The organism is Streptomyces sp. NPDC057486, from assembly GCF_042802415.1.
Classification (GTDB): Bacteria; Actinomycetota; Actinomycetes; order Streptomycetales; family Streptomycetaceae; genus Streptomyces; species Streptomyces yanii.
This window is the reverse complement of record NZ_JBHVEE010000023.1, coordinates 1-57,493: the sequence shown is the minus strand read 5'-3', so window position 1 is coordinate 57,493 and position 57,493 is coordinate 1. Positions and strand designations below refer to the sequence as shown.

Sequence of the window (57,493 nt, the reverse complement as noted above, 5' to 3'; positions counted from 1 at the left end):
CCCAGGGCGGAGTGATCGGCCAGCATTCCGCTGGGCCGCTCGGGATCGACGATTCCCAGGCTGCCCAGGATCAGGGAGAGCACCCCGCGGGGGTCGGCGAACCAGTTCGGTCCCTTGATCCCGATCCAGGACAGCATGGTGTTGACGGATCCGCTGCCCTGGAAGAGAAAGAGGAAGACCGTTGAGACGGCGATGGAGCTGGTGACGGACGGGAAGAAGAACGTCGTGCGGAGGGCGCCACGCCCCCGGAGCAGCTTCTGGTTGACGACCAGGGCCAGACCCAGTGCCAGCACGGTCTGCAGGGGGACGGTCAGCAGTACGTAATAGGCGTTGTTACGCAGGGAGGTCGCGAAGAGCGTGCGGTCGAGTCCGTCCTGCGTGAGCAGCGCCCGGTAGTTGTCCAGGCCGACGAAGTCGGCCCGGACGGAGAACGGGTTGGACTGTCCGTCCCAGTGCAGCAGGCTCACCCACAGCGCCATCAGGATGGGAAGCACCATGAACAGGCCGAGGACGAGCACCATGGGGCTGACGAACAGCCAGCCCCAGGTGCCCTCCCCGCGAAGGCCCGCGCGCGGGGCGCGAGCCTTCGCGGTCGTACCGGCTCTGCCGGGTGCGCTGTCAGGTGCGCCGGGCGAGCCGGTCGTGCGGGTGATACTGCCGGCGCGCATCGTGCGGATGGGCATGCGGCTCAGTTGCCCTTCGCGATCGCCTGTTCGCCGTTGCGCTGAAGGTCGGCGAGGATCTTCTTCGGGTCGGCGGTGCGCAGCGACTGCAGATCGGTGTTGAACTGGCTCAGGACCTTGTCGAAGCCGGCGATCGTCACCGGGCCCTGCGCGTAGGCGTTGCCCTCCACCCAGGCCTTGGCTGCCGGCTTCTTCTCGGCGTAGGTCTTGAGCGCGCTCGTCCGCGACGGCATGACACCGAACGCGTCGGCGAAGGCGAGCTGTTGCTGCGCGGAGGTCAGGTACTTCACGAGGTCGACTCCCGCCGCCCGGTGCGCGCTCTCGGCGGCGACTCCCCAGCAGTTGCTGAAGGCGAGGGTGCCCTTCCCGGCGGGTCCCTCGGGCAGCGGCGCGACGGTGTACTTCACGTCGGGGTAGTCGAGCTTCATGCCGCCCTCGAGCCAGTTGCCCTCGATGGTCATGGCGGCCTTGCCCTTGCCCAGTGCCTCGCCGCCCCAGCTGGTGTCCACCTGCTTGGCGAACTTCATCGAGCCGGACTTGAGCAGGGACTGGACGAAGTCGAGCCCCTTGGCGTTCTCCGGGGCGCTCGCGGTCATCTTCTGCTGGTTCGGGTCGGTGAGCCAGCCGCCCGCCTGCTTCATGAAGACTCCGAGCCGCTGGTACTCGTCGCTGGTGACCAGGCCGGTCACGCCCTTGCCGGTGAGCTTGTCCGCGACGGTCCTCAGCTCCTCCCAGCTCTTCGGGTAGTCCTTTTCCGTCAGCCCGGCCTTCTTCCACAGGTCGGTGTTGATGGCGAGAGCGAGGGTGGAGGAGTCCTTCGGCAGACAGACCAGTTTCCCGTCGTACGAGAACGAGCCGCGCAGCTGCTCGGAGAAGTCGTCGGCGTCGGATATCCGGTCCCCGTACGGGTACAGCGAGCCGCCCTTCGCGTAGTTCGCGAACTGGTCGGAGTTGACGTAGAAGACGTCCGGCGGCTTGTGACCGGCGAAGGACTGAGCGAGCTGCTGGTTCATGTCCTTCGCGACCTCGACCGAGACCGAGTTGCCGGACTTCTTCGCATACGCGGCAGCGGCGGTCTTGACTGCCTGGGTCTCGGCGTCCCCCGAGGTGGCGATCAGTACCGTCAGTTTCTGCTTGCCGGCCTTGTCCTGCGCCGGCTCCTTGTCGCTGCCGAAGCTGGACGAGCAGCCGGTGGCGGCCAGGAGCGCCGCGCAGGTGGCGAAGGCGGCGACGGCCGTACGGGTTGCCATGAATTCCTCCAGGTGGGATGAGGCTTGCGGCTCAGCTGCCCGGAAAGGGCGTGCTGTGAATGGGGGCCCGTGAACAGGCGTGGGGGTGGTTCAGTCGTCCGACGCGGATGTGCTGTCCCGCACGACGAGGGACGGTTCGAGCAGGACGCGCTCGGGGGGAGCGCCGAGTTCCGACATCCGGGCCAGCAGAAGCCGGACGCATTCGCGGCCGACGGCTTCCAGCGGCTGGGCGACGGTGGACAGTCCGGGGGAGAGGAGGGCCGCCGTGGGGGAGTCGTCGAAGCCGATGACCGCGACATCCTTGCCCGGCACGGCCTGTCGCTCGCGCAGGGCGTGGTAGCAGCCCAGTGCGAGCATGTCGCTGGCGGCGATCACGGCCGTCGCGCCCGCATCGAGCAGTGGTTCGACTGCGGCCTGCGCCGAGGCGATGTCATCGATGCTCCGTGCCCGCTTGCCACGCACCGGAAGGCCGTGCCGTTGCATGGCGCGCTGCCAGCCCATGGCGCGGTCGTCACCGACTCCGGAGCCGCGCGGCCAGCCGAGGAACGCAATCCTGCGATGCCCCAGAGCCACCAGATGCTCGACCGCGGCGTCCGTGCCCGAGGCGCCGTCGACATCCACCCAGTCGCCGATCTGCCGGCCGGACCACATCCGGCCGAAGCCCACGAACGGCACACCGCGCTTTTCCAGCCAGGCCTGGCGCTGGTCGCCCCGCTCGGTGCCGCTCAGCACGAAACCGTCCACGCTGTGCAGGTCGAGGAGCTCCTCGTATCCGTCGAGACCGGCGCTGCCGGGGGGTGAGGCGAAGAGCAGGATCCGATATCCGGCCTCGTCGGCGGTCTGGGACAGGGCGTGCAGAAACCGGTCCATGACCGGGGCCGAGGTGCCAGGGGCGGTGGGACGGATTCCGTACCCGATGAGCTTGCTCGATCGCGTACGCAGGGTCTGGGCCGCTCGGTGCGGCCGATAGCCCAGCTCGTCGATGGTGCGGCGGACCCGCTCCAGGGTTTCCGGACGCAGCAGCTCGGGCGAGTTGAGCGCGTTCGACACCGTCTGCGGAGAGACTCCGGCCCGCTGTGCGACCGTGGCCAGGGTGACTGAACCTGCCTTGGGTCTGGGGGTGTTGGGCGAGCGGGGCATCAGTGTCTCCGGAACCGGTCGTACGAGCGGGCGAGTTCATTGGAGCGTTCCAAAACCGTTGTCAACGCACTGAAGTCGTCGTTAGGGTTCTTGGAACGCTCCAATGCCTGAGAGGTTCTGCTCTGTTGGACACCACTGTCAAGACCCACGACATGACGAACTCCGACACGGGGGTCGGCCCGGCGGTCGAAGGCCTCCAGCCGTTCCTGCATGACGCCTGTGTGACGCTGTACGCCCCGAGCTTCGCGATCTCCCACGCGGACGGACAGATCGACGGTGCCGCCGACGGCTTCTACCACGGCGACAGCAGAGCCCTTGCCCGGCTGACCGTCGCGGCCGACGGAGTCGCGATCGCCCCGGTTCGAGGAGCCTTCGAGGGGGCGGACCGGGCGGCCTTTCGCAGTGTGCTGCGCGGCCTGGGCGAGGAGACGCCCGATCCGGCCGTCACCCTGCACCGGCGCCGCCACGTCACCCCCGGGCATCTGGAGGAGACCCTCGAAGTCGCCAACGCCGGGCGGCAACATGTCCGTGTCCGGCTGGTCGTCACCGCCGGCACGGACCTCGCCCCGATCGAGGGCGTCAAGTCCGGACGCGCCGCGCGCCCGGTCGTCGCCAACGTCACGGAGAGCGGGCTCGGTTGGTCGAGGGACACCTTCGCGGTACGACTCACCGGCTACCCGCGGCCTGCCGCCGTCGACCCGGCCGCCGGAACGCTGGCCTACGACATCGAACTCGCTCCCGGCTCGGCATGGACCGCTGAACTGCACTGCGACGCGGCTCATGAGGACGGCGACCAGTTCCCCGCGCCCCCGGCCGACAGCCTGCCCTGGCGCACACCGGTACTGCGCAGCGCCGACCGGCGCTTCGACCACTGGCTGAGTCAGTCGGCCGCCGACCTCGACCGGCTGCGGCTGACCGACCCGTTCGATCCCGCCGACCAGTTCCTGGCCGCCGGGGCCCCGTGGTTCCTCACCCTCTTCGGCCGTGACGCCCTGTGGGCGGCCCGCATGCTGCTGCCGCTGGGCACCGGTCTCGCCGCCGGTACGCTGCGCACACTCGCCCGCCGGCAGGGCACGAAGTCCGACCGGCACACCGAGGAGCAGCCCGGCAAGATCCTGCACGAAGTGCGCCGCGCCACCCAGAACTTCAACGACAACTTCTCCCTGCCGCCCTGCTACTACGGCACGGTCGACGCCACCCCGCTCTGGATCACCCTGCTGCACGACTCCTGGCGCTGGGGCCTCGCGCCCGAGCAGGTCGAACAGCTCCTGCCGCACGCGGAGTCCGCCCTCGCCTGGATGCGCGACCACGGCGACGCGGACGGGGACGGCTTTCTGAAGTACATCGACCACACCGGTCGCGGCCTGGCCAATCAGGGCTGGAAGGACTCGGGCGACTCCATCCAGTACCGCGACGGCCGCCTCGCCACCTCCCCGATCGCGCTGTGCGAGGTCCAGGCGTACGCCTACGAGGCGGCCCGCGGCGGCGCGGAACTGCTGCGCGCCTTCGATCGCCCCGGCGCAGACCGGTGGGAGGAGTGGGCCGAGCGGTTGCGTGACCGTTTCCGCAGGCACTTCTGGGTGGAGGACGAGCGCGGACCGTACCCGGCCGTGGCGCTCGACGGGGAGAGGAAGCCGGTGGACTCGGTCACCTCGGGCTTCGGCCACCTGCTGGGCACGGGCCTGCTCGACCACGAGGAGAGCGCCCTGCTGGCCGCCAGGCTCAGCGCTCCCGACCTCGACTCCGGCCATGGCCTGCGAACCATGAGCAGCCACGCCGTGGCCTACAACCCGTACGGCTATCACATCGGTTCCATCTGGCCGCACGACACAGCGATCGCGGTGCACGGCCTGGTCAGGGCCGGCTTCCCGGACGCAGCCGCGTCCCTGTCCGAGGGACTGCTGACCGCATCGGCGGCCTTCGACGCGCGGCTTCCCGAACTGTTCGCCGGTCATGGAGCGGCGACCGACACCCGGCCCTCGCCCTACCCGGCGTCCTGCCGCCCGCAGGCCTGGGCGGCGGCCTCGTCCGTCATGATCCTCCAGTCGGTGCTGGGTCTCTCAGCCGATGTCCCCGGCGGAACACTCACGGTCGCGCCCGGCTTCGCGGAGGCCTACCGGCCGCTGAAGGTCGAGGGGCTCGCTGTCGCGGACGGCCGGCTGGACATCTCCGTCGACGCCGACGGCACGGCACACATCGAGGCGCCGAAGGGCCTGGTGGTGAGGAGGCAGCACACGACACCCCGTTGACCCGGAGCGGCGGTACCCGATCCGAGGCAGGGTCCCCTGGGCCGGGGTCAGGTCCTGTCTCGGGTAGGGCGGCCGAGGCCGTGACGGGGGCCGCGGCCGGCACCCGGAGCACCGGCCGGCGGCCGTCCAGGGCGTGGCACATGCGCCCTGGACGCGCAGACCCTCCCCGGTACTGTGGCAACGCAAGAACCCCGGCTCGTACACCACCCTCTCGTGCCGACGCCCGTCCGGCACTGTGGGCCGCTTCGCCGTCGCCGGCCATGGACCCCGCCTTGCCGCGCACCCGGTGGGGGCTGTCTCAGTCGCCGGTGCCGAGCGTGAGCGTAGGCCGTTCCAGTTCGAACCAGACGGCCAGGTCCAGGGTCCGCTCCAGACCGGTGCGGTCCGCGGTGCCGACCTGGCCGGGCCCGGTGGCAATGATCTCCTGCAGCCGGCCGCGGTCCAGCAGGTCGAGAGCGGGACTGTTGCCTGCCGACAGCACGTCGCGGACCTGGGTCTGCAGCTCCACGACGTAGGCCGGGTCCTGGGTCGAGGGGTACGGGCTCTTGACCCGCTCCAGAACCGAACGCGGCAACAGGTCCGCGGTGGCCGCCCGCAGCAGACTCTTCTCCCGGCCGTCGAACGTCTTCATCGACCAAGGGGTGTTGAAGACGTACTCGACCAGACGGTGGTCGCAGAACGGAACGCGCACCTCCAGACCGGTGGCCATGCTCAGCCGGTCCTTGCGGTCCAGCAGTACCCGCACAAAGCGGGTGAGGTGCAGATAGCACACCTCCCGCATCCGACGCTCCAGCGGATCGCGTTCCCCGTCCAGGCGCGGCACCTGCGCCATGGCCTCTTCGTAGCGCTGGGCCACGTAGCCTTCCAGGTCCAGACGTTCGCGCAGCCCGGGCTCGAGCACCGAACTGCTGCCGCGGCCGTGCTGACGCTCCAGGGTCGCCAGCCAGGGGAAGGTGCCGGCATCTCGTGCGGCGGGATCGTGGAACCATGCGTAGCCGCCGAAGACCTCGTCCGCGGACTCACCGGACAGTGCCACGGTGGAGTGCTCGCGGATGGCCCGGAACAGCAGGAGCAGCGACTGGTCCATGTCGCCCAGCCCCAGGGGCAGGTCCCGCGACCGCACGGCTGCGGCGCGCACGCTCGGATCCGCCAGTCCCTCGGGGGCGAGGACGATGTCCTGGTGGTCGGTTCCGACATGCCTGGCGACTTCGTGCACATAGGGAGTGTCCGGCGTGGCCCGCAGATCGTCGGGGACGAAATTCTCGCTCTGGCCGACGAAGTCGACGGCGAAGCTGCGCACGGTCTCCTTGCCGCGCAGCTGTTCGGCTGCCAGCGCGGTGACCGCGCTGGAGTCGAGCCCGCCCGACAGCAGGATGCACCGCGGCACGTCGGAGACCAGCTGGCGGCGGACGATGTCGTCGAGCAGCTCGCGTACCCGCGCGACGGTGTCGTCGCGGCTGTCGGTGTGTGCGACGGAGCGCAGCTGCCAGTAGGGGCGGGTGCGCAGGCCGGAGCGGTCGACGGTCACCAGCGTGCCCGGCTCCACCTCCCGCATCCCTCTCCAGATCGCGTGACCTGGGGTCTTGGCCATCGAGAACAGTTCGCGCAAACCCTCCAGATCCACCTCGCGGGGCACCATCGGGTTCGCCAGGATGGCCTTCGGCTCGGAGCCGAAGAGCACGCCGTCCTCTGTGGGGAAGTAGTACAGCGGTTTGATGCCCATCCGGTCGCGCATCAGGTGCAGCCGCTCGGTGCGGCCGTCCCAGATCGCGAACGCGAACATGCCGTTCAGTCGCTCGGGGAGGTCGGTGTCCCATTCCAGGTAGCCGCGCAGTACGACCTCGGTGTCGCTGTCGGTGCGGAAATGCCGGCCGTTTCGACGTAGTTCGTCGCGCAGTTCCTTGTAGTTGTAGGCCTCTCCCGAGTAGAGCAGCACGACATCGCCGTCCGGCGTGCGCTCCGTCATCGGCTGGACACCACCGGGCAGGTCGATGATGGCGAGTCGGCGATGGCCCAGCGCCGCGTGTCTGTCGAGCCACAGGCCGTGTGCATCCGGTCCGCGGCAGGCCATCGTGACGTTCATGGCTTCGGCGGTGGATCGTTCCTGCCGCAGGTCGCGCCGGTAGGACACCCAGCCGGAGATGCCGCACATGGGGTGGCCCTCCTTGTCGTGGAGAAAGCATCCAGAGGATGCGCACCTTGCCGACTATAGGGATGAAGCGGATATAACGGGTGACCGAAGCCGGCCTCTCCGTGGCCGTGTCGACCTGCTCGCAGGTCGCAGGGAACACCCGCAGAACGCTGTGCCTACGGACCTGTACGTCCGGGCGACGGCTCAAGGGCTGTCCCGTCATCCCTGGCGGGCGCACGACGACCGCTACCGCACCTTGCTGCACCGCGGTATGCATGTCGCCGACAGCGAATTTCTGCTCCCGGTGGAAATGCCACCGATATCATCCACGGCATGATCAACTCATACGCGAGCCTTGACGATGCCGGGGTTGCGATAGCTGCGGCACATGCCGGCGCCGACGTGGTGCGCACCATGTACGGCCGGCAGCTCACCCGCATCGACAAGGGCGCAGGGGACTTCGCCACCGCCGCCGATCTCGAGGCCGAGAGGACGATCCTCGGCGTCATCCGTGCCGCTCGGCCCGAGGACGCTGTGCTCGGCGAGGAGGGCGGGCAGCAGGGTACCGCCGACGCTGTGCGCCAGTGGCTGGTGGACCCCTTGTGCGGCACGCTGAACTACGCCGTCGGCAACATGCTGGTGGCCGTCAACGTGGCGCTGCGCGACGGGGCGGCGGCGGTGGCCGACCCGTTCAGCGGCGAGGTCTTCTTCACCGACGGTGAGACCGCCCGGGTACGGCACAACGGGGCCGATGCGCAGCTGGTGCCCACGTCCGCCACCCAACTGGTTGACGTCAACCTGGATCCGCCGTTCCCGAACGCACCTGGCTTCCGGGCCGTGGACCTGTTGGCCCACCCGGGGTTCACCGAGCGGTTCCGGCCGCGGGTCGTGTCCACGACGCTGGCGCTGGCCTGGGTCGCCGCCGGCAAGCGTGCCGCGTACGTCACCGATGGCGGCGACCTGTCCGAGAGTGTGCATTTCGCCGCCGGCATCGCTCTGTGCCGGGCCGCCGGTTGCGTCGTCACCGGGATCGACGGCGCCCGGATCGGGCAGGGAGGCCGCGGACTTGTCGTGGCGGCCGACGCCGAAACCCACGGGCTGCTGATGTCGGTGATCGGCGACCGAAGGGAGAACCGCACCTGACGGGTCGCCCTCGTGCCCGCCTCGACGCCGCGCTCCGCGGGGGTGGGGGCCGGGGTGAGCAGCCAGGGCCCACGCCTGGGCGGCGCGTGGGGAGATGCAAGGAGCGCCATCGGGTTGGACCGCCCGCTCGTCGGCGCCGGCCGCCGGGCACGGTGCAGGACGGCGACCGGCACCTGCGAGGGCAACGTCGGTGTGGCGCTGAGGCAGCTCCTTGACGGGTACACAAGCGTCCCGGCGTTCCTTCCGGACCCGGCGAAGGACTTCCTGGCGGTCAACGCCCTGGTCGGCGCGCTGTTTTCCCCGCTCGAGACGGCCCGGGACCGGTCCCGGGCCGCCGAGTGGTGCTCGCTCAGGCGGCGGATCGCTCCACGGGAATCCACAACTCTGCGTCCGCCTGCTCCCCGTCCTGTGTCGGACGGACGCGCAGGATCTCGGGCCCCTGCCTGCTCAGGTACGGATTCGACGGGAACCACTGCGTGAACACATCCCGCCACAGGTACTGCAGCGCCTGTGGGAACGGGCCGGAGTTCTCGAAGACGGCCCACATCCCTGCCGGAACAGCAAGCGCGTCCATATCCTCGGGCGCCTCGGCGTGCGTCACCACGCCGTGGTAGTAGTCGAGTTCGCTCCCCTCGGCCCGGCTCGGGTCGAGCTGGTCGCTCGCCCCGACGATCCCCTCGGGCTCCTGGTCGGACAGCGCCGTGATACGCCGTAGCGTCCCGGGGTCGATGCCCCGGATGAAGTCGGCGATCGCCGAGTTGATCCCCTCATGGACGAGCGGGACGCGGGCCTTCTTGCCGACCACACGGAACTCCTCCTTCTCCACGATCCTGTATCGCATGCTGCTGCTCCCTTCAACGATGAGGCGGAAGGACATCCGTGGCTGGGAGTGCAGAGCCGCACCGGTGCGCCGGGCCTCGCCCGGACCCACACCGTGTACGGATCGGAACGCACGCGCAAAGGCTTCTCCCGAGCTGTAGCCGTAGCGCACAGCGACCTCCAGCAGTGTCCGCTCATCGGCGAGCACCTCGGCACCCGCCACGGTCAGCCGCCTGCGGCGGATGTACTCCGACAGCGGGATGCCTGCCAACGCGGAGAAGAGTCGGCGGAAGTGGTACTCCGACGTCACTGCGATGTGCGCGAGATCGGCCACGTCGATCGGCTGGTCGAGATGCGACTCGATGTGCTCCATGGCCTGGTTGAGCTGCTCCAGCACCCCCGTCTCCTTCCCTTTCGACCACTCACGTTAGAGAGGCCCACCCTGCCGGACCCGACATCCTGTGCCCGAAGCGGTCGGGTCGGCGGTGCACCCGTTCAGCGGGACGGCGAAGCAGGGCCTTCACCATGTCCGGACGGGCGTGTGAGCTGCTGAAGGTCTCCCCGACGTTCCGACGGGATCGCGCGGAACCCATGGATCCCCGAGCATCCATGCCGTGGTCACGCGGCAAGGCGCTCGATGCGGCCGCCGCGTCACGCGGCTGATTCCGTGGCCCGTGAAGCCTCTTCGAGATCGGGCTATTGGGCGATGACGGCGACGCCGGTGCGGCCGCCGTCCACGTCGAGGACGGTGCCGTGCACGAAGTTTGCCTCGTCGGAGGCGAGGTAGACCGCCGCGTTGGCGATCGCGTCCGGAAGTCCGAAGGTGCCGGCCGGGGTGCCCTTCATCATGATGTCGCCGGGGTGGGCCCCGGTCCCGGCCGGCTCCGGCGTGTGGACCACGCCGGGGGAGATGGCGTTGACGCGGATGCCGCGGGGGCCGAACTCAGCAGCCCAGGAACGGGTGAGGGCTTCCATCGCTCCCTTGGAGGAACTGTAGACGGCGCCGATCGGGATACCGAGCCGGGCGATCCACGAGCCCAGGTTGATCACCGCGCCGCCGCCGGCCTCGATCATCGCGGGGACCACCGCGGCGGTCAGGAAGAACGGCGCTTTGACATTGACCGCATAGATCAGGTCGAACGTCTCTTCGTCGGTGTCGGGCGTGGCAGGGCTCGGGTAGATGCCGGCGTTGTTGACCAGGATGTCGATGCGACCGCCCAGCGCACGGGCGGCTTCGTCGGCGAGGGCGCGGGAGGCGGGCGCGCTGCCGTCGAGATCCGAGGGCAGGAAGTCCGCCTTGCCGCCTGCGGTGCGGATCGCGGCGACGACTTCTTCGCCGCGCTCCTGACTGCGGCCGGACACCGCGACGTGTGCTCCTTCAGCGGCGAAGGCCAGGGCGATCGCGCGGCCGATGTTGCTGGTGGCGCCGGTTACCAGGGCGGTCTTGTTCTGCAGGCGGTTGCTCATGATGCGATCGGCTCCAATTCTCGCAGGGCTTGTGGGACCGATGGTTGCTGCCAAAAAATGGACCTGCAAGTCCAATTTTGCTACGTTGGATGGACTGGTCCAGCGGGAGGAGCGGGGATGCGCGGATCGCTGACCGCCAAGGGGCAAGCGACGCGTGGCCGGATTGTCCAGGGGGCTGTCGCGGTGCTGCGGGAGAAGGGTGTCGCGGTGGCGACACTGGACGATGTCCTTGCGCGCACCCGTACGAGCAAGAGCCAGCTGTTCCACTACTTTCCCGGCGGCAAGGACGAACTGCTGCTCGCAGTCGCGCAGTTCGAGGCCGACCAGGTACTCGACGACCAGCAACCCCACCTCGGGTGCCTGGACTCGTGGGATGCCTGGTACCGGTGGCGCGACACGGTCATTGCGCGCTACGAGGAACAGGGCGACCAGTGCCCGCTCGGTTCGCTGTTCCTGCAGATCGGCCGCAACACCCCGGGGGCTCGGGCGATCGTGATCGAGTTGCTGCGCCAGTGGCAGGAGCACCTGGCGACGGGGATCCGGGCTATGCAAACCGCAGGACACGTGCCTGTCTCGCTCGATGCCGACCGGAGCGCAGCGGCGCTGCTGGCGGGCATCCAGGGAGGGGTGTCGATCCTGCTGTCGACCGGTCGCTCCAGCCATCTCCATGCGGCCCTCGACGAGGGGATCACGGCGCTGCGCAACGCCGCGACCGCTGCGATCTGACCCCACATCTGTGCCTGCCGGGAATGTCGGCCGACGGTGTGGACAGTGCTCGGGGATTCCGTACGCATCCTGTCCCCGTCGCCGTGCCCAGGAGCGGACCGCGGCGTCACGGTGCCCTGCCCGGTGCACGCCGGCTGAGTGATCGACTCCAAAGGGGCGGCAGACGGTGGGCCAGTCGACGTACGGGTATCGATGCGCCGTGCTGAACCGCACAGCTCTGCGGCCCGTCTCCGGTGGGTGCAGCCCAGCATGCCGCCGGTGCAGCCCTTGCCCCAGGATCTGCACGGCTCCGCGTTCGGCCTGCTTGCCGCCGTCCACATGCTTGGCAGCCTCACCTCCTCCGCCCTGGCCGACGTGCTGTGAACCGCCATCACGCCGACCGCGGCGTTCGCCCACCGTGCGGCCGGGATGGTCCTCGCCCTTGCGGGCCCGCCCATGGCGGCGCGCGCCGGTGCAGCCGATGACATTTTCGAGACCCTGCGTGAGGGGTTGTCGGTGCGGCGCGCGATCCTGGAGACATGGAGATCGAGATCCTGGTCGTACCGGACTGCCCGAACGAGATACCCGCCACCGAGCAGCTGCGCCGCGCGCTCGACGACGTCGGCCTGGGCGACACCAGGTTCGTCACCCGGACCGTCACGACCCGGGCGGAGGCGGAGCGGGCCGGATTCACCGGTTCGCCGACCGTACTGGTCAACGGGCGCGATCCGTTCGCGGAAGAGGGGCGGGAGCCGGGGCTGGCCTGCCGGGTCTACCGGAGCCCGCAGGGCCTGTCCGGGGTACCGCCGCTGGAGGGGCTGCGGCGGGCACTGAAGGAGGCCGCCGACGCCGATCTGTCTCGCTGACCGGCCACGGGCAGGCTCAGGTGTGGGTGGCGCCGGTGCCTGCCGAGATCTGGCCGCAGCGGTGAGTTCGCGGGGGGTACGCTCCGGGGCGGCCTTCTCGCCGTGGACGACGCGCGCTGCGGTGTCGAGGAGTTGGGCGGCGGTTCCCGCGACCGGAAGCACCGCCGGGGGCAGCAGACACAGGAGGAGGGCCACGGCGGCGGCTCCGATCAGGGCACCGGTGATGCGGTTGCCGGACCAGGAGCAGAGCTGCCTTCATCGACGTTCCGGCTTCCGGCTTCAGCGGTGTTCCGGGTTCGGGAAGTCGAAGCGGCAGCCCGCGTCCCATTCGGATCGTTGGTTGCCGTGCGCCGGAATCCCGCCCGCCCGCTTGAGCATGGCCGCCAGGTGCATCAGGTTCCACGTCATGAAGGTGGTGTTGCGGTTGGTGAACTCGTTGTCGGGTCCACCGGATCCGGCATCGAGATACGACGGTCCTGGGCCCGCCTCCCCGATCCAGCCCGCGTCGGCCTGCGGCGGGATGGTGTACCCGAGGTGCTGGAGGCTGTAGAGCACATTCATCGCGCAGTGCTTCACGCCGTCCTCATTGCCGGTGATCAGGCAGCCGGCCGCCCTGCCGTAGTAGGCGTACTGACCCTTCTCGTTGAGCAGGCTGGAACAGGCATAGAGCCGCTCGATCACCTTCTTCATGACGGACGAGTTGTCTCCCAGCCAGATGGGTCCGGCCAGCACGAGGATGTCGGCCGCCATCACCTGGTCGTACAGTGCGGGCCACTCGTCACTGGCCCAGCCGTGTTCCGTCATGTCCGGCCATACGCCGGTCGCGATGTCGTGGTCGACAGCCCGTACGATGTCGACGCCTACGCCCTGCGCCTCCATCACGGCCCGGCTCCTGTCGATCAGCCCCTGTGTGTTGCTGATCTCGGGTGAGCGTTTGAGCGTGCAGTTGATGACGACGGCGCGCAGGTTGTCGTAGCGAGCGGGCGACGAGTCGGCACTGGGCGACTGGGTGGTCACAGATCCTCCTGGCTTCCGCCGCCATGCCGTCGCGGCGGCGCCACACCGACCATCGTGCTGGCAGGGATCCGGCTACGACCGATACGGCACAGCCGCACACCGCCGATCACTCCGACAGCCGAGCACCCGGCAGGCCGGCCCTTGAGGGAGGTGCTCTTCACTCGACCGGGGGTTGGTGCGTGGTTCGCCCTGCCGCATGTGCATACGTTCGACCCATGGCCGCCCACCCCACCTCCGGTCCGCCGAGCTCCGGGACGAGGACCGAGGACGTCGCGAACCTGATGGTCCGCTGCCTGGAGGCCGAGGGCGTGGAGTACGTCTTCGGGATCCCGGGCGAAGAGAATATCCGTTTCGTCGATGCCCTGGACGGCTCGCGCATCCGATACGTCCTGGTCCGTCACGAGCAGGGCGCCTCGTTCATGGCCGAGATCTACGGACGCCTGACCGGGCGGGCCGGGGTGTGCTCGGCCACGCTGGGGCCCGGTGCGATCAATCTCCTGCTGGGTGCCGCGGACGCGACGACCAACAGCACACCGTTCGTGGCTCTTGCCGCGCAGGGATCGCTGGACCGGGTGCACAAGGAGTCCCATCAGGTCATCGATCTGGTGTCGATGTTCGCGCCGGTCACCCAGTGGTCCGCTTGCGTGGACAGGCCTGTCGCGGTGCCCGAGATGGTACGAAAGGCATTCAAGACCGCGCAGAGTGAGCGTCCGGGAGCGGTCTTCGTAGCGGTCCCCGAGGACATCGAAGCCTCACGAATCACCAAGCCGTTCAATCCCCTGCAGGTCGACACGGTCCATGCCGACGCGCCGTCGCCCTCCCAGATCGCCCGGGCGGCGGAGGTTCTCGCGACGGCGCGCCGACCGGTCGTGCTGGCCGGCCACGGCGCAGCGAGGGGCAAGGCGGCACAGGCTCTCATGCGTTTTGCCGAGCGGTTGAACGTGCCGGTGGCGACCACCTTCCACGGGAAGGGCGTCTTCCCCGACGACCACCCGAACGCGCTCGGTGCGGTCGGCTTCATGCGCCACGACTATTCCAACTTCGGCTTCGACACCGCAGACGTCCTCATCTGCGTCGGCTACGAAGTCCAGGAGTTCGACCCGGTGAAGATCAATCCGGACGGTGACAAGCGCATCGTGCACCTGCACCGGTTTCCCGCCGAGGTGGATGCGCACTACCCGGTCACGGTCGGCGTCGAGGGCGATCTTTCGCAGGCGCTGGACGCACTGGCGGCCGCGCTGCCGGACGGCCTCGACTACGAGTCAGGAACCGGTGCGTGCATCCGGGCCCTGCTCAACGAGGAGCTGGCGTACGGACGACGGAGCGACGCATGCCCGCTCGTGCCGCAGCGCGTGGTCGCCGACGTGCGAGCGGCACTGGGGCGCGACGACATCGTGCTCGCCGACACCGGCGCCGGAAAGATGTGGATGGCCCGCCTGTATCCGGCGTACGAGCCGGACACCTGCCTGGTCTCCAACGGACTGTCCACCATGGGCTTCGCGCTGCCCGGCGCCATCGCCGCGAAACTGGCCCGTCCGGAGCAGCGCGTACTGGCCATGATGGGCGACGGCTCTTTCCTGATGAACTCCCAGGAGCTGGAGACTGCCGTTCGCGAACACATCCCGCTGGTGGTCCTCGTGCTGGTCGACGAGGAGTACGGCCTGATCACCTGGAAGATGGAGCTCGAACTCGAACGCCACAGCCACACCCGCTTCACCAATCCGGACTTCGTCGCCTACGCCGAGAGTTTCGGCGCCCACGGCTACCGCATCGAGACGGCCGGTCAGCTACTGCCGGTGCTGCAGCGTGCGCTGGCCGACGACGGCGTGTCGGTGATCGCCTGCCCCGTCGACTACTCCGAGAATCTGCGGCTCACCCAGCGGCTCGGCGCGCTCCACGGTCCGTTCTGACTCGACGTGTCGACGACGCTGCTCCGCGGGACAGGCGCAGGTAGTGCAGGGGGCGTACGCATGTGCCCGGCGCCGCGGCCGACGATTCCTTCTCGGAGGGCTTCCGGATCAGTCGGTGTCGAGGCCGTCGACCAGGCGGTTGAGGAACCGGGTGAACGTGGCTTCCGGGGTGAGCGGGCGTCCGGGTGCGGCGAGGGCCTCGGCGAGCTCCGGATGGTGACCGTCCGCGGCGACAGCGGCCAGATAGCGGGCCTCGGCTGCGGCCCGGTCGGGTGATCCCGCGGCTGCGGCCTGCGCGATCTCGTGGGCGACGTGCCCGGCTACGAATCCCGTGAGCTGGGCGAAGACCTCCAGCTTCGCTGCGCCGTCCAGCCCGGTGGGCCGCAGGGCGGCAAGGGCGCGTTCCAGGAAGGCCAGGGTGTTGGGGCCGGGTGTCCGGCGGGCCGACAGGGCAGTGGGCAGCCAGGGGTGCCGGAGCATGTGAGCGCGCTGGAGGTGGGCGATGGCCTTCAGGTCGGTGCGCCAGTCGCCGGTGCGGTCGTCCGCCGTCGGCAGTTCGCCGCTGACGTGGTCGACCATCAGTTCCAGCAGCGTCTCCTTGTCGGGGGCGTAGCTGTAGAGCGACATGGCGCCGGCTCCGACCTGTGAGGCGACCCGTCGCATGGTGACCGCGTCGAGCCCTTCCGCGTCTGCGAGCGCGACGGCTGCCGCTGTGATCGCCTCGCGGCTGAAGGTGGGCCTGCGCCCCCTGCGGGGGCGAGTGGGGCCGAGCCAGAGTTCTTGGGGGTCGACGCTCGTGGCGCCGGACCCGCCGTCAGGGGTACCGATCTCCGTTTTCCTTTCCTTGCCGCTGCCTCTCGTATGGAAGCCATCCAAGCCTCCACTATTCTCGTACGTAGTACGAGAATAGTGGAGGGCAACGATGACATCACGCACGCACGACGCCCTGCCGAGGCAGGCCTGGACGCCGCCTTCGGGGAAGCCGCCGCTGTCCGCGCGGATGATGAGGGCGACCTGGCGCAATCTCCCGGCCAAGCGGCACGAAGCCGGGTGGGAGCCGGGTTTGGTGGTCCCGGCCGCCGACGGCAGCCCGTTGCGTACGGATCACTACTTTCCGCGCGCAGAGGGGAACTTCCCCACCCTTGTCGTGCGCTCGCCGTACGGCAGGGGTGTGCCGTGGTCACCCATGTACGGCATGCTCTTCGCCGAACAGGGCTTCCACGTGGTCCTGCAGAGCTGCCGCGGCACCGGCGGCTCGGGTGGCCGGTTCGATCTGTGGCGCAACGAGGCGGACGACGGCCAGGCCACGGTGGCCTGGCTTCGAAAGCAGTCCTGGTTCAACGGACTACTGGGCACAGTCGGCCCCAGTTACCTGGGATATGTGCAGTGGGCGCTCGCCCTTGACCCACCACCGGAGCTGAAGGCGATGGTGGTGCAGGTGGGTCTGCACGATCCCTACACCCTGTTTCACACAGACGGTGCACTCCGCCTGGAGAACGCCCTCGCTGTCGGTGTCGGCATGACCTACCAGCATCGGGGGATCGGCCCCTTCGTGAGGGCGACGCTGCGCCTGCAGCGTCGACTGCGCGCCATCACCACCGCGCAGCCACTGCGCGGGGCCCACGTGTCCGCCCTGGGGGGTGAAGCGCCCTGGCTGGACGACGTGATGACGCACCCTGACGCCAACGACCCGTACTGGCTGGGCGCGTCCCCGGGAGCAGCGGCGGAGCGGCTGAGCGTGCCCACCGGCCTGATCACCGGATGGCACGACACGCTGGCCGACCAGACCTTCGAGCAGTACGACCGGCTGCGTCGGGCCGGGTGCGAGACCGCGCTGCTCGTCGGCCCCTGGACACACACCTCCGCACTTCAACAGGGCTGGCCCGAGGTGTTCGCCGAGAGCCTCGCCTGGCTGCGCGCGCACCTGTGCGCCGACCCCTCCGGCCTGCGCCCCACCGGAGTGCGTGTGTACGTCGGTGGGGCCGGCGAGTGGCGGGACCTCGACGACTGGCCGCCGACCCCGGCCGCGACGTCATGGTTCCCCGCCCCGGACGGGTATCTCACCCAGCAGGCCCCCACGGACAACACACCGCTGACGTCCATCCGCTACGACCCGGCCGACCCCACTCCGTCCGTCGGAGGCCCTCTGCTCTCCCGTACCGCCGGACCCCGCGACAACGGCATCCTGGAAGCCAGAGAGGACGTCCTGACATTCACCGGCCCGCCGCTGGCCGAGCCCGTGGACGTGCTCGGCCCGGTCCTCGCGCGGCTGAGCATCTCCACGGACACCGGATACGCCGACGTCTTCACCCGACTGTGCGACGTGGACGCACAAGGCCGTTCCGTCAATGTCTGTGACGGACTGGCTCGGCTGCGGACGGTGGCGGAGACGCCGTCGACGGTTTCCGTACCGATGAGTTCGACCGCCCACCGATTCGCCGCCGGTCACCGTATCCGCTGGCAGATCAGCGGAGGTGCCCATCCCCGCTATGCCCGCAATCCCGGCACCGGGGAGTCGTCGGTCGACGCCATCGACTTCGCACCGGTACGCATCACGCTCCACGCGGACTCAGAACTGATGCTTCCCCGGAGCACCCAGGCTGCGCAGCCCTTCGACGGTGAACAGCCCGACGCATAGACAGCGGGGCGCCAGCGGGAAGAAGGGAATGAAGAAGGGAATACGGACCCGGCGCACGACGTCCTCGTCCACCACCTGGTGGCCCTCCGACGGGTTCTGCCGCGGGCGGGCGCCGGTGCGTCCGTGCGTTCGGGGAGGGCGTCGTCCGCAGCGCCGCGGCGTCACCGGCGCCGCAGGTCCGGGCCTCAGCAGCCGGGCGCGTGCGGGTCCTCCCAGCGGGCGGGGCCCGGGAGGCCGAGCAGCCGTATCAGGTGGAGCAATTCCTCGGATTCGCCGTGGGCGCGCAGCCGGTCAGGGGCGTGGCGGATGAGCCAGGCGGCGAGCTCGGCGCACATCTCATCCCTGTTCTCACGGCTGTGCCAAGGGAGTTGATCCCCCAGCAGGTCGCACTCCCACTCCCATACCGCCTCGGCCAGGTTCTGGTCGGCCACGGGATGACGCAGTTCCGCCCAGACGGTGAGCCAGGGACTGAGCTCGCCGGACGCCTCGGCGCACAGGACCAGGACCTCGTACGCCGGCACGGTGGGATCCGGGTCGGTGAGACTGAGCGCCCACCAGGCGTGCAGGAACTCCCGCACCGCTGCGGCTTGCCCGACAGGCCACCGCTGCCAGTGGCCTCGGGCGAATGACCATCCGGCCTCCTCCATGCCGAGTGGTTCGACGAGGCCACGGACAAGTGCCGCGGCGAACTGAGGCAGGATGCGACGCAGCACGGCCGCGTGGTCGGTCCAGTCCGGGGCATCCCAGGTGCGAAGCAGGAGATCGGGATCCAACTCCAGGCCCGGCACTTTCAACTGCGCGAGTTCCTCCGCGCTGCCCCAGTGACACGGGCAGTTGTATTCGTCGGAACGGGCGGTCATGCCACGGAAGGTGACGGCGAGGCCGTCCAGTGCAGCGCTGAGACGGAGTCGGGCGGGAGCCTCGTCACGATTCATCGGGGGCGTACGTCCTTCAGGTACTCCAGAGGGCTTCCGCCGGCCGAAGATTCCTACTCTACGTGGCCTCGATACCGGCTTCGTCGTGGCCTGGCACGGCGGGAACATCATCGCCCGACGCATGACCGCGGCACTGTTCCTGTGACCCACCGACCCGCTCGGTGATCGGTCTGCCCAGGGGGCGAATTCGGCGGAATGCGCACCCGTGACACGTACCTCACCGGACTCGGGCCACCGTCCGTGCACAAGGTGCCGCCTGCTGCCGGGCTGTGCCAACGTGGGGGGAGCAGCGGCGCGGCCCCGTCGTGCCGGGGCCGGAAATGAGGTGCCGATGGATCCGGTCGATGCCCTGCGGCGGATTGCCTTCCTGCTGGAACGCGACCAGGCTGCTACGTACCGCGTCCAGGCGTTCCGTAGGGCCGCCGCCACGGTGGGGGCGATGACCGGCCACGACATCGCGGAACGAGTGGCGTCGGGGTCGCTGGAGTCGGTCCGGGGCATCGGGCCGAAGACGGCACAGGTGGTGCGTGAAGCGCTCGCCGGGGAAGTCCCTGGCTACCTCCAGCGGCTGGAGGCCGCCGCCGCGGATCCCCTCATGGAAGGGGGCGAAACGCTGCTCGCCCTGCTGCGTGGCGACTGTCATCTGCACTCCGACTGGTCGGACGGCGGAAGTCCGATCGAGGAGATGGGACGGACGGCGATCGAGCTGGGGCACGAGTGGGCGGTCCTCACCGACCACTCGCCCCGGCTGACCGTGGCGAACGGACTGTCACCCGAACGGCTGCGCCGCCAATTGGAGGTCGTGGCCGCACTCAACGAGCAGTGGGCACCGTTCCGGCTGCTCACCGGCATCGAGTGCGACATCCTTTCGGACGGCTCCCTCGACCAGGAGGACCGACTGCTGGAGCAGCTCGACGTAGTGGTCGTGTCCGTGCACTCCAAGCTGCGGATGGACGCTCGGGCCATGACGCGCCGGCTGGTCGCGGCCGTGCGCCATCCGCAGGCGAACGTACTGGGGCACTGCACGGGCCGCCTGATCACCGGCCGGGGACGCCCGGAGTCGGAGTTCGACGCGGACGAGGTCTTCGCCGCGTGTGCCGAGGCGGGCACCGCGGTGGAGATCAACAGCCGTCCGGAGCGGCTCGATCCGCCCCGACGACTGCTGCGGCGGGCCGTCGACGCAGGCGTGCTGTTCGCGATCGACACCGACGCGCACGCGCCGGGGCAGCTCGACTGGCAGATCTTCGGCTGCGCCCGGGCGGAGGAGTGCGGTGTGCCGGCCGAACGGGTCATCACATCGTGGCCGGTGGAGGAACTGCTGGCCTGGTCATGACGCCGAGTCCGGTCCGTCCGTGGCGAGCGTCGCGGTCATGAGCAGTCCGACACGTGACGCGTGGCCGGACAGCGGAACGACCTGGCCATGGGCGAGGGCGTTGTCCTCGACACCGGCGAGCCCGGCAGGAAGGTGAAGTCCAAGCCGTCGGCATGCACCTTCCCGCCGGCCACGACACCGCCCGCCGCGAGGTTCTCGGCGGAGAAGCTGGACTGCGCACCGTCGACGTCGCCCGGCTGGGGGGGGGTGCTCTGAACCCGGCCTCCTATTCGGTGCGCAGGGCCGTGGCGGTTCGGGCCCCGGCGGCCCAGCCGGCGGGCAGAAGCGCACCCAGGGTGGCGATGAGCAGGCCGCCGAGTGCGAGCGGGAGCAGTTCGGCCCCGTGGTAGACGGCGATGACGGAACCGGGGAGGCGGAGCCCCACGCTGTCGCCCATCGCGGGGATGACCCAGCCGTGCAGGGCCACGCCGAGCGGCACGCCCAGAGCGCCCGCGACCAGTCCGGTCACGACGACCGAGGTGAGGACCATCGCGACGGTCTGTCGGGGGGTCATGCCGAGCGCCTTGTGGACACCGATCTCCCGGACGCGTTCGCGGGTGTCGAGCAGCACGCCGTTGAGCACGCCGAGCGCGGCGACGGCGACGAGCATCAGCGTGAGGATGACGGACAGCGCGTTGAGCGTGACGACCATGTCGCCCCCGGCGTCGAGCCCGCCGGCCCGAGCGGTGACCCCCAGCGGTGCCAGGTCCTCGTTCAGCGCGTCGACGTAGCCGGTCATGTCGGTGCCTGACGTGACCGCGATGTGATGGCTCGTCTCCGTCAGGTCGGGATGTGCGGCCGTGAGGGTCGAGGCGTCGGTGAAGACCTGCATGCCGCCGTGGCGGGGGTCGAGGACCTCGCCGACGATCCGGACCGTGACCGGCTCGGCCAGGCCGTTCAGGGTGACGGTGTCGCCGATGCGGGTGCCGGTGGCGGCCAGGAAGGGGGTCGGGACCACGGCCTCGCCGGGCTTGTCGATCCAGCGGCCCGACACCATCGTGTAGCCACCCCAGGAGGCGTCGCCGGTGAAGGCGATCACGTCGACGGTGCCGGTCAGGCCGGACACGGTCGCCCGTACCGTCGTGGCGCTGTAGTACTTCCCGGTTCCGGCGGCGGCCTCGACTGCCGCGGCTACTGCAGCGGGATCGGCCTTGGGCTGCTTCCCGGGACCAGGGCCCTGGGGTCCGAAGTCCGGCAAGGGCTCGGGCACGGTGACATCGGCGGCGTCGTGGGCCCTGGCTTTCATCACCTGGCCGAGCGAGGCGCCCATCCCCACGGTGAACGTGACGGCGATGGCGCCGAACAGGATCGCCGTGCCCATGGCCAGCGCGCGGGCGGGCCGCGCGAAGGGCCGGGCCAGGCCCAGGGCGACCGGCTGCGGCAACGACAGCCGTCCGGTCAGGCGGGCCGCCCACCGGCCGCGCCCCGCCGAAGCGGTACGTCCGACGGCGAGCGCATCGACCGTACGCAGCCGCCCGGCCCGCCAGGAACTCGCCCACGCGGTCGCCGCCACCAGGCCGAGCACCCCGGCGATCACCGCCAGGTCGACCCAGGGGGCGATGGCCAGGGACGAGGTGCCGTAGACCTCCTCGGTCTCGGCCAGTACGGGGACGGCGAGCAGGTGGCCGACGAGGACACCGAGGGCCGTGCCGACGCCGGCCGGGATCAGCGCCTGGCCCACGTAGGCCCGCACGACCTGGGCCGGGGTGAAGCCGACGGCCTTGAGGATGCCGATGCGGCGCGTTCCCGTGCCGACGGCCGACGCGACGACGTTGCCGACGATGAGCACCGACATGACCAGGCCCAGGGCGCCGAACGCGATGAGGAAGGGGACGTAGGGGGCGGTGTCGCGCTCGGCGGTCTTCCTGACGGTGAGCCATGACTGTTCGCCGACGGCCGTTCCCGGCGGCAGGGATTCCGTCACGGCCTTGCCGCCCGCGGTGATCTGCGCGGCGGTGCCCGCGTCGGTGAAGCGGTAGAGCATCTGGTAGCCGCCGCTGCCGGGCGCGGTGAGCGCCGGCATCTGGGACGGAACCACCCAGGCGTCAGCGGTCTGCGTGACCGAGCGGGCCACACCGACCACCGTCAGTGTCGGACCGCCGGACAGATCGGGGAAGGCGATCTTCATGCCCATGGTCGGGAAGAGCGAGGAGTTGGCGGACAGCACGATCTCGCCGGAGTGCGTGGGCCACCGCCCGTCGAGCAGTGCCACCTCGTCCACGTCCCGGCCGGGATCGCTCCGGCCGACCACGGTCATCGGCCACCCGGGCCCCGCCCCGTCCGAGCGCGGGGTGACCGTCGCCGTACCGAACGGCCCGGCCGCACTGCTCACCCCTTCGGCGTCCTTGGACTTCGACAGCTGCCCGGCACTCACCTTGCCCGCGTCGAACTGCACGGACAGATGCGCGCCGTGCTGCTTGGCGAAGGCGTCGTCGAAGGGCGCGCCCGAAACCACGAGCAGCGATCCCCCGAGGACGGAGGTGGCCACCGCCATCATCGTGACGAGCCCGATCACCAGCGTCTGCACCCGGCGTCGTCCCACCCCCGAGCGCACCACCTTGCCGAGCGCTCTCATCGGACGGCCTCCGAGGCGGCGGCCTGCGACCGGACGTCTTCGGTGATCCGGCCGTCGGCGATCCGGACCGTACGGTTCGTGCACGACCGGGCCAAGGCCAGGTCGTGGGTGACCACGACGATGGTCTGGCCCTCGGCATTGAGGCCGGCGAGCAGCCTGCTGACGTCCTGTCCGGCGGCCGTGTCCAGGGCCCCGGTCGGCTCGTCGGCCAGGAGCAGCGCCGGCCGGTTCATCAACGCCCGGGCCACCGCGACGCGCTGCCGCTCGCCGCCGGACAGCCGCCCCGGGTAGGCGCGGGCGTGCCGGTCGAGGCCCAGCAGTTCCAGGAGTTCCGCCGTCCGCTGGTCCGCCTTGCCACGTGCCATACCCGCGAGGCGCGCGGGCAGGACGACATTGTCGGTGACGGTCAGATCGTCGAGCAGGTTGAAGAACTGGAAGACCATACCGATCTTCGACCGCCGGTAGAGCGCCGATCCGGCTTCGCTCAACTGGTCCACCCGCACCCCGTCCACGGTGACGGTCCCCGCGTCGGGCCGGTCCAGGCCCGCGATCAGATTGAGCAGCGTGGACTTGCCGCTGCCGGAAGGGCCGAGGATCGCGACGGCCTCGCCGGGCTGCACGGTCAGCGACGCCTCGTGCAGAGCGGGCGGGCCGCCGTCGTATCGGCGGCTCACCTCGCGCAGTTCGATCACCGGCATGGTCATGAGAGGCTCCTTGGGTACGGGCAGTCGGCTGCCTGAACGCTAGGAGCAGGCCCGGCCCGCACACGTCGCCCGCCCGAACCCATTGCGGTACCGCAATGGGACGAGCCCCGGAAACGTCATCCCTGCGATGTAGGCGGGTGATGTATCCGGTGCGGTGGGAATGGCCACCGGGACGGACTCCGCGAGTTCGCCCGGCGGCGACAATGAACCGGTGATGGATGTACGTACGACGCTGGAGCGGCTGCGGGAAGCCGCCCGCCGGACGGTCCGCGACGCAAGGCTTCCGAGCGGTCCATTGCTGCGGCCCACCCGGCGCGCCTGGCAGTTCGACGCGCTGGTGGCACTGGCACTCGGAATCGCCACCGTCTACTACGGCATCGACAACGCCGACAACGTCGTGGTGCGTGAGATCGCACCCGGTGTGGAGCGCGTCGTGCCGCGCCCGTCCGGTCCCGGCGGCATGGCCTTCATGGTGATGCTCGCGGTCATCGCCTCGGGTGCCCTGGCGCTGCGCCGCCGCTACCCGCTCGCCGTGCTGTGCATCGTGACGGCCGCGACACTGGCGACGCCGCAGAGCGTCCTGCGGCTGACCTTCTACGCGTTCGTCATCGCCGTCTACAGCGCCGCCGTCTACAGCCCGTACCGGGTGGTGACCCTGGCGGCGCTGCCGGTGTCGGTCGTCCTGGTCGGCACCTCGGGGAACTCGGTGACACCGATCGTCCCCAACGAATACATCGCCCTGCTGATCCTGGTCCCGATGGCCGTGGCCGCCGTCGGCCTGCGTACCTGGAAACTCCGAACCGACGAGGGCCGCACCCGGCTCTCCGCCCTGGAACGCGAACAGTCCGAGGCGCTGCGCCGGGCCGTCGAGCATGAGCGGGCCAGGATCGCCCGTGAACTGCACGACGTCGTCACGCACAACGTCAGCGTGATGATCATCCAGGCCGGCGCCGCGCGCAAGATCATGAAAACCTCCCCCGAGCAGGCCGGCGAGGCGCTGCTCGCCGTCGAGGCGGGCGGGCGGGCGGCCATGACCGAGCTGCGCCACGTCATGGGACTGCTCACCATGGCCGACCAGGGCGAGGGGACGGACGGAGGTGCGGACCTGGCCCATACGGCGGCGGAGCTGGCCCCGCAACCCGGCCTGGACCAGCTGGAAGCGCTGGTCGGGCGGGTCCAGGACACCGGACTGCCCGTCGACCTGACCGTGACCGGCCCGCCCCGTCCTCTCCCGCCCGGCCTCGAACTCGCCGCCTACCGCGTGATCCAGGAAGCCCTGACCAACACCGTGAAGCACGCGGCCGGCGCCACCGCCACCGTGACGGTCGAATACGGCCCGGAACGGCTCCGGGTGGAAGTCACCGACACCGGTGGACACCCGGGCGCGGCCGCCGGAAGCGGCCGGGGCCTGATCGGCCTGCGCGAGCGCCTCGCAGTCTACGACGGAACCCTGAACACCGGCCGACGCCTGACCGGCGGCTACCGTGTGGAGGCCCTGATCCCCTTGGAGACATCGTGACCGAGCCGCTGCGTGTGCTCCTCGCCGACGACCAGACCCTGGTCCGCACCGGATTCCGCCTGATCCTCGGCGCCGACGGCATCGACGTCGTCGCCGAGGCGACCAACGGAACCGAAGCGGTCGAAGCGGTCCGACGCACACGTCCCGACGTGGTCCTGATGGACGTCAGGATGCCAGAGATGGACGGCCTTGAGGCCACCCGCCGCATCCTCACCGGCACCCCCGACGAACCCCGCGTCATCATCCTGACCACCTTCGACCTCGACCGATACGTCTACGCGGCACTGTCCGCCGGGGCCAGCGGTTTCCTCCTCAAGGACGTCACCCCCGAGCACCTGACCGCGGCCGTCCGCACGGTCCGTACCGGCGACGCTCTCCTCGCGCCCGCCATCACCCGCCGCCTCGTGCAGCGGTTCACCCGGCGTGGCAGCGACACCGCCGCCCTCCACCGCGACCTCGCCTCGCTCACCCCGCGCGAACTGGAGGTCCTCGGCCTGCTGGCCCGAGGGCTGAGCAACGCCGAACTCGCCACCCGCCTCCACCTGGCCGAGGCGACCGTCAAGACGCACGTCGCCCGCATCCTGGCCAAGCTCGGACTCCGTGATCGTGTCCAGGCCGTCATCGTCGCCTACGAGACAGGGCTGGTCAGCGCCGGCGAACGCGAGGCCGCCCAGCAGTCCACCGAGCAGACATAGATCGCAGCCGAGACTCGGCCGGCCCCCGCGCCGTTGTGCGACGGATCAGGGACCAGTAGTCGGAACCTGCGCATGCCCTGGTGGTTCACGCCTCTGTACCGGCATGCAACGGTCGCCCGATGTCCGCATCGAATGGTGGGGGAACACGAGGTGACTGCCGAACTCCGGCGGGTGGTGGAGGAATTGCGCGCAACGGCCGCTACGCGCAAGGAGTGGAGCATGCTGAATTCGCTGCCCGCCGGGGCTCGGCCCGAGAGGATCGGAGCCGACCTGCCGGACCGGTACCGGGAGTTCCTCGCGGTATGCGACGGGGGCACGTGCGGAGACGTGACCGTTTTCGATGCCGCGACGGTAGGCAGCATGCAGTTCTACGCGGACCCGGTCGACGGGGCCGAAGTCGGCCTCGGCCGCGAGGAATGGTTCTGCGCCGGCGTCGTCTCCGATGAACCGATCTTCGTCAACCGTTCGACGGGGGCGGTCTGGTACTTCCCCGACACCGGGATCGAATGGTGGAAGTCCGCCGTCTTCGAGAGGGCGGCCGACGACTTCACCACGTTCTTCCTGGCGTGGGTGGCAGGGCCGCACTACATGCGACTCACCGGCTCCCAGCCGGAGGAGCAATGGCCCGATCTTCTCAGCGTGCTGGGCCGGCTGGGGGGATGAACGACCGGCAGAGGCGCTTGTCCTGGGGCGACCGGGCCGAGCGCTTTCGTCCGTGCCGACCCCTTCAGGACGACGGAGGTCCTGCGGGCCTGTTTCACGGTGAGCAGGGCGGTGCACTCCTCACGACCGGTTCTCCTCGTGGGGAGGTCATCTGTGGGTCTCGCCGGGCCGCCCCATCCCTCCGTGGGCGCGGCCGGAATGACCACTGCTTCGCCCGTCGAGCCGCTCTCCGAACGCTGCGGCTCACCGCGTCCTCTCGCCGCCGGCGGGTCCGTCGCCCCGGCTGACCGACCGGCTCGGGCTGCCGCTTCTCGTGCGTACGCCCGGTCGGCCCCCTGGTGTCACACCTTCGATATGCCCAATATGACAGCTAAAGGGGGTGATTAGTACGTTTCGTCACAGGTCGGCTGCACGGCCGGCGTCTCTGAGACAGGAAGAAGTGACATGACCACGCGCAAATTCGCCGTGACCGCCGCCGCAGTAGGCGCATCGGTCCTTGCCGTCACCGGCATCACGTATGCCTCGGCCGACGGGTCCACCCAGGCCGCCCCGTCCGCCCCTCAAGCGGCCCCGGCCGTCCCGAAGTCCGTGCCGTCCGTCCCGAAGGCCGCCCCCACTGGGACGCTCCCCAATGGGGACAGCGGGAACGGGAACGGCGGCGGTGATGACGGGGGTCGTGATGACGGAGGCCGCGACTACGGGGGCCGTGATGACGGAGGCCGCGACTACGGGGGCCGTGATGACGGAGGCCGCGGCTATGGAGGCCGTGATGACGGGGGGCGTGGTGACGGGGGTCGCGACGGTGGCTACGACCGCGGTTCGGACCGTGGCTACGACGGCGGACGGGACGGACAAATTCAATTCAACGATCGGACGTACTCCGCCGCCTCCGAGGGCTGCATCACCGCGGCCAGCGGACTGGGCTCAAGCAGCTTCAGCATCAGCAACGACAGTTGGAAGACTGTTGAGGTCTATCGCGGGTCCACCTGCGACAACGGCTCTCCGGTTGCCACCGTCGGTCCCCACGGCGCCACCCACGGCGTCGTGACCCCCACGGTCCAGGGCGGCCTGTTCGCCAACGATGGCGTCGTGGGCAGCTTCCGGGTGATCGGTGACCACTACGGGTGGTAACCGCGCCACCCGCATCACTTGGAACCCGCGGCCCGTCGGAATCGGTCCGGGGATTCCGGGGGGTCGGCCAGGGGCAGCAAGAGGCGTCGCGTCTGACAAGGACGCCGCCACCGGGTCCCGACCGACAGCCGATGCGCCGTCAACTCCGACGTCAGGAACCCCCGGGGCAGAGCTGGGCAGGTCGATGGCAGAGGGGTGGACAGGCACTCGAGGCTCCTGGTGGATGACGTTGCTCGGCAACCCGTCCACCGGGAGCCTCGTCACATCCCCGGGGATATTCCTTGTGTTCACGGTGCGGTCACCTCGGATCGCGCCGTTCGCCATTCCGGGAGCCGGCATCAGTGGCGCTCGGGGGTGTCGACGTCGAGGCGACGGCCGGCGCCCCCCTCCCGGCGCTGCTCCCGTGCGCCGGAATCCACCCGCGTCCTCGAGCAGTCGCGCCAGGTGGATCAGGTTCCTCGTCATGAACGCGTAGCGCGATGGGTGAGCCGGCCTCCGGGCCACCCGTACCCGCGTCCGGGCCAGGCGTCCGCCTCGCCGTTCCCCCTCATGTCCGCCCACACGCCGGTCGCGATGTCGAGGTCGATCGCCCGGACCGGTTCGGTCGTGACGCCGCGCTCCTCCCTCACCGCGCGGTTGCGGTCGATCAGCCTCTCCGTGCGGCTGATCCCGGGGGGAACGCCGCAGCGTGCAGTCGCCGTGCATCGCGTGCAGAGGGTCGAAGCCGTACGCGGCGTCGGCATGGCCGGGTGTCCCCATGCGGGGGCTCCTCTGTGGGTACGGAAGAAGGTGAGGTCTGCTCATGGTCTACCGTCACGCGCGGGCTCACCCGACGATGGGCGCGCGGTTGCCACCCATACGCAGCAAGTGCGGCTCACTCCATCGCCTCGCGTGCGAGGTGCGTACGAGAACCCATGTGCCGCGTCCGCCGCTCCGATCGAGTCGTGCGGACGTCCGACGACGGTTCGACTCCCGCATCACGCGCACCCGTACACGGAGCGGCGCTCTCAACGGTTGCTCGACGCCTCCACCGCCGCCTTGATCCGCTGCCCGAACGCAGGGGCGTCCTTGCGCGCGGCACCGGCGGCGAAGCCGACGACGAGCTTGCCGATGCCGTGGCCCTCCAGAACATTGAAGATCCGCACCCGGGTCCTCCCGTCGGCCGTGGCCTCGAGGTCGTAGCCGCCGGTGGTGGCGGTGACGAGGTTCTTCGAGCGTTCCGCCCAGCGGATGCGTGTGGGCGCTACGAGTTCGGTGATCCCGAACTCCCGCTGAGTCCTCATACCGGCGTCCTTCACCGTGCTCCTGAAGACCGTCCCCACCGCTGTCGGCCCGGACGGCGATTTGTCGATCCGCTGCACTCGTGGGCTGAACTCCGGGTCGTGCTCGCCGTCGGCGAGGTAGGCGAAGACTTCTGCAATCGGCCGGTCGATCTCGACCGTCGCCTCGAACTGAGTGCCCATGACCTCTCCTCGTGCCCTGATCCGTTGCGCTCCGGCTGCGGGGTGCGGCAGGTGAACGCAGGCCCGCGAAGGCGCGGGACGGTGATCATAAGTCTGGCGGAGGCGGGCGGCAGGCTGAATGGCACAAGGCAACGGACCCGCCCGGTCACCCGAGGAAGCGGCGACGGCGGCCGCTCCGGGCGCCGCCCTCAGCCCCGTACGCCTGCCCCACGAACAGTCGATCAAGACGCGCGGGTGCCCGGCTCCCGCGCTCCAATGAACTCGTGACCGCGCCCCCCGACGACTGCCTCGCGCGCAATGACTGGATCTGCGGTGCCTATCTGACCAGCCGTCGCGAAATCCTCCTGGACGCCGTCCTCCAGCACCTCCGGCTGACCGCGGTCTCCGTGTGCGTCGGACTGCTCCTCGCCCTTCCGCTCGCGCTTGCCGCCCGTCGCCTGCGCTGGGCGGCAGGACCCGTCCTCGGCGTGACGACCATCCTCTACACCGTGCCGTCGCTCGCCATGTTCTCGCTGCTTCTGCCGGTCTACGGACTTTCCGCCTCGCTCGTCGTCGCGGGGCTCGTCCTCTACTCGCTCACCCTTCTCGTACGGAACATCCTCGCCGGACTGCGCGCCGTGCCCGAGGAAACGCGGAATGCCGCGCGCGGCATGGGCTACGGGCCCGTCCGGCTCCTTGTCGCCGTGGAGCTGCCGCTCGCTCTGCCCGCCGCCATGGCCGGGCTGAGGATCGCCACCGTCTCCGCGGTCTCCCTGGTCACCGTCGGTGCGATCGTCGGCTACGGGGGGCTCGGCAATCTCATCTACTCCGGGATGAACACCTACTTCAAGGCCCAGGTGCTCACCGCGTCCGTCCTCTGCGTCGTCATCGCCGTCGCCGCCGACCTGCTGCTGCTCGGCGTGCAGCGGCTGCTGACCCCGTGGACCCGTAGGCAGTCGTGAACACCCTCTCCGACACCTGGTCCTGGCTCACCAGCTCCGCCCACTGGACCGGTGACAACGGCATCTGGCACCGGCTCGAACAGCACCTCGTCCTCACCGTCGTCTGCCTGCTGATCAGCTGCCTCGTCGCGCTGCCCGCTGCTCTTGTCCTCGGTCACCTCGGCAAGGGCGGGGCACTCGCCGTCAACATCTCCAACATCGGCCGCGCCGTCCCCACCTTCGCCGTCCTGGTCCTGCTGCTCCTCACCCCGATCGGCCGGTACGGCGAAGGGCCGACCGTCGTCGCCCTGGTGCTGTTCGCCGTCCCGCCGCTGCTCACCAACGCGTACGTGGGGATGCGGGAGGTCGACCGTGATGTCGTGCGGGCAGCCCGAGGCATGGGCATGACGGGGCGGCAGTTGCTGCTGCGGGTCGAAGCGCCGCTCGCCCTGCCGTTGATCCTCACCGGTGTACGGATCGCAGCCGTCCAGCTCGTCGCCACCGCCACTCTGGCCGCGTTGGCGGGCGGTGGGGGACTCGGCCGCATCATCACCGCCGGCTTCAACCTCGCCTCCACCCCGCAGGTGGTGGCCGGGGCGATCCTCGTCGCCGCGTTCGCCCTGATCGTCGAAGGGAGCTTTGAGCTCGGGCAGCGGCTCGCCCCCGACTGGGTGCGCGGCGAGGAATCCTGATGAGGGACGGCCGGACCGTACCCCTGCTCCTGACGTTGCTGCTGACCGCGGCCGGGTGCACCACCGGGCCCGCCCTGGAGGACCAGGGCACGGTCACCGGTCCGCCGGGCGACAGCAAACACCTCACCATCGGATCCGCGGGCTTCACCGAGAGCGACCTGCTCGCCCAGATGTACGCGCTGCTGCTCGACCGGGCCGGCTACTCCACCAAGGTCATCTCCGTCACCAACCGGGAGATCTACGAACCGGCTCTGGAGAGCGGCCAGATCGACGTCGTACCGGAGTACGCCGCGACCTTCGCCGACTGGCTGAACGCGAAGAAGAGCGGCGCGGACGCCGCCCCCGTCGGCTCACCCGACCTCGACATCACCATGCGGGCCCTGCGTGCCCTCGCCACGGCCCGTGGCCTCACCGTCCTCGACCCGGGCCGCGCCGTCGACCAGAACGCGTTCGCGGTCACCGCCCCGTACGCGGCGAAGCACCGGCTGAGGACGCTCAGCGACCTGGGCAGGTCAGGGCTTCCCGTACGGCTGGCCGCGGGCGACGAATGCGTGCAGCGGCCCTACTGCGCTCCGGGACTGAAGAAGACGTACGGCATCGACATCGCCGCCGTCGATCCCAAGGGCGTCGGCACCACACAGGCGAAACAGGCCGTTCGGAGCGGTCGGGACCAGATGGTCCTGACCACCACCACCGACGCCACCCTCGACGACTTCGGGCTGGTCCTGCTCGCCGACGACAAACATCTGCAGAACGCCGACTACCTCGTCCCCGTCGTCAACCGGTCCCGGGCGGGAAGCCCGGGCGTACGCGACGCACTGGACCGGCTCAACACCGCGCTGACGACCGCCGATCTCGCCCGGATGAACGAGCAGGTGGACAGCTGGCGGCGGCTCCCCGAGGACGTCGCCCGGAACTACCTGGAGTCCAAGAAGCTCATTCCGCGCAGCTGAGCGGCGTGCGCGCACCTACCAGGGGAGTTCCGTGATCCGTGCGGTGATCCGCTCGAGGTCCCGGACACCGTCCGCGACCAGCACCCGGTAGCGGCGGCTCAGCGTGGCTCCGGGGACGGCAGTCGGTCACCACCCGGTCCGGCAGGGTGCGCGGCGGATGGAGGTACGGCTTCGGCGCCGCCCGGCGCGCCTCCGGCCGGTACACGTACCGCATCGGTTCCACCCCACTGCCGGCCACCGTGACCGCGATGTGGTCGCCGTGGCGGCGGACGAGTTCCAGCGCCTCGGTCATGCCGTCACCGCCGACGGCTCGCGACGGATGCCGTGCCCCATCGCGGGGCCTCCGCCCTCGCTGCTCCATGCGCCACGCCAGGGGACGGAGTGGTAGGCCTGGTCGCGGTACCAGGTGGTCCGGCAGCGGCCGTCCCCCGGTCGCACCGGCCCACCGGTCCGTCAGGCGTCCGCCACCGAGTCGAACTGCACCTCGTCGCGCCCCACTCCCCGCGCGTCCGCGTCCACCGACCGGCGCAGCGCCTCGTGGAGTTTCGCCGGAGTCAGTACGCCGAGGAAGCGCGACCCGTCCAGCACCGCCACCCACCCGGCGTCGTGCTGCAGCATCTCGCTGAACGCCTGCTTCAGCGGAGCCCCCACCGGAACCCACGCGTCCATCCGGCGCGCCAGTTCGCCGACCGTGGCGTGTTCCCCGGCGATCCGCAGTGCGTCCGCCGGCACCCAGCCGTGCAGTTCGCCCTCGTCGCCGAGCACGACCGCCCAGCGGGCCCCCGCGTCGTTCAGCCGGGCCGCCGCCGAGCGTGCGGGTTCGTCGAGCAGTGCGATCGGCGGCTCCTCCAGGTCGTCCCGCTCGATCGTGGTGACCGACAGCCGCTTCAGTCCCCGGTCAGCGCCGACGAATTGGGCCACGTACGGCGTCGCCGGCGTGCCGAGCACGGTGGCCGGCTTGTCGAACTGCTCGATGCGCCCGTCTCCGTACACCGCGATCCGGTCGCCCATCCGGACCGCTTCCTCGATGTCATGGGTAACCAACAGGACCGTCTTTTTGACGGCTGCCTGCAGACTCAGGAACTCGTTCTGCAACCGTTCCCGCACCACCGGGTCGACCGCGCCGAACGGTTCGTCCATCAGCAGCACCGGCGGGTCGGCGGCCAACGCCCGTGCGACACCCACCCGTTGGCGCTGGCCGCCGGAGAGCTGGGCGGGGTAGCGGGAGCCGTACGTCTTCGGGTCGAGTCCCACCAGGTCCAGCAGTTCCGCCGCCCGCTCCCGGGCCCTGCCCCGCTTCCAGCCGATCAGGGAGGGAACGGTCGCGGTGTTGTCGAGGATCGTCCGGTGCGGGAAGAGTCCGACCTGCTGGATGACGTAGCCGATCCGGCGGCGCAGCCGCACCGGGTCGATCCCCGCGATGTCCTCGCCGTCCACCAGGATCCGGCCCGAGGTCGGCTCGATCAGCCGGTTCACCATCATCATCGTGGTGGTCTTGCCGCAGCCCGACGGCCCGACGAGGGTGACGAGCTCCCCCTCGGCGACCTCGAAGGACAGCCCGTCGACCGCGGTCGTACCGTCCGGATAGACCTTGCTGACCTGCTCGAACCGGATCATGAGTGCACGCTAGGAGCCCTCCGGGCGCGTCGCACACGGGCCGCGACTGTCCGAGTCACGGGCGTGTGCTGAACTGTCCGTGATACGTCTGATTCAGGAGCACTTTGTGACCAGTTACCGGCAGCCCGGCGTGGTTCTCACCGACCGTTGTTTCACCGTCCCGCTCGATCACGCCGATCCGGGCGGCGAGCAGATCGAGATCTTCGGCCGGGAGGCCGTCGCGAGCGGCAGGGTCGACGACGAGCTGCCGTGGCTGGTGTACCTGGAGGGCGGACCCGGCTTCGGTGCCCGTCGTTTCGTCGGCACCGAGGCCTGGCTGGGGCGGGCGGTGAAGGAGTTCCGGGTGCTGCTGCTCGACCAGCGCGGCACCGGGCTGTCCACGCCGGCCAACCGACAGACTCTCCCGCTGCGCGGCGGCCCGCGCGAGCAGGCCGACTATCTCGCCCACTTCCGGTCCGACAACATCGTGCGCGACTGCGAGCTGATCCGGCCGCAGCTGACCGGCGGCGCCCCGTGGACCGTGCTCGGCCAGTCGTTCGGCGGCTTCTGCGCGGTCCGCTACCTTTCGGCCGCCCCCGAGGGGCTCGAGGCCGTCCTGATCACCGGTGGACTGCCCTCGCTCGACGCCCACGCCGACGACGTGTACCGGGCCGCGTACCCCCGGATCGAGCGGAAGGTCGCCGCCCACTACGCCCGCTACCCGCAGGACGTCGAGCGCGCCCGCGAGGTCGCCGCGTACCTGCTGGAGCACCGCCCGGAGAGTGCCGGACACCGCCTGACGCCCGAGGGATTCCAGTCCCTGGGCATCATGCTGGGCGGCGGCAACGGCAGCCACCAGCTGCACTACCTGCTCGAGAACGCCTTCGTCCGCACGCCGCTGGGCACCGAGCTCTCCGACACGTTCCAGGAGGCCATGCGCACCGCCAACTCATTTGCGGGCCACCCGTTGTACGCCCTGATGCACGAGGCGATCTACGGCCAGGGCAAGGAGCCCACCGGCTGGGCCGCCGAGCGGGTCCGCGCCGAATTCCCGCAGTTCGACGCCGCCACCGCCCTGGCCGGCGACGCGCCCGTGCTCTTCACCGGCGAGAGCATCCACCCCTGGCACTTCGACGTGGACCCGGCCCTGCGCCCGCTGCGCGAGACCGCCGAACTGCTCGCCTCCCGTACCGACTGGCCCGAGCTGTACGACACCGAGCGCCTCGCCGCCAATGACGTACCGGTAGCCGCGGCCGTCTATCACGACGACATGTACGTCGACACCGCGCACGCGCTGCGCACCGCCGCGTCGATCCGCGGACTGCGCACGTGGGTGACGAACGAGTTCGAGCACGACGGGGTGCGCGCCGGGGGACCGCGGGTGCTCGACCGCCTGCTCGCCCTTGTCCGGGATGAGCTCTGACCTGCTTGTTCGCGGCTGGAGCCGGTCACGCGCGTGGCGTGACCGGCTCCAGCCGTACGGGTACGTCCGGACCGCTTCAGCCCTGCAGGGCGTCCAGCGTGGCGTCGAAGTCCGCGGCCGAGCGCGGGGCCCGGTTGTGCGGCAGCTTCGAAAGGACGGCGGCCATTCCACAGGTGTTGGTCACCGCGGAGAAGACCAGGCCGGAGCCGACGCCGGCCGACAGCCAACGCGCTGCCGGGAAACGCCGGCCCATGAGCAGACCGGCCACCACGAGCGAACCGGCGGCGAACCGGACCTGACGCTCCATCGGCCAGGTGGCCCGGGCACCGGCGGGACGGTCCAGGTCGTGGCCCTCGCCCTCCCATGCGGACGTGCCGCCGGACAGCGTGACGGCGTCGATGTCCGCCGCGGCGAGGATGTCGCAGGCGCGGGTGGAACGCACGCCGGAGGCGCATACCACGAGCAGGGATCCGCGGGCCGCCGCCGCCTTGAGGGCGGGCAGCGCCTCTTCGAGGCGGTCCAGCGGGATGTTCAGCGCGCCGGGCACGTGCCCGGCGGCGTGCTCGCCCGGGGCCCGCACGTCGATGACGGTGAATTCCGCGATCCGGGCTGCGGCCTGGGCGGGGGAGAGGGAGGCGGGGCTGGTCACGAGGGGTGTTTCCTTTCATCGCCGGGGCGTACCTCGGACAGGGTAGAATACCCCTTGGGGTATTCGGAGGAGGATGTGTGGAAATCGACATGGCGGCGGACGAACTGAAGTCGGTACTCAACCGCCTTCGTCGCGCTCAGGGCCAGCTTGCCGCGATCATCAGGATGATCGAGGAGGGCCGGGACTGCGAGGATGTCATCACACAGATGGCAGCCGTTTCGCGCGCGCTCGACCGGGCCGGCTTCGCGATCATTGCGACGGGCCTTCAGCACTGCATGGCCGACGACGGCGCGGAGCCGGCCGACCGGGACCAGATGCGCGCCCGGCTGGAGAAGCTCTTCCTCTCGCTGGCCTGAGCCCGGATCCGGGGTCGGTGCCGTGGCTCAGGCCACGGCATCGACCAGCATGAAGAGGGCCACGGCGAGCAGCGCAGCGCCGAAGATCCGCTGGAGTGCGGCCGTGGACACCTTGCCGGCCAGCCGCTTCCCGTCCCACGCGCCGAGGACCGCCGCCGCCGTGAACGGGGCGATCACCGCCCAGTCCAGCGAGGTGGGCGTGGTGAGGCGGGTGGCCAGGGCGGCCGTGGAGTTCACCGTGATGACGAGCAGGCTGGTGCCGACCGCCGCCGTCATGGGCATGGCGAGGACGGTGACCAGCGCGGGCACGGCGAGAAAACCTCCGCCGACCCCGAGGAACCCGGTCACGGCGCCGAGACCGGCCCCGGCGCGGGCGATCCGCCCGGCGCCCGTACGGTCCGCGGCGTCCGCGGTGTTCGGCCCGGCCGAAGCCGCCTCGCGCCGCGCAGGCGCCCGCGGCCGGATCATCCGCACTGCCGCCACCACCGCGAGCAGCGCGAACGCCGCCGTCAGAACCCCCGCCGGAATCCGGACCGACAGAGCCCCGGCCACCGCCGCCGGCACGATGCCGGCGACGGCGAAGAGACCGCCGGTCCGCCAGCGGACGTGACCGTCCCTGGCGTGCGCGACCAGTCCGGTCAGGGAGGTCGCGATGACGATCAGCAGAGCTGCGGTGGTGGCCGCGGCCGGGGTGAAGCCGAGCAGGTAGATCAGCGCGGGAACGGCGAGGACACTGCCGCCGCCGCCCAGCCCGCCCAGTGCCAGACCGACCACGGCACCGGCGGCCAGGGCCAGGACGAGGGTGCTCATGCGACGGTGCCCGCCGCTCCGTGACGGTTCCGGACAGGCAGTCCCTCGGCCGCCCAGGCGGTCATACCGCCGGTGACATCGACGGCCTCGGTGCCGCGTCCGGCGAGAATGCGGGCGGCCTGCTGGGACCGGTTGCCGGAACGGCAGATGACCACTACCGGGCGACCTGCCGCCGAAGCGGGCAGCGACTGCCCGGCTGCCAGCCGGGAGAGCGGCAGATGGACGGCGTCCGGGGCATGTCCGGCATTCCACTCGGAGGTTTCGCGAACGTCGAGCAGGACCGCCGCACCGTCGGCGGTCCTGCGCAGGGCCTCGGCCGGGGTGACACGGCCAGGGCCGCGCCTGAAGAAGGACATCAGGGAAGACATGGGGAAGTGCTCCAGAAGTGCGGGACGGGGAGTTCGGTGGTCAGGCGGTGGCCGGTGCGGCGCCGGTCGTCCTGGCAGGGGCATCGGCGGCCGGATGCGAGAGCGTCAGGCCCGCGGCCTCCGCCGCGCCGAACCCGTCGTCGACCGCCACGACCTCCCGGCCGGTGGCGTCCAGCAGCGACGCCGCGATCGCCGCCCGCATTCCGCCGGCGCAGTGCACCCACACGACTCCTTCCGGCACCTCGTCGAGCCGCTTGGGCAGCTCGTGCACCGGAATGTGCACCGACCCGGCTATCGCGCCGGCGCGGCGTTCGGTGTCCCTGCGGACATCGAGAACCACCGGCTGGTCGCCGTGCTCGCGTGCCGCGGCCAGGCCCGCGAAGTCCGACCTGCGGAACGAACGCAGCTCTTCCGCCGTGCGGACCCAGGACCGCGGGTCACCGGTCGCAGCTGCCACCGGGCGGCCGACGCCCACCCGGGCCAGCTCGCGCTGGGCGTGCGCGACGTCGGAGGCGCTGCTCGCCAGGAGGGTGACGGGCCTGCCCCATGGAATCAGCCAGGCGAGATATGTGGCGAGCTGCCCCTCGCCCTCGAAGTTGAACGAACCGGCGACATGTCCCTCGGCGAACGCCACCCGGCTGCGCAGATCCACCACCCACTCACCTGCGGCCAGCCGCCGCGCGATCTGCTCGGCGTCGGCCGGGGCGGGCGGCGTCAGATCGAGCGGACGTGGACCCGCGGCGTTGGCCGGGCCCATGTGCGCGTAGTAGGCGGGGACGTCGTCCAGCCCGGCGAGCAGCTCGGCGACGAATGTGTCCACGTCCTTGACGAGCGCGTCGTTACGGGCCCGCTCGGCGCCGATCGTCGTGGTGTTCCCGTCGGCCTGCGCGGATGAACAGAAGCTGCCGAAGCCGTGGGTCGGCAGCACGGGCACGGCGTCGTCGAGCTCGTCGGCGAGCCGGTGCGCGGAGGCGTGCTGGGCGCGGGCCAGCGCTGCGGTCAGCCGGGGCTCCACCAGGTCGGGCCGGCCCACGCTGCCGATCAGCAGCGAACCGCCGGTGAAGGCGGCCACTGCGCGACCGTCCTCCTCCAGTACGTACGAGGTGTGGTGCGGGGTGTGCCCGGGGGTGGCCATGGCGCGCAGCGTCAGTCCCTCGTCCACCGGGGTGGCGTCCCCGTCGGCGACCGGCACCCGGTCGAAGGAGACCGGCGCGGCGGCGGGCACCAGGTACTGGGCCCCGGTGGCACGCGCCAGGTCCAGGCCGCCCGTCACGTAGTCGTTGTGCAGATGTGTCTCCACGACCAGGGCGATCCGCACGCCGCGCCGTGCTGCCGCGGCGATGACCCGGTCGATGTCGCGCGGCGGGTCCACCACGAGCGCGGCGTGCCGGCCGCCCGCCAGATAGCTGCGGTTGCCGAGGCCGGCGGTCTCGAGGGGGTCGACGAAGAACACGGCATGACTCCTTCCGTACGGTTTACCCCAGGGGGTATCTCTCACCGAGGTTAGCACTAATACCCCAGGGGGTATTTCTGGCTCTCGGTGCGACCGAGGGAGCGACAGGCGGCTGTTTCCTGCCCGGCCCGGCGGCGCGAGGCCGCCGAGGTGCTCGCCGCTCGCAGTGAGGCGTGTACCGGCATCGTTCGACCCGGAGGTGGGGTGCAGGGCATCGCCGGGTGAGCGTGAGCGGTGGGCGTGCGTCACGGCGCCGGGCGCTGCCGGAACATCGCCGCGGCCACCCCGCAGGCGCCGTCCCCCTGGTGTTCGGTGCGGTCGCCGGCGGCATGCCGCACGTACGTGTTCGAGCTTGCTTCGCAACGTGCGAGCGGCCCCTCCCGTCCCCTGCGGAGGGCCGCACGCTCGGTCGCGCCGCAATCTGACACGATGTCAGTCGTGGGACGGAGTGGCATCCGCTCGACGCCACGCTGGGGGTTCCGGAGCGGTCGGGGCTTCTCAGGCTCGTCCGGACGCCCCACGACGCTCTCTTGCGAACCGCGAAGCCCGAATCGTGCTCCGCGATGGTTCTCCCGGGTGGTCAGGGGAGCGGGATCGCCCGGGGCGGGTAGTCAACAGATCTGTGCCACCCGTTCGTTCCCGTACTCAAGCCTCGACGGAGCCGCCGTGAAGTTCGGAGTCTCAACCTTCATCACCGACCAGGGGATCAGCCCGACCTCGCTCGGAACCGCCCTTGAGGAACGTGCTTTCGACTCGTTGTTCATCGCCGAGCACTCCCATATCCCGGCCGACCGCCGGACGCCCTACCCGGGCGGTGGTGAGCTGCCGGAGATCTACTACCGCACCCTTGACCCCTTCGTGGCCCTGACCGCGATCGGAGTGGTGACCGAGCGGCTGCTGCTGGGTACCGGCATCGCGCTGATTCCGCAGCGAGACCCGATCATCACCGCGAAGGAAGTCGCTTCGCTCGATCTGATCTCCGGTGGCCGGGTGATCTTCGGTATCGGTGTCGGCTGGAACCGTGAGGAGATGAGGAACCACGGCACGGACCCCTCGACCCGTGGTCGGCTCACCGACGAGCGGCTGCGCGCCATGCGAGAGCTGTGGACCGCGGAGAAGGCCGAGTTCCACGGTGAGTTCGTGAACTTCGATCCGGTCTTCGCGTGGCCCAAACCCGTGCAGCGTCCCCATCCGCCGATCTACGTCGGCGGCGGCGAGGGCGCGTTCCCGCGGGTGGCGCAGCTCGGGGACGCGTGGCTGGCCAACAGCGTGCCGCCGCAGGAGCTCGGTCCACAGATCGAGCGACTGCACGCCCGTGCCGAACGCGAGGTGCCGGTGACGGTGTACGCGGCTCCCGACGAGCCCGAGCAGATCGAGGGCTACGGCCGTCTGGGCGTCGAACGGCTGCTGTTCTACGTGCCGACGATGCCCGAACGGGAGACGCTGGAGCACCTCGACCGGCTGGCCGAAGTGGCTGCCCGGTACCGCTGAGATGCCGGAACAAGGAGTGCGATGCCCACTCTGACGAGCGCTGAGGCGCGTGAGCGGTTCGCCGCGGCGCGCATCGCCCACCTCGCGACCACCGGCACCGACAGCCGCCCGCACCTGGTGCCGGTGGTGTTCGCCCTGGACGGCGACACGGTGATGCTGGCCGTGGACCACAAACCGAAACGGACGATGCGGCTGAAACGTCTGGCCAACATCGCGGCCAATCCGACGGTCTGTCTGCTGGCCGACCACTACGAGGAGGACTGGGAGCGCCTGTGGTGGGTGCGGGCCGACGGTGAGGCCCGTGTGCTCCCCCCGCCGGACCATTTCCCCGAGGCCGCCCGGCGCGTCGGCCTCCTCACGGCGAAATACCGGCAGTACGCCGACCGTCCTCCCGACGGGCCGATGGTCGAGATCTCAGTCCTGCGTTGGAGCGGCTGGCGCGCGTCCTGAGCCGCACGGCCACCCGGCCGGGCGATTCCGGTCGACGGCCGTCACGGATGCGGCCGTTTGATCAGCCGGGACAGCACGATGACGCTCTCCGTGCGCTCGACCGGCGCGGTCGCGCGCACTCGCTGGATGGCCTGTTCCAAGTGTGTGCTGCTCTCGGCGAGAACGTGGAGAACGGCGTCCGCGGCACCCGAAACGGTGCATGCCTCGACGACCTCCGGGACGTCCTCCAAGGCGCGGCGCAGCTCCGCGGGCGTGGGGTTGCCCCGGCAGTAGACCTCGATGAAGGCTTCGGTCCGCCACGCGAGCACCTGCGGATCGAGAACAGCCGTGAAGCCGCGGATCGCGCCGGTGGCGACGAGTCGGTCCAGACGTCGTTTGGCTGCCGGCGCCGACAGGTTGGCGGCTCTGCCGATCTCGGCGTACGTGGACCGTGCGTTCCGCTGCACACAGCGGATGATCGCTTCGTCGATGGGGTCCACGGGCGCCTCCGGAGGATTCGAAACCGACAAGTGCGCAATGATTGACCGGAATGCCTCTGATATTGCAAGTAATCGCTGGTGGACAGCAGTGGATGGGGATTGTTTGCGCCGGAAGTGCGGCCATAGTCTCCGGATCGACCTGACGTCGATCTGCTACGGGACAGCCCTGAGGAGCAGCACTGCCATGACCGCAACCCTGAGCGACGCTGAAGCAGCCGCGCTTGCCGCAGTGGACGAAGCCGCAGCCGCCCGGACGTTGCTGGAACTGCTCGCCGTGCCGAGCGTGACAGGCAGCGCCGCCGAATCCGAACTGCAGCACCTGCTGGCCCGGCACCTTCAGCGGCTGGACCTCGATGTCGACCTGTGGTCCATGGACCTGCCCGAACTGCGCGCGGACCCCGCCTACCCGGGCGCCGAGGCCCCGAGGGACGAGGCGTGGGGACTGGCGGGCACCACACGCAACGACAGCGACGGACCGACCCTCGTCCTGCAGGGCCATGTCGACGTCGTACCTCCCGGCGACCGGGCCAGGTGGGCGGGCGACCCGTTCGTACCCCGGGTCTCCGGGGACGTCGTTCACGGTCGCGGTGCCTGTGACATGAAGGCCGGGCTGGCGTCCGTGCTCGCGGCCCTGACGGCCATCCGCACCGCCGGGGTGAGACTGCGAGGCCGTCTGGCGGCCCACTTCGTGGTCAGCGAGGAGGACGGCGGGCTCGGCGCATTCGGCACGCTCCGGCGCGGTCACACCGCAGACGCCTGCATCATCACCGAACCGACCAGCGGCACGCTGATGACAGCGAACGCCGGAGCCCTGACCTTCCGCATCGAGGTCCCCGGCCAGGCAACCCACGGCAGCACCCGCTACGCAGGGGTCAGCGCCCTCGACGCCTACCTCCCCCTCCACCGTGCACTGGCCCGTCTGGAGGCCGCCCGCAACGCCGACCCGCACCCGCTGATGGCCGACTACGCCATCCCCTACCCACTGTCCGTCGGTACGGTCCATGCCGGTGACTGGGCCAGCAGTGTCCCCGACCTCCTCGTGGCCGAGGGACGACTGGGCGTCCGACTGGACGAGGATCCGGCCGACGCCCGCACGGAACTGGAGAACTGCATCGCCGAAGTCTGCGCCGCCGACTCCTGGCTGCGCACCCGTCCGGCCACGGTGACCTGGCCCGGTGGCCAGTTCGCCAGCGGCCGGCTGCCGGACGGACATCCGCTGGCGGCGCTGGTCGGTCGCGCGCACGCCGACATCACCGGCGCCGGGCCGGCGCGTGAGCAGGGCGCACCCTACGGCAGCGACCTGCGGCTGTACGGAGCGCAGGGCATCCCCACACTCCAGTACGGGCCCGGCGAAGTGCGGTGGGCACACGGGCCGCAGGAGCAGGTGCGCATCGCCGAGGTCATCACCGTCACCCGCACGCTGGTCCTGGCCGCACTGCGTACGGTGGGCACGAAGTAGCCAACGGCCTGTGGTGGGTGCAGGAGTCCGCGAGCGCAAGCGCCTCACACGCAACGCTGCCCGCCCAGGCCCACCGGCAACAAGGCCCACGTCCTGGCTCGCCCGCCACTGTCGCCTTCCCGGCCCCCGAGCCCGCCGGTCACAGCACCACCGTGGAGTCGTACGTGCCGGGCGGCAGCGGCGGTGCGCCGGACGGTGGCAGGGCGGTCAGTCCGGGGGAGCGGTGCTCCGTCGTGCCGTATCGATACCCCCTGCCGAGAGGTAAAGCACCAGGTCCAGGCGTTGATGTTGTCCAGACCATTGACATGTTGGCGCCATGATGTTGAATTCGGTCTCGTTGTGTTGCGCGACTCTGGTGACTTGAGTGACCCATGGAGGACATGTGACGCCTCGCCCACCCCGCCTCACCGCGCTCGGCGCGGCCGCGAGTCTGCTCGTCGGCGGCCTGCTCACCGCCACGCCGGCCGCCCAGGCCGCCGACGGCGGCCGTCCGGACGCCCCGGGGAACGCCGTGACCGGCCAGAGCGCTCCGGCCATCACCCCGACCCCACAGTCGGTCAGGACCCGGTCCGACCGGGTCACGATCAGCCCCACCGTCACCCTGGTGACGGGCGACACCTCCGACGAGCCCTCCGTGAAGGTCGTCGAAGCCGCGTTGCGCCGCGCCGGCGCGCAGCGGATCGTACGGAGCGACAGACCCGGCGGGAGCGGACTCACCGTCCACGTCGGTGTCTCCGCCGCCCTCGCGGACCAGCACATCGAGGGTCCCGACGCGCTGCCCGCCGACGGGTACGTCCTCGGCGTCGGCGCCGACCGCATCGTCCTCGCGGGCAAGGACACCACCGGCACGTACTACGCGGCCCAGAGCCTCCGTCAGATCCTGCCCCGGCAGAGCCACCCCGGCGCCGAGGTCGACGGGCTTGCGGTACGCGACTGGCCGGGCACCGCGCTGCGCGGCGTCATCGAGGGCTTCTACGGCACCCCGTGGTCGCACGAGGCCCGCCTCGACCAGCTCGACTACTACGGCGAGCACAAGATGAACATCTATGTGTACTCGCCGAAGGACGACGCGTACCTCCGTGAGAAGTGGCGCGACCAGTACCCCGCGGAGCAGTTGGCGCAGATCAAGGAACTCACCGACCGGGCCGTGCAGCGGCACGTCGAGTTCACCTACGCCCTCTCGCCCGGACTCTCCGTCTGCTACAGCTCCGACACCGACGCCAAGGCGCTCGTCGACAAGTTCCAGGCGATCTGGGACATCGGCGTTCGCACCTTCGCGGTCCCGCTCGACGACATCAGCTACACCGACTGGAACTGTGCGGCGGACAAGGCGAAATGGGGGACCGGCGGCGGTGCGGCGGGCGCCGCGCAGGCGTATCTCCTGAACAAGGTGAACAAGGAGTTCATCGCCACGCACCCGGGTGCCCAGCCGCTTCAGATGGTGCCCACCGAGTACTACAACGTCTCGGCCACGGCCTACAAGAAGGCGCTCGCCGAGCAGCTCGACCCGAATGTCCTGGTCGAGTGGACGGGCGTCGGCGTCATCGCCCCGACGATGACCGTCGCCCAGGCCAAGGCCGCCCGCACGGTTTTCAACCACCCGATCCTGACCTGGGACAACTATCCGGTCAACGACTACGTGACCAACCGGCTGCTGCTCGGCCCGTTCAACGGCCGGGAGAAGGGACTGCCGGGCGAGCTGGCCGGGATCACCGCCAACCCGATGATCCAGCCGTACGCCTCCAAGCTCTCGCTCTACACGGTCGCGGACTACTCCTGGAACGACGCCGCCTACGACGAGCGTGACTCGTGGCTGCGGGGGCTGGGGGAGTACGCGGGCGGCGACGCCCGCACCGAGAAGGCGCTGCGGGCCTTCGCCGACATTAACTACAGCTCGGCCCTGAACAAGCAGGAGGCACCCGACCTGGCGGGCGAGTTCGCCCGCTACTGGCAGTCCGGCGACGCGGACCGGCTCACCTCCGTGCTCCGCGACCTGGGCAACGCGCCGGGCCGCCTGCGCAGCAGCCTCCCGGACCGCGGCTTCATAGACGACTCGGGCCCCTGGCTGGACGCCACCGAGTCCTGGGCGACCGCCACCCGGACGGCACTGCGCATGGTCGAGGCGGCCCGCGCCGGAAAGGGCGCGCAGGCGTGGGAGTTCCGACAGCAGCTGCCCGCGCTGGTGGCCGAGGCGAAGTCCTTCACCTACACGGGACTTGACGGCCGCAAGGTGCCGGTCGTCGTCGGCAACGGGGTGCTGGACGGATTCATCGACAAGGCCACCGCCGAGCACGACCGGATCATCGGTGTGAGCGGCAGGCCCACGGCATCGACCAGCCTCGGTACGTACCAGACCAACACCGTCGCCCGGATGCTCGACGGCGACGACTCCACGTACTTCTGGAGCGACGGTGCGCCCGCCGCCGGCGATCAGGTCACGGTCGACCTGGGCCGCGCAAGGGAGATCGGCGGGATCACCCTGGCCATGGCCAAGCCGGGAAGCACCGGCGACTACCTCCACGACGGGGTGCTGGAGTACTCCGCCGACGGGCAGACCTGGCAGCAGCTCACCGCCTTCTCCGGAAAGCCGGACGTCACCGCGACCGCCCCCGCCGGGACGAAGGTCCGCTATGTGCGGGCGCGGGCAACCGCGGGCCAGACGAACTGGCTCGTCGTACGCGAGTTCGCCATCGAGACGGAGGGCGGAGCGGTGGCCGGCGGACCGCCCGCCGCCGCCGGATCCGCCCTGCGTTCGGCGGCCGACGGCGACCTCGGCACCGTCTACCGGGCGGCGCGCGCGCCCGAGGCCGGTGAGGCGCTGGAGCTGGGGCTTGGCTCCGTGCGCTCCGTCGGGTCCGTCACCGTCCTGCAGCCGGCCGGGTCGGACGCCCTTGCCGACATCCAGCTCCGGGGCACCGACGGGATCTGGAGGACCGTCGGTGCGCTCGACGGCCCCTACACCAGGGTGAACGCGACCGGCCGGACGGCCGATGCGGTACGTCTCGCCTGGCGCGCCGGGTCCGCCGCACCGCAGATCGCCGAGCTGGTGGTCGGCTGACTGAACGCGTAACCAGGAGGGGCCGTCTCGGAGGCCCATGACACCGGCCGATCCTGCTCCGGCCCACCGCGCGCCCGGCATCCCCATACTTCCTGGGGCATGCCGGGCGCGCAGTCATGTCCGGTCCGGTCGAAACGGTCCGGGACAGATTGTTCCCAGAGAGGCAAGCGACCGCTTAGTATGCCCCGGAGCAGTGGAAATGCCGACAGTGTTGTGGAGGCCCCTCATGCAGGCATGGCGAGTGCACCGGAACGGCGAGCCGAACGAGGTGATGCGGCTCGAAGAGACGGACCGGCCCACGCCGGGCGACGGGCAGGTGCTCCTCGAGGTGCTCGCGGCGAACATCAATTTCCCCGACGCGCTGCTCTGCCGCGGCCAGTACCAGGTACGGCCGCCGCTGCCGTTCACCCCGGGCGTGGAGATCTGCGGTGAGACGCCGGACGGGCGCCGGGTGCTCGCCACTCCCGCCCTGCCGAACGGTGGATTCGCCGAGTACGTCGTCGCGGACGAGGCGGCGCTCCTGCCGGCCCCGGAAGCCCTGGACGACGCCGAGGCCGCCGCCCTGCACATCGGCTATCAGACAGGCTGGTTCGGACTGCACCGCAGGGCGCACCTCCAGGCGGGCGAGACTCTTCTCGTGCACGCCGCGGCGGGCGGAGTCGGCAGCGCGGCCGTCCAGCTCGGCAAGGCTGCCGGGGCCAAGGTCATCGGTGTCGTCGGCGGCCCCGAGAAGGCCAAGACCGCCCATGAGCTCGGCTGCGACCTGGTCGTCGACCGACGCAGCGAGGACATCGTCGCACTGGTCAAGGAGTTCACCGGCGGACGTGGGGCGGATGTCGTCTACGACCCGGTCGGCGGCGACGCGTACGCCAAGTCCGTCAAGTGCATCGCCTTCGAGGGCCGGGTGATCGTCGTCGGATTCGCGAGCGGCGTCATCCCCACCCCTGCGCTCAACCACGCCCTCGTAAAGAACTACTCGATCGTCGGACTCCACTGGGGTCTGTACAACACCAAGGATCCGGCCGCGGTGCGCGCCTGTCACGAGGAGCTCACCGCTCTCGCGGCGCAGGGCGTCATCAAGCCACTGATCAGCGAGCGTGTCGCACTCGACGGGGCGGCGGCCGCCGTTCAGCGTGTCGCCGACGGCACGAGCACCGGCCGGATCGTCGTCCTTGCGGGGGGTGCCCGATGACGACCGTCGACGCGGCCGAACTCCGAGGCCTCACCCGTGAACTGCTCGCCGCCCACCCACCGGCCACCACCGACCGGACCGACTTCCTGAAGGCCCGCTTCGACGCCGGACTCGCCTGGGTCCACTACCCGGCCGGGCTCGGAGGACTCGACGCGCCGCGCTCGCTGCAGCCCGTCGTCGACGCCGAACTCGCCGCCGCGGGCGCACCCGACAACGACCCGCGCCGCATCGGCATCGGCCTGGGCATGGCGGCCCCCACCATCCTGGGTTTCGGCACCGACGAACAGAAGCGGCGCTTTCTGCGCCCCCTGTGGGTCGGCGAGGAGGTGTGGTGCCAGCTCTTCAGTGAGCCGGGCGCCGGATCCGACCTGGCGGCGCTCGGCACCCGCGCCGTCCGGGACGGCGAGGACTGGGTGGTCGACGGGCAGAAGGTCTGGACGTCCAGCGCCCATGTGGCCCGCTGGGCGATCCTCATCGCCCGCACGGACCCTGACCTGCCCAAGCACCGTGGCATCAGCTACTTCATCTGCGACATGACCGACCCCGGCGTCGAGGTGCGGCCGCTGCGCCAGATCACCGGCGAGGCCGAGTTCAACGAGGTGTTCCTCACCGGCGTACGCATCCCCGACAGCAGGCGGCTCGGACCCGTCGGCGACGGCTGGAAGGTCGCCCGGACCACCCTGATGAACGAGCGTGTGTCGATCGGTGGATCCCGCATCCCGCGCGAGGGCGGCATGATCGGCCCCGTTGCCAGGACCTGGCGCGAACACCCCGAACTACGTACCCACGATCTCCATCAGCGCCTGCTCACCCTCTGGGTCGAGGCCGAGGTCGCCCGGCTCGCCGGTGAGCGGCTGCGCCAGCAACTCGTCGCCGGACAGCCGGGCCCCGAAGGCTCCGGCATGAAGCTCGCCTTTGCCCGTCTCAACCAGGAGATCAGCGGACTGGAGGTCGAACTCCGCGGCGAAGAGGGGCTGTTGTACGACGACTGGACCATGCGCCGCCCCGAGCTGGTCGACTTCACCGGACGCGGTGCGGGCTACCGCTATCTGCGGTCCAAGGGCAACTCGATCGAGGGCGGTACGAGCGAGGTACTGCTGAACATCGTCGCCGAACGCGTCCTCGGACTGCCCGCCGAGCCGCGCAACGACAAGGACGTCGCCTGGAAGGACCTGTCCCGATGACAGCACAGACCGAAGAGACCGTGGCGCCCGATCTGCTGTACTCGGAGGCCGAGGACGATCTGCGGGCCGCCGTACGGTCGTTGCTCGCCGACCGGGCGGACGCGCCGACCGTGATCGCCCGAATCGAGTCCGACACGCCGTACGACCCGCAGCTCTGGAAGGCCCTCGGCGCGGACATCGGCGCCGCGGGGCTGCTCGTGCCGGAGAAGCTGGGCGGCCAGGGTGCAAGCCATCGCGAGGTTGCGGTGGTCCTGGAGGAGCTGGGCCGCAGCGTCGCCCCCGCCCCCTATCTGACCAGCGCGGTCGTCGCCACCGAGACGCTCCTCGCACTGGGGACGGAGGACGGACCGGTCGGCGAACTCCTCGGTGAGCTGGCGGCGGGCCGCAAGGTCGCAGTCCTCGCCGTACCGTTCTCGGCAGCGGTCGGGACCGTGACGGTGACCGGCACCCTTGACGGGATCGTCACCGCGGTCGCCGACGCGGCCGCCGCCGATCTGCTGCTCGTGCCGACCGGCGACGGCCTGTACGCGGTCGAGGCCGGCGCCACGGGCGTCACTGTCGAGCCGCTCGTCGCGCTCGATCTGACCCGCCCGCTGGCCACCGTCACCCTCACTGCGGCCACCGGCACACGCCTCGCGGACGCGGAGGCCGCGCGCCCCGCCGTACGCCGGGGGCTGCTCGCCGGTGCCGGACTGCTCGCCTCCGAGCAACTCGGTCTGGCCGAATGGTGCCTGACCGAGACGGTCCGGTACACCCGCGACCGGCACCAGTTCAACCGGCCCGTCGGTTCGTTCCAGGCGCTCAAGCACCGGATGGCGCAGCTCTGGCTCCAGGTCGTCTCGGCCCGCGCCGCCGCGCGCAACGCCGCCGACGCCCTGGCGTCCGGCAGCCCCGACACGCCACTCGCGGTGGCCGTGGCGCAGGCGTACTGCTCAGGGGTCGCGGTCCGCGCGGCGGAGGAGTGCATCCAGTTGCACGGAGGCATCGGCATGACGTGGGAGCACCCCGCGCATCTGTATCTGAAGCGGGCCAAGGCCGACTCGATCGCGTACGGTACGGCGGGGCGTCACCGTGACGCCATCGCCGAGCTGATGGAGCTGCCCGCACCGTAGAGCAACGGCCTTGCGAACAAAGAGACGTGGGGCGGGGGTGCATGGCAGCCCCGCCCCTTCGCCGTTCCGGGCGGGCGGTTCCTGGTCGTCCACTACCGGTGGCAGCGCCGAGGCCCGGCTGAACCTGTGGCGCTGCAGCGGCGCCGGTAACCAGAACCGCGGTGGCGCCACACCGCGTTGGACGACCCCGGCCCGGCCGGGGAACACCAGCCGACGGGCGGACGACGTCCGGATCAACTCTTGGCAGGTACCTGCCCGACAGAGGTGCCCCGGGCCCATACTCGGTCGGGTCCGCCCGTCCGGTCCGCACCCTGAACCCGGGAGAATCCATGGCGTTCCCGACCCGCCGCCGCGTCGTCACCACCGCTCTCGCCACGGTCGCCGCAGGCGCAGCCCTACCCCTTCAGCCGGCCGCGGCCGCGCAGCCCGCTGCAGTCGCCCGCCACCACCCGCGCCCCCTCCGGCAGGCCCACGCGCATAACGACTACCTCCATACGCACCCCCTTCACGATGCCCTCTCCCACGGGTTCACCAGCGTTGAAGCAGACATCTTTCTCGTGGACGGGGAACTCCTCGTCGCCCACGAGGCCTCCGATCTCGACCCCGCCCGCACCCTCGCGTCGCTCTACCTCGACCCGCTGCTGGCCAGGGTCAGGGCCAACCACGGCGCCGTGTACCCGGGTCACCACGAGCCCGTACAGCTGCTTATCGACATCAAGACGGACGGCGCCGCCGCCTACCTCGAACTCGACCGGCAGCTTCAGCGCTACCGCCGGATGCTGACCTCGTACCACGACGGCCGGGTCCGCGCAGGCGCGGTCACCCCTGTCATATCCGGCGACCGGGCCGCCCGCGTCCCCATGGAGGCGCAGCGCACCCGCCTCGCTTTCTACGACGGCCGGCTCGACGACCTCGGCACTGCGGCAACCGCCTCGTTCATCCCGCTCGTCAGCAGCAACTGGACCCAGAGCTTCAGCTGGCTGGGCGCGGGCCCCTTCCCCCTCGCCGAACGGGACAGGCTCCGCGCCCTCGTCACCACCGCCCATCGCGAGGGCCGGCGTGTGCGCTTCTGGGCCACACCCGACGTGGCGGGCCCCGAACGGGACGCCGTCTGGAACGAGTTGCTGGCCGCCGGGGTCGACCACCTCAACACCGACGATCTGGCGGGGCTGGAACTCTTCCTCCGCGCGAAGGAGAAGGGTGCCCGAGGCGGCAGCTGACGGGCCGTACGGCCGGAGAAGGTGACAGTCAGTCAACACCCGGATGGCGGACATGCCAGTCCGCCGGATGGCCCCTCCGCTGCGCCACACTGGCGGCCGAATGCCGCATTCCGGCGCGGCGGAGGAGGTTGGCCATGGCCATTTCGATCTCACTGGTGCTGCTTCTGCTGATGCTTGCGGTCCTTTTTCTCCGCAACGGCGGACTGAAACCCTCGCATGCGATCGTCTGCGCGATGCTCGGATTCTTCCTTGCGGGTACGAGCATGGGGCCGACGATCCAGGAGGGACTGACGGCCACGGCGAATGTTGTCAGCAGCCTCCAGCCCTGACGCGCTCCTGCCGCGGATCAGCCACCGACAAGCCGCGAACGAATCAGGAACCGCACGCCCTCCGGAGCCTCCAGCGAGAACCCGCTGCCTCGCCCCGCCACCACGTCGACGATCAGCCGGGTGTGCGCCCATACCTCGAACTGACTCCTCGACATCCAGAAGGGAACACGCTCCGCAACTCCTTCGACGGCGAGCGAGGCCAGCAGCACATCGGAGTCTCCGGTACGGAATTCGCCGGCCTGGTAGCACATGGGCGCGCTGCCGTCGCAGCAGCCGCCGGACTGATGGAACATCAGTGGTCCATGGGTGGCCCGCAGTTGTCGCACCAGATTGGCGGCTGCGGGCGTGAGCTCCACGAGAGGTGCGTCCGAAGGGGTCACGTGTCGGCCTTTCGCTGTCCGGCGCCGGTGCGGTGAACTCAGCCAACTCCCCGCAACGTTGCGGCAAGGTTGCACAGTCTCCCCCTGAGGGGGCCGCCGGGTCCAGTTGCGTACGCATGACAGTGCCTCAGGGGGAGACGGGGGAGAGGGCGACCCGCATGGCGGGACCCGGGCGGGGGACGCGAGCAGGCCGGTCGTGGTGTGGATCCGCGACGGTCGGGTGCAGTGGTCGGGGTCGGATCCATGGTGGACGAGGGCATCGTGTGCGGCTGTACGCAACTTCTGCCGCAGGGAGCTACCGAGGCAGCGCCATGCCCCGCAGTTCCTGACTTCGGTTCACCTGTCGGCGGAAGTTGCCGACTTGGGCGTCGGAGGAGGTGCCACCGAGGCCTCCGACGACCACGGCCGGCAACGTGCCCCGCGTCGCGACGCTCGACGAGCGGAGGGCGACCGTTTCGCCCGCCCGGATGCGCGGGGTGAGGCGGTGCCCGCCGCGAGGGGCGGCCGGACCGCCCACAGCAGCCATCCGGCTGCCGGCCTGTGCGGCGGATGAGGAACACCCTGCGAGTCGCGCGGCGGCCCCCGTACGGACGGCGCGAGCCTGCTCCGGGTCGCAGTCGATCGAGGCGCCGCAGTCGAACGGCGCGGACATCCACGCCTGCGGGGCGGCCACAGGGGAGTTCGCGTGCCCGATGTCGCGCAACCGCCCCGCAGCTCGGTGGCGAAGTGCGCCGCGCTCCCGTACGGGGTGTAGCTGTGCAACTACAGGGCGCGGCCGCTCCACCGTGCGGAGGTGTAGCCCGTGGCGCGCTCATATGAGCACTTTTGGTTACGGTTGGGTCTCGCTGCGGGGGTGGGGGGTTGCTCTTGAGGCATGTAATCGTTTCCAATCGTTCGTGTAATCGTTTCCATGGCTTCGGCGCCGACCGCGATGTCCCTGGATTCGAGGCCCACGGAAACCACAAGGAGGTGGTCCGGCAGTGGCGAGCATCAAAGATGTCGCAGCCGAGGCGGGCGTGTCCGTTGCCACGGTCTCGCGTGTCCTCAACAGTCATCCGTCCGTCAGCCCCGATGCGCGGGCCCGCGTCCTCGCCGCTGTCGACGCGCTCGGCTACCGGCCCAACGCCGTCGCCCGGTCGCTGCGCACCGACCAGACACGCACGCTCGGCCTGATCATCAGCGACGTGCTCAACCCGTACTTCACCGCGCTGGCCCGCTCCGTCGAGGAGGCGGCTCGCGCCCTCGGGTACAGCGTCATCATCGGAAACGCCGACGAGCGGCCCGAGCTGCAGGACCACCACATCCGCACGCTCCTCGACCGCCGGATCGACGGACTCCTCGTCTCTCCCACCGACGGCGGCTCCCCGCAGATACTCGACGCCGCGCGCGGTGGCACCCCGATGGTCTTCGTGGACCGCTGGATTCCCGGTGTGGACGTGCCCGTCGTACGTGCCGACGGCTGTCCCGCCGTCCGAGACCTCGTCGCCCACCTCTACCGCCTCGGCCACCGCAGGCTCGCCATCATCGCGGGCCCGGCCGCCACCACCACCGGCAGCGAGCGAGTCGAGGCCTTCCGGGACGCCCTGGGCGAGCACGGCCTCGGGCTGCCCGACGCCTACATCGGGCAGGGCGACTTCCAGGCGGACAGCGGACGACGCGCCACCGAGCGGTTCCTCGCCCTGCCCGAACGGCCGGACGTGGTTTTCGCCGCCGACAACCTGATGGCGCTCGGCGCACTGGACGCGATCCGCGCACGCGGTCTGCGGGTCCCGCAGGACATCGCGCTCGCCGCGTTCGACGACATCCCGTGGTTCGTCCACACCGATCCGCCGATCACGGCGATCGCCCAGCCGACCGGAGACCTCGGCCGAGCCGCCGTACGGGCGCTGGTCGACGTCATAGAGGGCCGGCCCCCGCAGTCCGTCACCCTTCCCGCACGTCTCGTCGCACGCAGGTCCTGCGGCGAGCCCGCTTCGTACCAGAGGAGCAACCTGTGAGCAGCCAGGACGAGTTGCTGCGCATCGAGGGAATACGCAAGACCTTCCCCGGCGTGGTCGCGCTCGACTCCGTCGACTTCGACCTGCGCCGCGGTGAGGTGCATGTCCTGCTCGGCGAGAACGGCGCAGGCAAGAGCACGCTGATCAAGATGCTCTCCGGGGCCTACCGCCCGGACAGCGGACGGATCCTGGTCGACGGCAACGAGGTGCGTGTCCACGGCGCCCAGGACGCCGAGCGGCTCGGGATCGCCACCATCTACCAGGAGTTCAACCTGGTGCCCGAGCTGACCGTCGCCGAGAACATCTTCCTCGGCCGCCAGCCGCGGCGCTTCGGGATGATCGACCGCAAGAAGATGGAGGCGGACGCCGAGGAGCTCCTGCGCCGGGTCGGCGTACGCGTCTCTCCGAAGGCCAAGGTGCGCGAACTCGGCATCGCCCGGTTGCAGATGGTGGAGATCGCCAAGGCGCTCAGCCTGGACGCCCGCGTCCTGATCATGGACGAGCCGACCGCCGTACTGACCAGCGAGGAGGTGGACAAGCTCTTCCGCATCGTCCGGCAGTTGCGCGAGGACGGCGTCGGGATCGTCTTCATCACCCACCACCTGGAGGAGATCGCGGCGCTCGGCGACCGGGTCACCGTTCTGCGTGACGGCCGCAGCATCGACCAGGTGCCCGCCTCGACACCCGAGGACGAGCTCGTACGACTCATGGTCGGGCGCAGCATCGATCAGCAGTACCCGCGTGAACGCCCGGAGACCGGCGATGTGCTGCTCTCCGTGCGGGGGCTGACCCGCGGCGGCGTCTTCCACGACGTCAGCTTCGACGTCCACGCAGGAGAGGTCGTCGGACTCGCCGGACTCGTCGGTGCCGGCCGCACCGAAGTCGTCCGCGCGGTCTTCGGCGCCGACCCCTACGACGCCGGGAGCGTCGAGGTGCGGGGCGAGCGCCTGGACAGGGGCGACGTGAACGCCGCCATGGGCGCCGGGATCGGGCTCGTACCCGAGGACCGCAAGGGCCAGGGACTGGTGCTCGACGCCTCGGTGCAGGAGAACCTCGGCCTGGTCACGCTGCGTTCGGCCAGCCGCGGTGGTCTCGTGGACCTCAAGGGGCAGCGCGCGGCCGCCGCCCGGATCGCCGAGCAGTTGGGCGTACGGATGGCGGGCCTCGGTCAGCATGTCCGTACTCTCTCCGGCGGCAACCAGCAGAAGGTCGTCATCGGGAAGTGGCTGCTCGCCGACACCAGAGTGCTGATCCTCGACGAGCCGACCCGCGGCATCGATGTCGGCGCGAAGGTCGAGATCTACCAGCTCATCAACGAACTGACGGCCTCCGGCCACGCGGTCCTGATGATCTCCAGCGACCTGCCCGAGGTCCTCGGCATGAGCGACCGGGTGCTCGTCATGGCGCAGGGCCGGATCGCAGGCGAGCTGCCCGCGCACGAAGCGACCCAGGACGCGGTGATGGCGCTCGCCGTCAGCGCCCCGTCCGTGACAAACACCCCAGATGTGAACGATGAAGTGGAGGGCTCCCGTGGCCACTGACACGCTCAAGAGCAATACGGGCGCGAGTGGCGCCTCGGCGCTCCGCCGCATCCTGCTCGACAATGGCGCACTGAGCGCCCTGGTGGTCCTGGTGGTGGCGATGTCGCTGCTCTCCGGCGACTTCCTGACCACTCAGAACCTGCTCAACGTGGGTGTGCAGGCCTCCGTGACGGCGATCCTCGCGTTCGGTGTCACCTTCGTCATCGTCTCGGCGGGCATCGACCTGTCCGTCGGCTCGGTGGCCGCGCTCTCGGCGACCGTACTCGCCTGGATGGCGACGTCCGAGGGCGTCCCCGTGTGGATCGCGGTGATCCTCGCCGTGGCCACCGGCATCGCCTGCGGCCTCGTCAACGGCGCACTCGTCTCGTACGGGAAGCTGCCACCGTTCATCGCCACGCTGGCGATGCTCTCGATCGGCCGTGGCCTGTCCCTCGTCATCTCTCAGGGCAGCCCGATCGCCTTCCCCGACTCCGTCTCGGTGCTCGGCGACACGCTCGGCGGGTGGCTGCCCGTTCCCGTCCTCGTGATGGTCGCGATGGGACTGGTCACGGCACTCGTCCTCGGGCGCACGTACATCGGCCGCTCGATGTACGCGATCGGCGGCAACGAGGAGGCGGCCAGGCTGTCGGGGCTCCGCGTCAAGCGGCAGAAGCTCGTCATCTACGCACTGTCCGGCCTCTTCGCCGCCGTCGCGGGCATCGTCCTCGCCTCCCGCCTGGTCTCCGCTCAGCCGCAGGCCGCACAGGGATACGAGCTGGACGCGATCGCCGCGGTCGTCATCGGCGGCGCCAGCCTCGCGGGTGGCGTCGGCAAGGCGTCCGGAACGCTGATCGGCGCGCTGATACTCGCCGTGCTCCGCAACGGGCTCAACCTGCTGTCGGTCTCGGCCTTCTGGCAGCAGGTCGTCATCGGTGTGGTCATCGCGCTCGCCGTCCTGCTCGACACGGTGCGTCGGCGTGCCGGCGGCGGGTCCCCGACGTCGGCGGCCTCCGGTGCATCCGGTTCGGGCGGCAAGGGAGCGGCGAAACTCGTGATCGCCGCGGTGTGCGTGGCGGCCGTGGTCGCGGCCGTGTCCTTCCTCAACCCCGGCTCCTCCGGTACGACGACCAAGGTCGGGATGTCGCTCTCCACGCTCAACAACCCCTTCTTCGTGCAGATGAAGGCGGGCGCGCAGGCGGAGGCCAAGCACGCGGGCATCGACCTCACGGTGACGGACGCGCAGAACGACGCCTCGCAGCAGGCCAACCAGCTGCAGAACTTCACCGGTGAGGGCGTGAAGTCGATCATTGTCAATCCGGTGGACTCGGATGCGGTGGGACCCGCGGTGCGGGCAGCCAACAAGGCCGACATCCCGGTGATCGCCGCCGACCGCGGCGTCAACAAGGCGGACACCGCGACGCTCGTCGCCTCCGACAACGTCGCGGGCGGCAGGCTCGCCGCGAAGGCGCTGGCCGAGAAGCTCGGCGGCAAGGGCGACATCGTCGTCCTGCAGGGCACCGCGGGCACCTCCGCCAGCCGCGAGCGCGGTCAGGGCTTCACCGAGGGAATCAAGGCGTACCCGGGCATCAAGGTCGTCGCCTCCCAGCCCGCGGACTTCGACCGCACCAAGGGCCTGGACGTCATGACCAACCTGCTGCAGTCCCACCCGGAAGTCACCGGCGTCTTCGCAGAGAACGACGAAATGGCGCTCGGCGCGGTCAAGGCGCTCGGCAGCAAGGCCGGCACGTCCGTCGACGTCGTCGGATTCGACGGCACCCCCGACGGACTGAAGGCGGTCGGGACGGGCAAGCTGTACGCCTCGGTGGCCCAGCAGCCGAAGGAGCTCGGGAAGATCGCCGTGCAGAATGCGGTCGAGGCCGCGCGTGGCAAGAAGGTCGACAGCATGGTCAAGGTGCCCGTGAAGGTCGTGACGGAGAAGAACGTCGCCGACTTCTCCTGACCACCAACCCTTGGATCCCAGTGAAAGAAGGACAGCGATGCACGACTACGACCTGCTGGTCGTAGGGTCGGCCAACGCCGACCTGGTGATCGGCGTCGAGCGGCGCCCCGCGCCGGGAGAGACCGTGCTCGGCTCCGACCTTGCCGTCCATCCGGGCGGCAAGGGAGGCAACCAGGCCGTCGCCGCGGCGCGACTCGGAGCCAGGACCGTTCTGCTGGCCCGGGTGGGCGACGACGCCCATGGTCGGTTGCTGCTGGAATCGCAGCGCGAGGCCGGCGTGGACACCGGTGGTGTCCTCGTCGGAGGGGCGCCCACCGGGGTTGCGCTGATCACGGTGGATCCGTCGGGTGACAACAGCATCGTGGTCTCGCCAGGGGCCAACGCACGGCTGACTCCCGACGACATCCGCGCCGCCGCCGACCTGCTCGCCGGCGCCCGGGTCGTCTCGGCACAACTGGAGATCCCCCTGGAGACCGTGGCCGAGGTCGCACGGACCCGGCCGCCGGGTGCCCGGTTCGTTCTGAACCCGTCGCCACCCGCGCCGCTGCCCGACGACGTACTCGCCGCCTGCGACCCGCTGGTCGTCAACGAGCACGAGGCCCGGTTCGTGCTCGGCGCTTCCGCGGGGCCCGGCCCCGAGGACTGGGCCCGGGCACTCCTCGCCCTCGGCCCGCAGTCGGTGGTGATCACTCTGGGCGCGGAGGGCGCGCTGGTCGCCGACGGCCGTACGGACGCCGTGGCACGGATCCCGAGCCCCCGGGTGGACGCCGTGGACACCACCGGTGCCGGTGACGCCTTCACCGCCGCCCTTGCCTGGCGGCTCAGCCTGGGCGAGGACATCGCGACGGCTGCCGCCTTCGCCGTGCGGGTGGGCGCCGCAGCTGTCACCAGGGAAGGCGCGCAGGCGTCCTTCCCGACCGCCGAGGAGGTCTCCGCGCTGTGAAGAAGGCCGGAATTCTCAACCGTCATCTGGCGGGGGCGCTGGCCGAGCTCGGCCATGGCGACGGGGTCCTCGTCTGCGACGCGGGCATGCCCGTCCCGGCCGGTCCGCGGGTCGTCGATCTGGCCTTCCGCGCCGGAATACCCTCGTTCGCCGATGTGCTCGAAGGGCTGTTGGACGAGCTGGTGATCGAGGGCGCCACGGCCGCGTGCGAGGTGCGGGAGGCGAATCCGGCGGCCGCCGGACTGCTGGCCGGATGTCTGCCGGATCTGCAGCTGGTTCCGCACGACGAGCTCAAGGCGCTGTCGGCCGGGGCGCGGTTGGTCGTACGCACCGGGGAGGCGCGGCCCTACGCGAACGTCCTGCTGCGCTGCGGAGTCTTCTTCTGATCCGTGTGCGTATGAGTGAGGCCCGGCACCGCAACGCG

Annotated in this window: 50 protein-coding genes (1 of these 50 cut by a window edge); 31 read left to right on the top strand and 19 right to left on the bottom strand. The window is 70.4% G+C overall.

Annotated elements, in window-relative coordinates; all coding sequences use genetic code 11:
• The 3 genes from ACFU6I_RS13930 to ACFU6I_RS13920 form a co-directional block, all read right to left on the bottom strand.
• Positions 1-683, bottom strand: partial view of a carbohydrate ABC transporter permease gene (locus ACFU6I_RS13930; protein ID WP_384365177.1) — the 5' portion only. It extends 466 nt beyond the left edge of the window; 683 of the gene's 1,149 nt are visible here — the first part of the coding sequence; it begins with the start codon at positions 681-683; the stop codon falls past the left edge of the window.
• Between the two features lie 5 nt (positions 684-688).
• Positions 689-1,933, bottom strand: coding sequence for an extracellular solute-binding protein (locus ACFU6I_RS13925; RefSeq protein ID WP_384365174.1), 1,245 nt, complete (start codon positions 1,931-1,933; stop codon positions 689-691).
• A 90-nt stretch (positions 1,934-2,023) separates the two neighbouring features.
• Positions 2,024-3,073, bottom strand: coding sequence for a LacI family DNA-binding transcriptional regulator (locus ACFU6I_RS13920; RefSeq protein ID WP_384365171.1), 1,050 nt, complete (start codon positions 3,071-3,073; stop codon positions 2,024-2,026).
• A 125-nt stretch (positions 3,074-3,198) separates the two neighbouring features.
• Here ACFU6I_RS13920 and ACFU6I_RS13915 point away from each other — a divergent pair, with 125 nt between their 5' ends.
• On the top strand, positions 3,199-5,322 hold the full coding sequence (locus ACFU6I_RS13915; protein ID WP_384365168.1) for a glycogen debranching N-terminal domain-containing protein: 2,124 nt from the start codon (positions 3,199-3,201) through the stop codon (positions 5,320-5,322).
• A 298-nt stretch (positions 5,323-5,620) separates the two neighbouring features.
• Here the strand turns inward: ACFU6I_RS13915 and asnB are convergent, their stop codons facing one another.
• Entirely contained in the window at positions 5,621-7,474 is a 1,854-nt protein-coding gene (gene asnB, locus ACFU6I_RS13910) for an asparagine synthase (glutamine-hydrolyzing) (RefSeq protein ID WP_384365165.1), read from the bottom strand.
• Positions 7,475-7,786: 312 nt separating this feature from the next.
• On the opposite strand from asnB, the gene ACFU6I_RS13905 reads away from it, so the two are divergent.
• Positions 7,787-8,596, top strand: a complete 810-nt coding sequence (locus tag ACFU6I_RS13905) for an inositol monophosphatase family protein (protein ID WP_384365162.1) — start codon at positions 7,787-7,789, stop codon at positions 8,594-8,596.
• A gap of 349 nt (positions 8,597-8,945) precedes the next feature.
• On the opposite strand, the gene ACFU6I_RS13900 is transcribed toward ACFU6I_RS13905, so the two are convergent.
• On the bottom strand, positions 8,946-9,812 hold the full coding sequence (locus ACFU6I_RS13900) for a GyrI-like domain-containing protein (protein ID WP_384365159.1): 867 nt from the start codon (positions 9,810-9,812) through the stop codon (positions 8,946-8,948).
• 299 nt (positions 9,813-10,111) lie between these two features.
• Positions 10,112-10,882 carry an SDR family NAD(P)-dependent oxidoreductase gene (locus tag ACFU6I_RS13895; RefSeq protein WP_384365156.1) on the bottom strand — a complete coding sequence of 257 codons (771 nt, stop codon included), beginning with the start codon at positions 10,880-10,882 and terminating at the stop codon, positions 10,112-10,114.
• Positions 10,883-10,999: 117 nt separating this feature from the next.
• Between ACFU6I_RS13895 and ACFU6I_RS13890 the strand changes: the two genes are divergently transcribed.
• Positions 11,000-11,608, top strand: coding sequence for a TetR/AcrR family transcriptional regulator (locus ACFU6I_RS13890; RefSeq protein ID WP_384365153.1), 609 nt, complete (start codon positions 11,000-11,002; stop codon positions 11,606-11,608).
• Between the two features lie 518 nt (positions 11,609-12,126).
• Positions 12,127-12,453: a hypothetical protein gene (locus ACFU6I_RS13885; protein WP_384365150.1), complete on the top strand. Its 327-nt coding sequence runs from the start codon at positions 12,127-12,129 to the stop codon at positions 12,451-12,453.
• Positions 12,454-12,732: 279 nt separating this feature from the next.
• On the opposite strand, the gene ACFU6I_RS13880 is transcribed toward ACFU6I_RS13885, so the two are convergent.
• Positions 12,733-13,470, bottom strand: a complete 738-nt coding sequence (locus ACFU6I_RS13880) for a flavodoxin family protein (protein WP_384365147.1) — start codon at positions 13,468-13,470, stop codon at positions 12,733-12,735.
• A gap of 215 nt (positions 13,471-13,685) precedes the next feature.
• On the opposite strand from ACFU6I_RS13880, the gene ACFU6I_RS13875 reads away from it, so the two are divergent.
• Positions 13,686-15,380, top strand: coding sequence for an acetolactate synthase large subunit (locus ACFU6I_RS13875; RefSeq protein WP_384365144.1), 1,695 nt, complete (start codon positions 13,686-13,688; stop codon positions 15,378-15,380).
• 108 nt (positions 15,381-15,488) lie between these two features.
• Here ACFU6I_RS13875 and ACFU6I_RS13870 read toward each other — a convergent pair whose 3' ends face one another.
• The gene (locus ACFU6I_RS13870) at positions 15,489-16,208 is read right to left on the bottom strand and encodes a TetR/AcrR family transcriptional regulator (protein ID WP_384365295.1); all 720 of its coding nucleotides are present in this window, start codon (positions 16,206-16,208) and stop codon (positions 15,489-15,491) included.
• A gap of 94 nt (positions 16,209-16,302) precedes the next feature.
• Between ACFU6I_RS13870 and ACFU6I_RS13865 the strand changes: the two genes are divergently transcribed.
• Positions 16,303-18,018 (top strand): CocE/NonD family hydrolase, encoded by a 1,716-nt coding sequence (locus tag ACFU6I_RS13865; RefSeq protein WP_384365141.1) that lies wholly within the window; start codon positions 16,303-16,305, stop codon positions 18,016-18,018.
• A 185-nt stretch (positions 18,019-18,203) separates the two neighbouring features.
• Here the strand turns inward: ACFU6I_RS13865 and ACFU6I_RS13860 are convergent, their stop codons facing one another.
• Positions 18,204-18,953, bottom strand: coding sequence for a hypothetical protein (locus tag ACFU6I_RS13860; protein ID WP_384365138.1), 750 nt, complete (start codon positions 18,951-18,953; stop codon positions 18,204-18,206).
• A gap of 331 nt (positions 18,954-19,284) precedes the next feature.
• On the opposite strand from ACFU6I_RS13860, the gene ACFU6I_RS13855 reads away from it, so the two are divergent.
• On the top strand, positions 19,285-20,286 hold the full coding sequence (locus ACFU6I_RS13855; RefSeq protein WP_384365135.1) for a PHP domain-containing protein: 1,002 nt from the start codon (positions 19,285-19,287) through the stop codon (positions 20,284-20,286).
• A 60-nt stretch (positions 20,287-20,346) separates the two neighbouring features.
• Complete coding sequence (locus tag ACFU6I_RS13850; protein ID WP_384365132.1) at positions 20,347-20,541, top strand: hypothetical protein; 195 nt, start codon at positions 20,347-20,349, stop codon at positions 20,539-20,541.
• A gap of 10 nt (positions 20,542-20,551) precedes the next feature.
• Here the strand turns inward: ACFU6I_RS13850 and ACFU6I_RS13845 are convergent, their stop codons facing one another.
• Together ACFU6I_RS13845 and ACFU6I_RS13840 are read right to left on the bottom strand one after the other, a co-directional pair.
• Entirely contained in the window at positions 20,552-22,900 is a 2,349-nt protein-coding gene (locus ACFU6I_RS13845; RefSeq protein ID WP_384365129.1) for an ABC transporter permease, read from the bottom strand.
• Positions 22,897-23,604 carry an ABC transporter ATP-binding protein gene (locus ACFU6I_RS13840; RefSeq protein WP_384365126.1) on the bottom strand — a complete coding sequence of 236 codons (708 nt, stop codon included), beginning with the start codon at positions 23,602-23,604 and terminating at the stop codon, positions 22,897-22,899. Before ACFU6I_RS13840 ends, ACFU6I_RS13845 begins: the two co-directional genes overlap by 4 nt.
• A 214-nt stretch (positions 23,605-23,818) precedes the next feature.
• On the opposite strand from ACFU6I_RS13840, the gene ACFU6I_RS13835 reads away from it, so the two are divergent.
• The 4 genes from ACFU6I_RS13835 (at position 23,819) to ACFU6I_RS13820 (ending at position 27,612) form a co-directional block, all read left to right on the top strand.
• A complete protein-coding gene (locus tag ACFU6I_RS13835; protein ID WP_384365123.1) occupies positions 23,819-25,123 on the top strand; it encodes a sensor histidine kinase in 1,305 nt (434 codons plus the stop codon).
• Positions 25,120-25,818 carry a response regulator gene (locus ACFU6I_RS13830; RefSeq protein WP_384365120.1) on the top strand — a complete coding sequence of 233 codons (699 nt, stop codon included), beginning with the start codon at positions 25,120-25,122 and terminating at the stop codon, positions 25,816-25,818. The genes ACFU6I_RS13835 and ACFU6I_RS13830 overlap by 4 nt, the downstream gene beginning before the upstream one ends.
• Before the next feature lie 219 nt (positions 25,819-26,037).
• Positions 26,038-26,481: a hypothetical protein gene (locus ACFU6I_RS13825; RefSeq protein ID WP_384365117.1), complete on the top strand. Its 444-nt coding sequence runs from the start codon at positions 26,038-26,040 to the stop codon at positions 26,479-26,481.
• 444 nt (positions 26,482-26,925) lie between these two features.
• Entirely contained in the window at positions 26,926-27,612 is a 687-nt protein-coding gene (locus tag ACFU6I_RS13820) for a hypothetical protein (protein ID WP_384365114.1), read from the top strand.
• 1,007 nt (positions 27,613-28,619) lie between these two features.
• Here the strand turns inward: ACFU6I_RS13820 and ACFU6I_RS13815 are convergent.
• Positions 28,620-29,075: an SRPBCC family protein gene (locus ACFU6I_RS13815; protein ID WP_384365111.1), complete on the bottom strand. Its 456-nt coding sequence runs from the start codon at positions 29,073-29,075 to the stop codon at positions 28,620-28,622.
• 263 nt (positions 29,076-29,338) lie between these two features.
• Here ACFU6I_RS13815 and ACFU6I_RS13810 point away from each other — a divergent pair, with 263 nt between their 5' ends.
• From ACFU6I_RS13810 to ACFU6I_RS13800, 3 genes are read left to right on the top strand one after another with little or no spacing between them, the layout of a single operon-like run.
• The gene (locus ACFU6I_RS13810; RefSeq protein ID WP_384365108.1) at positions 29,339-30,016 is read left to right on the top strand and encodes an ABC transporter permease; all 678 of its coding nucleotides are present in this window, start codon (positions 29,339-29,341) and stop codon (positions 30,014-30,016) included.
• Positions 30,013-30,687, top strand: coding sequence for an ABC transporter permease (locus ACFU6I_RS13805; protein WP_384365105.1), 675 nt, complete (start codon positions 30,013-30,015; stop codon positions 30,685-30,687). Before ACFU6I_RS13810 ends, ACFU6I_RS13805 begins: the two co-directional genes overlap by 4 nt.
• Entirely contained in the window at positions 30,687-31,640 is a 954-nt protein-coding gene (locus ACFU6I_RS13800) for an ABC transporter substrate-binding protein (RefSeq protein WP_384365102.1), read from the top strand. Before ACFU6I_RS13805 ends, ACFU6I_RS13800 begins: the two co-directional genes overlap by 1 nt.
• A 453-nt stretch (positions 31,641-32,093) precedes the next feature.
• On the opposite strand, the gene ACFU6I_RS13795 is transcribed toward ACFU6I_RS13800, so the two are convergent.
• A complete protein-coding gene (locus ACFU6I_RS13795; protein WP_384365099.1) occupies positions 32,094-33,257 on the bottom strand; it encodes an ABC transporter ATP-binding protein in 1,164 nt (387 codons plus the stop codon).
• 106 nt (positions 33,258-33,363) lie between these two features.
• Here ACFU6I_RS13795 and ACFU6I_RS13790 point away from each other — a divergent pair, with 106 nt between their 5' ends.
• Positions 33,364-34,659, top strand: coding sequence for an alpha/beta fold hydrolase (locus ACFU6I_RS13790; protein ID WP_384365095.1), 1,296 nt, complete (start codon positions 33,364-33,366; stop codon positions 34,657-34,659).
• Positions 34,660-34,735: 76 nt separating this feature from the next.
• Here ACFU6I_RS13790 and ACFU6I_RS13785 read toward each other — a convergent pair whose 3' ends face one another.
• Entirely contained in the window at positions 34,736-35,308 is a 573-nt protein-coding gene (locus ACFU6I_RS13785) for a rhodanese-like domain-containing protein (RefSeq protein WP_384365092.1), read from the bottom strand.
• Between the two features lie 77 nt (positions 35,309-35,385).
• On the opposite strand from ACFU6I_RS13785, the gene ACFU6I_RS13780 reads away from it, so the two are divergent.
• Positions 35,386-35,664, top strand: a complete 279-nt coding sequence (locus tag ACFU6I_RS13780; protein WP_266978054.1) for a metal-sensitive transcriptional regulator — start codon at positions 35,386-35,388, stop codon at positions 35,662-35,664.
• A gap of 27 nt (positions 35,665-35,691) precedes the next feature.
• Here the strand turns inward: ACFU6I_RS13780 and ACFU6I_RS13775 are convergent, their stop codons facing one another.
• From ACFU6I_RS13775 to ACFU6I_RS13765, 3 genes are read right to left on the bottom strand one after another with little or no spacing between them, the layout of a single operon-like run.
• Positions 35,692-36,474, bottom strand: coding sequence for a sulfite exporter TauE/SafE family protein (locus ACFU6I_RS13775; RefSeq protein WP_384365089.1), 783 nt, complete (start codon positions 36,472-36,474; stop codon positions 35,692-35,694).
• Positions 36,471-36,830 (bottom strand): rhodanese-like domain-containing protein, encoded by a 360-nt coding sequence (locus ACFU6I_RS13770; RefSeq protein WP_384365292.1) that lies wholly within the window; start codon positions 36,828-36,830, stop codon positions 36,471-36,473. Before ACFU6I_RS13770 ends, ACFU6I_RS13775 begins: the two co-directional genes overlap by 4 nt.
• A gap of 52 nt (positions 36,831-36,882) precedes the next feature.
• Positions 36,883-38,295 carry a rhodanese-like domain-containing protein gene (locus ACFU6I_RS13765; protein WP_384365086.1) on the bottom strand — a complete coding sequence of 471 codons (1,413 nt, stop codon included), beginning with the start codon at positions 38,293-38,295 and terminating at the stop codon, positions 36,883-36,885.
• A 666-nt stretch (positions 38,296-38,961) separates the two neighbouring features.
• Here ACFU6I_RS13765 and ACFU6I_RS13760 point away from each other — a divergent pair.
• Together ACFU6I_RS13760 and ACFU6I_RS13755 are read left to right on the top strand one after the other, a co-directional pair.
• Positions 38,962-39,786 carry an LLM class F420-dependent oxidoreductase gene (locus tag ACFU6I_RS13760; protein ID WP_384365083.1) on the top strand — a complete coding sequence of 275 codons (825 nt, stop codon included), beginning with the start codon at positions 38,962-38,964 and terminating at the stop codon, positions 39,784-39,786.
• Between the two features lie 21 nt (positions 39,787-39,807).
• On the top strand, positions 39,808-40,236 hold the full coding sequence (locus ACFU6I_RS13755) for a TIGR03668 family PPOX class F420-dependent oxidoreductase (RefSeq protein WP_384365080.1): 429 nt from the start codon (positions 39,808-39,810) through the stop codon (positions 40,234-40,236).
• 41 nt (positions 40,237-40,277) lie between these two features.
• Here ACFU6I_RS13755 and ACFU6I_RS13750 read toward each other — a convergent pair whose 3' ends face one another.
• Positions 40,278-40,715, bottom strand: a complete 438-nt coding sequence (locus ACFU6I_RS13750) for an Lrp/AsnC family transcriptional regulator (protein WP_384365077.1) — start codon at positions 40,713-40,715, stop codon at positions 40,278-40,280.
• 184 nt (positions 40,716-40,899) lie between these two features.
• Here ACFU6I_RS13750 and ACFU6I_RS13745 point away from each other — a divergent pair, with 184 nt between their 5' ends.
• From ACFU6I_RS13745 to ACFU6I_RS13715, 7 genes are all read left to right on the top strand, one after another.
• Positions 40,900-42,174 (top strand): ArgE/DapE family deacylase, encoded by a 1,275-nt coding sequence (locus ACFU6I_RS13745; protein WP_384365074.1) that lies wholly within the window; start codon positions 40,900-40,902, stop codon positions 42,172-42,174.
• A 382-nt stretch (positions 42,175-42,556) separates the two neighbouring features.
• Positions 42,557-45,232, top strand: a complete 2,676-nt coding sequence (locus ACFU6I_RS13740) for a beta-N-acetylglucosaminidase domain-containing protein (RefSeq protein ID WP_384365071.1) — start codon at positions 42,557-42,559, stop codon at positions 45,230-45,232.
• A 226-nt stretch (positions 45,233-45,458) separates the two neighbouring features.
• Positions 45,459-46,424, top strand: a complete 966-nt coding sequence (locus ACFU6I_RS13735; RefSeq protein ID WP_384365068.1) for an NADPH:quinone oxidoreductase family protein — start codon at positions 45,459-45,461, stop codon at positions 46,422-46,424.
• Positions 46,421-47,608 carry an acyl-CoA dehydrogenase family protein gene (locus ACFU6I_RS13730; protein ID WP_384365065.1) on the top strand — a complete coding sequence of 396 codons (1,188 nt, stop codon included), beginning with the start codon at positions 46,421-46,423 and terminating at the stop codon, positions 47,606-47,608. The genes ACFU6I_RS13735 and ACFU6I_RS13730 overlap by 4 nt, the downstream gene beginning before the upstream one ends.
• Positions 47,605-48,720 carry an acyl-CoA dehydrogenase family protein gene (locus ACFU6I_RS13725; protein WP_384365062.1) on the top strand — a complete coding sequence of 372 codons (1,116 nt, stop codon included), beginning with the start codon at positions 47,605-47,607 and terminating at the stop codon, positions 48,718-48,720. Before ACFU6I_RS13730 ends, ACFU6I_RS13725 begins: the two co-directional genes overlap by 4 nt.
• Before the next feature lie 329 nt (positions 48,721-49,049).
• The gene (locus tag ACFU6I_RS13720; RefSeq protein ID WP_384365059.1) at positions 49,050-49,940 is read left to right on the top strand and encodes a phosphatidylinositol-specific phospholipase C/glycerophosphodiester phosphodiesterase family protein; all 891 of its coding nucleotides are present in this window, start codon (positions 49,050-49,052) and stop codon (positions 49,938-49,940) included.
• 134 nt (positions 49,941-50,074) lie between these two features.
• The gene (locus tag ACFU6I_RS13715) at positions 50,075-50,269 is read left to right on the top strand and encodes a hypothetical protein (RefSeq protein ID WP_266978044.1); all 195 of its coding nucleotides are present in this window, start codon (positions 50,075-50,077) and stop codon (positions 50,267-50,269) included.
• A gap of 17 nt (positions 50,270-50,286) precedes the next feature.
• Here the strand turns inward: ACFU6I_RS13715 and ACFU6I_RS13710 are convergent, their stop codons facing one another.
• Positions 50,287-50,625 (bottom strand): DUF779 domain-containing protein, encoded by a 339-nt coding sequence (locus ACFU6I_RS13710; RefSeq protein WP_384365056.1) that lies wholly within the window; start codon positions 50,623-50,625, stop codon positions 50,287-50,289.
• A gap of 1,004 nt (positions 50,626-51,629) precedes the next feature.
• On the opposite strand from ACFU6I_RS13710, the gene ACFU6I_RS13705 reads away from it, so the two are divergent.
• Genes ACFU6I_RS13705 through rbsD form a run of 5 tightly spaced genes read left to right on the top strand, consistent with a single transcriptional unit; the run spans position 51,630 to position 57,455 of the window.
• Positions 51,630-52,646, top strand: coding sequence for a LacI family DNA-binding transcriptional regulator (locus ACFU6I_RS13705; protein WP_384365053.1), 1,017 nt, complete (start codon positions 51,630-51,632; stop codon positions 52,644-52,646).
• Positions 52,643-54,187: a sugar ABC transporter ATP-binding protein gene (locus tag ACFU6I_RS13700; protein WP_384365050.1), complete on the top strand. Its 1,545-nt coding sequence runs from the start codon at positions 52,643-52,645 to the stop codon at positions 54,185-54,187. The genes ACFU6I_RS13705 and ACFU6I_RS13700 overlap by 4 nt, the downstream gene beginning before the upstream one ends.
• A complete protein-coding gene (locus ACFU6I_RS13695; RefSeq protein WP_384365047.1) occupies positions 54,177-56,126 on the top strand; it encodes a substrate-binding domain-containing protein in 1,950 nt (649 codons plus the stop codon). Before ACFU6I_RS13700 ends, ACFU6I_RS13695 begins: the two co-directional genes overlap by 11 nt.
• 37 nt (positions 56,127-56,163) lie before the next feature.
• Entirely contained in the window at positions 56,164-57,069 is a 906-nt protein-coding gene (locus ACFU6I_RS13690) for a ribokinase (protein WP_384365044.1), read from the top strand.
• A complete protein-coding gene (rbsD, locus tag ACFU6I_RS13685) occupies positions 57,066-57,455 on the top strand; it encodes a D-ribose pyranase (RefSeq protein WP_376335336.1) in 390 nt (129 codons plus the stop codon). Before ACFU6I_RS13690 ends, rbsD begins: the two co-directional genes overlap by 4 nt.
• Positions 57,456-57,493 lie beyond the last annotated feature (38 nt).

Coding starts and splice junctions, on each gene's coding strand:
- ACFU6I_RS13925 (WP_384365174.1), bottom strand. CDS start 1,933: ATGGCAACCCGTACGGCCGTCGCCGCCTTCGCCACCTGCGCGGCGCTC.
- ACFU6I_RS13920 (WP_384365171.1), bottom strand. CDS start 3,073: ATGCCCCGCTCGCCCAACACCCCCAGACCCAAGGCAGGTTCAGTCACC.
- asnB (WP_384365165.1), bottom strand. CDS start 7,474: ATGTGCGGCATCTCCGGCTGGGTGTCCTACCGGCGCGACCTGCGGCAG.
- ACFU6I_RS13905 (WP_384365162.1), top strand. CDS start 7,787: ATGATCAACTCATACGCGAGCCTTGACGATGCCGGGGTTGCGATAGCT.
- ACFU6I_RS13895 (WP_384365156.1), bottom strand. CDS start 10,882: ATGAGCAACCGCCTGCAGAACAAGACCGCCCTGGTAACCGGCGCCACC.
- ACFU6I_RS13890 (WP_384365153.1), top strand. CDS start 11,000: ATGCGCGGATCGCTGACCGCCAAGGGGCAAGCGACGCGTGGCCGGATT.
- ACFU6I_RS13885 (WP_384365150.1), top strand. CDS start 12,127: ATGGAGATCGAGATCCTGGTCGTACCGGACTGCCCGAACGAGATACCC.
- ACFU6I_RS13875 (WP_384365144.1), top strand. CDS start 13,686: ATGGCCGCCCACCCCACCTCCGGTCCGCCGAGCTCCGGGACGAGGACC.
- ACFU6I_RS13865 (WP_384365141.1), top strand. CDS start 16,303: ATGACATCACGCACGCACGACGCCCTGCCGAGGCAGGCCTGGACGCCG.
- ACFU6I_RS13860 (WP_384365138.1), bottom strand. CDS start 18,953: ATGAATCGTGACGAGGCTCCCGCCCGACTCCGTCTCAGCGCTGCACTG.
- ACFU6I_RS13855 (WP_384365135.1), top strand. CDS start 19,285: ATGGATCCGGTCGATGCCCTGCGGCGGATTGCCTTCCTGCTGGAACGC.
- ACFU6I_RS13845 (WP_384365129.1), bottom strand. CDS start 22,900: ATGAGAGCGCTCGGCAAGGTGGTGCGCTCGGGGGTGGGACGACGCCGG.
- ACFU6I_RS13840 (WP_384365126.1), bottom strand. CDS start 23,604: ATGACCATGCCGGTGATCGAACTGCGCGAGGTGAGCCGCCGATACGAC.
- ACFU6I_RS13835 (WP_384365123.1), top strand. CDS start 23,819: ATGGATGTACGTACGACGCTGGAGCGGCTGCGGGAAGCCGCCCGCCGG.
- ACFU6I_RS13825 (WP_384365117.1), top strand. CDS start 26,038: ATGCTGAATTCGCTGCCCGCCGGGGCTCGGCCCGAGAGGATCGGAGCC.
- ACFU6I_RS13820 (WP_384365114.1), top strand. CDS start 26,926: ATGACCACGCGCAAATTCGCCGTGACCGCCGCCGCAGTAGGCGCATCG.
- ACFU6I_RS13815 (WP_384365111.1), bottom strand. CDS start 29,075: ATGGGCACTCAGTTCGAGGCGACGGTCGAGATCGACCGGCCGATTGCA.
- ACFU6I_RS13800 (WP_384365102.1), top strand. CDS start 30,687: ATGAGGGACGGCCGGACCGTACCCCTGCTCCTGACGTTGCTGCTGACC.
- ACFU6I_RS13795 (WP_384365099.1), bottom strand. CDS start 33,257: ATGATCCGGTTCGAGCAGGTCAGCAAGGTCTATCCGGACGGTACGACC.
- ACFU6I_RS13775 (WP_384365089.1), bottom strand. CDS start 36,474: ATGAGCACCCTCGTCCTGGCCCTGGCCGCCGGTGCCGTGGTCGGTCTG.
- ACFU6I_RS13770 (WP_384365292.1), bottom strand. CDS start 36,830: ATGTCCTTCTTCAGGCGCGGCCCTGGCCGTGTCACCCCGGCCGAGGCC.
- ACFU6I_RS13755 (WP_384365080.1), top strand. CDS start 39,808: ATGCCCACTCTGACGAGCGCTGAGGCGCGTGAGCGGTTCGCCGCGGCG.
- ACFU6I_RS13745 (WP_384365074.1), top strand. CDS start 40,900: ATGACCGCAACCCTGAGCGACGCTGAAGCAGCCGCGCTTGCCGCAGTG.
- ACFU6I_RS13735 (WP_384365068.1), top strand. CDS start 45,459: ATGCAGGCATGGCGAGTGCACCGGAACGGCGAGCCGAACGAGGTGATG.
- ACFU6I_RS13730 (WP_384365065.1), top strand. CDS start 46,421: ATGACGACCGTCGACGCGGCCGAACTCCGAGGCCTCACCCGTGAACTG.
- ACFU6I_RS13725 (WP_384365062.1), top strand. CDS start 47,605: ATGACAGCACAGACCGAAGAGACCGTGGCGCCCGATCTGCTGTACTCG.
- ACFU6I_RS13720 (WP_384365059.1), top strand. CDS start 49,050: ATGGCGTTCCCGACCCGCCGCCGCGTCGTCACCACCGCTCTCGCCACG.
- ACFU6I_RS13715 (WP_266978044.1), top strand. CDS start 50,075: ATGGCCATTTCGATCTCACTGGTGCTGCTTCTGCTGATGCTTGCGGTC.
- ACFU6I_RS13690 (WP_384365044.1), top strand. CDS start 56,164: ATGCACGACTACGACCTGCTGGTCGTAGGGTCGGCCAACGCCGACCTG.